The organism is Bacillus sp. FSL K6-0993 (assembly GCF_037977205.1).
Classification (GTDB): Bacteria; Bacillota; Bacilli; order Bacillales; family Bacillaceae; genus Bacillus; species Bacillus subtilis.
The window spans coordinates 627,501-685,171 of the sequence record NZ_CP150275.1; the positions used below are offsets into that span (position 1 = coordinate 627,501).

The following is a 57,671-nucleotide window of genomic DNA, read 5'->3' on the forward strand; positions in this document are numbered from 1 at the left end:
AGTTTTAAACGGGCAGCTTTAAATGATGTTAGTGACGGATTGGCTAGTGAACTGAACGAGATTGCAGAAGCCAGCTGTGTTTCAATTGAAATTGATGAAAGCATGCTTCCAATTCATTCTGATTTGCCTAAGCTTCATCCTAACTGGAAAGAATGGGCTTTGTTTGGCGGTGAGGATTTTGAGCTGACAGGGACGGTTTCAAATGAGGAGTGGGAAGTGTTGAAGCAGGAGTGCGCAGCACATCAACTTCCCATTACAAAGATTGGCCATGTCAGGGAAAAAACAAAATCTAAAGTGATCCTAAAAACAGATCAAACATCAATGATCTTAGAGAAAAAGGGATATAATCATTTTAAATAAGACGGGTGACTCGTGTGAAGCAATTAAAATGGAGAACTGTAAATCCAGAAGAAACAAAAGCAATTGCCAAGCTTGCGGCAGCGTTTGCTAAACCGGGAGACGTCCTGACATTAGAGGGCGATTTAGGTGCAGGAAAAACGACTTTTACGAAAGGTTTTGCAGAAGGGCTGGGAATTACACGTGTTGTAAACAGTCCGACTTTTACAATTATAAAAGAATATAACGATGGCGTACTTCCTCTTTATCATATGGATGTGTATAGAATGGAAGATGAAAGTGAAGATTTGGGACTTGATGAATATTTTCACGGACAAGGTGTCTGTCTCGTTGAATGGGCTCATTTAATTGAAGAACAGCTGCCGCAGGAGCGACTGCAAATTGTCATCAAAAGAGCTGGTGATGATGAGCGGGAAATTACCTTTACTGCTGTCGGGAATCGGTATGAAATGCTTTGTGAGGAGTTAAGTAGACATGACAATATTAGCAATTGATACATCAAATTATACATTGGGCATTGCGCTGCTTCGAAAAGACACTGTTATAGCAGAATACATTACATATTTGAAAAAGAACCACTCTGTAAGAGCGATGCCTGCTGTTCATTCATTGCTGAATGATTGTGATATGGCACCGCAGGACCTTTCTAAAATTGTCGTTGCAAAAGGCCCTGGTTCATACACAGGAGTAAGAATAGGTGTGACGTTGGCCAAAACACTTGCCTGGTCTTTAGACATTCCAATAAGTGCTGTATCAAGTCTTGAGACGCTTGCTGCAAATGGCCGGCATTTTGACGGTCTGATCAGCCCAATCTTTGATGCTAGACGGGGACAGGTGTACACAGGTCTGTATCAATATAAAAATGGGCTTTTAGAGCAAGTTGTTCCAGATCAAAATGTGATGCTGGCAGATTGGCTGGAGATGCTAAAAGAAAAGGACCGCCCTGTTTTGTTTTTAGGCCATGATACTTCTCTTCACAAGCAGATGATCGAGGATGTGCTTGGAACAAAAGGGTTCATTGGAACTGCCGCCCAGCATAACCCGCGTCCTTCAGAATTGGCTTTTCTCGGGAAGGAAAAGGAAGCAGCTGATGTTCATGGGCTTGTCCCGGATTACTTGCGGCTGGCAGAAGCTGAAGCGAAATGGATTGAAAGTCAAAAGTAGGGTGATAGGATGAAAACAAAAGCAGCGGTCAGAAATATGCGGCTTGAAGATATAGATCACGTATACGAAATCGAAGCATCCTCCTTTACGTCTCCTTGGACGAAGGATTCGTTTTATCATGAGCTGCTGGAAAATCCATATGCTCATTATCTCGTGATTGAAAAGGACGGCCATCTTGCTGGGTATTGCGGGATTTGGATTGTGATGGACGATGCCCAAATTACAAATATAGCGATAAAACCAGAGTATCGCGGCCAGTCTTTAGGAGAAACGCTTTTTCGCTCAGCTGTTGAACTGTGCAAAGAAAAAGACGCAAGGCGGCTTTCGCTTGAAGTGAGGGTTTCGAATCATCCTGCTCAAGGCTTATATAAGAAATTCGGGATGCAGCCCGGCGGAATAAGAAAGAACTATTATACTGATAACGGGGAAGATGCGTTAATTATGTGGGTGACGATAAATGAGTGAGCAAAAAGACATGTACGTATTAGGAATTGAAACAAGCTGTGATGAGACTGCTGCAGCTATTGTGAAAAACGGAAAAGAGATCATTTCAAACGTAGTAGCCTCTCAAATTGAAAGCCATAAGCGCTTCGGAGGCGTTGTTCCGGAAATTGCTTCAAGACATCATGTTGAACAAATCACTTTGGTTATAGAAGAGGCGTTTCGCAAAGCTGGCATGACGTATAGTGATATTGATGCGATTGCAGTAACAGAAGGTCCGGGACTGGTGGGAGCGCTTCTTATCGGCGTGAATGCCGCTAAAGCATTGAGCTTTGCACATAACATTCCGTTAGTAGGCGTTCATCATATAGCCGGTCATATATACGCGAACCGTCTTGTAGAAGACATCGTGTTCCCGGCACTGGCATTAGTCGTTTCAGGAGGCCATACAGAACTGGTTTATATGAAGGAACATGGATCATTTGAAGTCATTGGGGAAACCCTTGATGATGCGGCAGGAGAAGCTTACGACAAAGTGGCGCGGACGATGGGATTGCCATATCCGGGTGGACCGCAAATTGACAAGCTAGCTGAAAAAGGGAATGACAATATTCCGCTTCCTCGCGCATGGCTTGAAGAAGGCTCTTACAACTTCAGCTTTAGCGGATTGAAGTCTGCGGTGATCAATACGCTTCATAATGCATCCCAAAAAGGGCAAGAGATTGCTCCGGAAGATTTGTCTGCCAGTTTCCAAAATAGTGTGATCGATGTCTTGGTAACCAAAACGGCGCGCGCGGCAAAGGAATATGATGTCAAACAGGTCCTTTTAGCCGGAGGAGTAGCTGCAAACAGAGGCCTCAGAGCTGCATTAGAAAAGGAATTTGCCCAGCATGAAGGGATTACGCTTGTCATTCCTCCATTAGCTTTATGCACGGATAATGCTGCGATGATTGCTGCTGCTGGTACAATTGCTTTTGAAAAAGGAATTCGCGGTGCATATGATATGAATGGCCAGCCCGGCCTTGAATTGACTTCTTATCAAAGTCTCACGAGATAATAGCGTGAGACTTTTTATATGTTTGTTATTAACAGACAATTCACAATTTATCCACATATCTGTGAGTAATTATAGAGATATTGATGGATAAAGGGCTGAGGTCACTGTTAATAAAGTGGATAAATTCAGAATATTTTGTGGATAGTGTGTATAAAGCGCTTACTTTGTTTATGTATTAGGGGATGTTCTGTGGATAAAAAGCACCTCTAAAAAGAGGTGCTTGACTTTTTTAATCTTCTTCTGTGGATAGTTCTTCCCATTCGGACAAAAGAGATTCCAGCTCCTGATTGAGCTTCTCATTGTCTGCATGGATAGCTTGTACTTTTTCATGATCCTGATAGACTTCAGGGTCACATAACAATTCATCATTACGGCTAATGTTCTCTTCAATGGTTTGAACAGTGGTTTCAATTTCTTCAATCCGACGGAGTCGTTGGCGCTCTTTCTTTTTCCATTCTTTTTCTTCCTCGTAGGAACGTTTGGAGTCAGACTTCACTGTAGCTGGCGTTTTATCAGTTTCCTCTTGCTGATTCATTTTCTCCAATTCAAGCTGCTCTGTTTTTTTCTCTGTATAATAATCGTAATCTCCCAGATACTCCTCTATATGGCTTGAAGAAAGCTCCAATACTCTTGTGGCGATTCTGTTAATAAAATATCTGTCATGTGAGACAAATAACAGTGTGCCTGGATAATCAATCAGCGCGTTTTCGAGAACTTCTTTGCTGTCTAAATCCAGATGGTTCGTCGGTTCATCAAGGATGAGAAAGTTGGCTTTTTGAAGCATCAGCTTAGCTAGAGCCAATCTTGCTTTTTCGCCTCCGCTCAGTGAATGAACTGGTTTCAGCACATCATCTCCGGAGAATAAGAAATTTCCGAGACACGTTCTGATTTCTTTTTCTGGGAGCCCGGGGTACTCGTCCCACAGCTCATCAAGGACACGTTTAGAGGAAGTCAACTTAGCCTGTTCCTGATCATAATAGCCGACACTGACATTTGAGCCGTATGAGATCGTTCCTTGATCTGGTTTTAGGGTGTCTATCAATGTTTTCAGCAATGTCGATTTACCAATTCCGTTAGGGCCGACAAGCGCTGCGCTTTCTCCTCTTGTGAGCATGAATGACACTTCTGTTAAAAGCGGCGGCTGGTTTTCATAGCTGATTGTGAGATCCTGAACACGAAGGACTTCATTTCCGCTCTGTTTTGTAATATCAAAATGAAAGTTTGCGGATTTTTCATCGCCAAGCGGTTTTGACATGACTTCCATTCGCTCAAGCTGCTTTCTGCGGCTTTGCGCCCTTTTGGTGGTAGAGGCTCTCGCCAGATTTCGGTCTACGAAATCCTGCAGCTTTGCAATCTCGTCCTGCTGCTTTTCATACATTTTCAGATCTTTGTCATACTGCGCGGCTTTTTGGTCGAGATAAGCGCTGTAGTTGCCGTGATACTTTTTGCTTTCTGCTCTTGATACCTCGTATACCTGGTTTACTACTTTGTCCAAAAAGTAGCGGTCATGCGAAACGATGAGGATGGCGCCTGAATAGCCTTGCAAATAATGCTCAAGCCAGGTAAGCGTATCAATATCCAGATGGTTTGTCGGCTCATCGAGAATGAGCAAATCAGGCTGTGTTAACAGAAGCTTACCTAAAGCCAGTCTTGTTTTCTGGCCTCCGCTGAGGCTTTGAACCTGTGTAGAATCGTCAAAATGGCTGAAGCCGAGACCATGCAGCACAGATCTAACATCCGCTTCATATTGATAACCGCCCTTATCTTTGAATTCCTGCTGAAGACGGTCGTAGGTTTTCATGATGCTTTCTAATTCACCCGGGTCAGCTGCCGCCATTTTTTCTTCCATAGCCCGCATTTCCTTTTCCATTGCTTTTAAGTGGTCAAAAACAGTCAGCAGCTCTTCTTTTATGGTAAGCTTAGAATCCAAGCCAGTATGCTGGGCGAGATATCCCATTGTAATATCTTTTGGTTTAATAATTTCGCCCTTTTCATACGAAAGCTGGCCTGCGATAATTTTAAGGAGCGTGGATTTTCCGGCGCCATTTCTTCCAACAATGGCGATGCGATCACGATTTCTGACTTCCAGCTTTATATTGTTTAAAATAGTATCAGCACCAAACGATTTGGACAGCTGATTAACTTGTAAGATCATCATATTATTTCACCTCTGCTATAATAAGTTAAGTGTAGCTTATGAACCAGAAGTCAGCAAACAATACATTGGCCATATAAGACATAGAGAAGAAAATAGTGTATGATCTGTTTAAGGAGCGTTTTAATATGAATGGATTTTCTCATTTTAATGAACAGGGCAGAGCCCAGATGGTGGATATCAGCGAAAAATCTTCGACTGTCCGTACTGCGGCTGCTGTTTCAAGCGTACACATGAAGAATGAAGTGTACGAGAAAATACAAAGTCACGATATCGGCAAAGGAGATGTACTGGCTGTCGCGCAGGTGGCAGGCATTATGGCCGCAAAGCAAACGTCGAATATCATTCCGATGTGCCATCCGCTTTCATTGAGCGGGATAGATATATCGTTTGACTGGAAAATAAAAGAAGCAGAAGTTATACTTCATATAAAAGCACAGGTCAAAACGAAAGGGAGTACAGGTGTGGAAATGGAAGCGCTCACTTCTGCATCGGTGTGCGCTCTTACCGTTTACGATATGTGCAAGGCCCTTGATAAGGGGATGGTCATCGGCCCTACTTTCTTGCTGGAGAAGACAGGCGGGAAAAACGGTGACTTTAAAAGAGAACTATCCGAGTATAATTTGGAGGACCAAAAATGAATAAGGATCAATCAAAAATTCCGCAGGCGACGGCGAAACGGCTGCCGCTTTACTATCGCTTTTTAAAGAATCTGCATGCGTCAGGAAAACAGCGTGTATCATCCGCTGAACTCAGTGATGCCGTAAAGGTTGATTCTGCCACGATTCGGAGGGATTTTTCCTATTTTGGAGCTCTTGGCAAAAAAGGATACGGATATAATGTGGATTATTTGCTGTCTTTTTTCCGAAAAACGCTTGATCAGGATGAGATGACAGACGTCATCTTGATTGGTGTCGGGAACTTGGGAACGGCATTTCTTCACTATAATTTCACAAAAAATAATAACACAAAAATTTCTATGGCTTTTGATATAAATGAGAGTAAAATAGGAACTGAGGTAGGCGGTGTGCCCGTCTATAACCTTGATGACCTTGAACAACACGTAAAAGATGAATCAGTTGCCATTCTTACAGTGCCAGCAGTTGCCGCTCAATCCATTACAGACAGATTGGTCGCATTAGGAATCAAGGGAATCCTTAATTTTACGCCGGCCCGTTTGAATGTGCCGGAACACATTCGAATTCATCATATAGATTTAGCAGTTGAGCTTCAGTCACTTGTTTATTTTTTGAAGCATTATTCAGTTTTAGAGGAAATCGAATAGAGGGAAAGGAGGAGCCCAAATATGCCGATCGGTCCTGGAAGCCTTGCTGTTATCGCAATCGTTGCTCTGATTATCTTCGGTCCCAAAAAGCTGCCTGAATTGGGTAAAGCAGCGGGAGACACACTTCGTGAATTCAAAAACGCTACAAAAGGATTAACGAGTGATGAAGAGGAAAAAAAGAAAGAAGATCAGTAAGTTAGGATGACACGAATGAAAGTGAATCAAATGTCGCTGCTGGAGCATATTGCTGAGCTTCGAAAACGGTTGCTGATTGTAGCGCTGGCGTTTGTCGTTTTCTTTATTGCTGGATTTTTTTTAGCAAAGCCGATTATTGTGTATCTGCAAGAAACAGATGAAGCGAAGCAGCTTACGCTTAACGCGTTTAACCTGACAGACCCGCTTTATGTGTTTATGCAGTTTGCGTTTATCATCGGCATAGTCCTGACCTCGCCGGTTATTCTTTATCAGCTTTGGGCTTTTGTGAGCCCGGGTCTCTATGAGAAAGAGCGCAAAGTAACGCTCAGCTACATTCCGATCTCTATTTTGCTGTTTTTAGCGGGCTTATCTTTTTCATATTATATTTTATTTCCTTTTGTTGTTGATTTTATGAAGCGGATCTCTCAGGACTTGAATGTCAATCAGGTGATCGGAATTAATGAATATTTTCATTTTCTTCTGCAGCTGACGATTCCGTTTGGACTGCTGTTCCAAATGCCGGTCATCCTCATGTTTTTGACCAGGCTCGGAATTGTGACACCGATGTTCTTGGCGAAAATCAGAAAGTATGCGTATTTTACGCTGCTGGTGATCGCAGCCCTGATTACACCGCCTGAGCTTCTGTCCCATATGATGGTCACAGTCCCGCTTTTGATTTTATATGAAATCAGTATCCTTATATCGAAGGCCGCTTATCGGAAAGCGCAGAAAAGCAGTGCAGCCGATCAGGACGTGTCTTCTGGGCAATAATAAAAAATCCATTTCTCATGAGAGAAATGGATTCAGCGTGTTGACAAACCCCCGCATTCGTTGTCAAGCCTGTGCGTTGGTGCTCACGAATGAAAACATTCGCTCCGCTCCAATGCTCGCCTTTCCTAGACTTCAAGGGTTTTCAATCACGCTGAAAATGACAAAATCCTAAAACGAAAGCCGTTTTAGGATTTAATTTGAATCCATTTCTCATTCAGAAATGGATTTTCTTTATTTTTGGTTCTTTTTGATTTTAAATGAAAAGGCGAACATCTTAAAAGAAATGCTGATGTTGTAAGCGGCGAACACCATCAGCAGGATGGAGTAAAATGACCACATGCTGCCTGGCGAGCTTGCGGCAAGATAAGTAAAGATGCACCCTACGGCAAAGTAGATCATTCCCCAAACTACCGGGTTTCTCATAAACATAATCCTCCAATAATCAATTGCATTTGTGTGCTCTGCTGTTCAAGGTAATTCCGAACAGGCTCAAGCTGCATGATGACGACGAATGTATTCATCATTAAATGGGCGAAAATCGGCACCCATATCCGTTTTGTTCTCGCATATAAAAATGCAAAGGTAAAGCCCATTGCTGTATATAGAAGGAGATGCTTCAAATCAGCGTGAACAATACCGAAGATAACCGAGCTGATCAGTCCTGCAAAAAAGAAATTCGTTTTTTCGTACAGCGCGCCGAAAATGATTTTTCTGAAGATGATTTCTTCTAATATAGGCCCGACGATGGAAGAAACGATAATCATGAGCGGGACTGCCTGAATGACATCCAGAATCGCTTGTGTATTTTCTGATTCTCTTCCGATGCCAAAAACATAATATTCAATAGAGCCTGCTATTCCTTGAGAGAAAAGGGCAATGAAAAAACCGGCTATCGCCCAAAGGATAGAAAGTCCGATTGAGTCCTTCTGTCCGTTTCGCAGCGTTTCTTTCGGAACGGTTCTCAGAATGAGCAGAACAATAAGGAGACAGGCGATAAAGCTGATGACGGACCATAATCCTTGTGCATGCAGCATATTTTCATCTGTAGGCTGTCCTCCGGCATAACCGAATTTAAATAACAAGGGAATCGCGATTAATGCGGAAAACTGCATGATGATATATGTCAAAATAATAAACCAATACTGTTTTCTCAAATGGTATGTACTCCTTTGTTAAGTGGGTTTCGTTCATCTACAGCTATTGTAACATAATCGGTACGGGGGTGAAAAAGCTAACGGAAAAGGGAGCGGAAAAGAATGATGTAAGCGTGAAAAATTTTTTATCTTATCACTTGAAATTGGAAGGGAGATTCTTTATTATAAGAATTGTGTTAGCACTCTTTAGTGCTGAGTGCTAAAATTACATATTCATACTATTGAGGAGGTTATTACATTGTTAAAGCCATTAGGTGATCGCGTTGTCATTGAACTCGTAGAATCTGAAGAAAAAACTGCCAGCGGAATTGTGTTGCCGGATTCTGCAAAAGAAAAACCGCAAGAAGGCAAAATCGTGGCAGCTGGTTCAGGTCGCGTGTTAGAAAGCGGAGAGCGCGTTGCTTTAGAAGTAAAAGAGGGCGACCGCATTATCTTCTCAAAATACGCAGGTACTGAAGTGAAATACGAAGGTACTGAATACTTAATCTTACGTGAAAGCGACATTTTAGCTGTTATCGGCTAATTCTTAAATAAACAATATTTAAAACATTTGAGGAGGTCTTGTAAACATGGCAAAAGAAATTAAGTTTAGTGAAGAAGCTCGCCGCGCAATGCTTCGCGGTGTCGATGCACTTGCTGATGCTGTTAAAGTAACTTTAGGACCAAAAGGACGCAACGTGGTTCTAGAGAAAAAATTCGGTTCTCCGTTAATCACAAATGACGGTGTAACAATCGCTAAAGAAATCGAGCTAGAAGACGCGTTTGAAAACATGGGTGCTAAGCTTGTTGCTGAAGTAGCCAGCAAAACAAACGACGTTGCCGGTGACGGTACAACAACTGCAACAGTTCTTGCGCAAGCAATGATCCGTGAAGGCCTTAAAAACGTAACAGCAGGCGCTAACCCTGTAGGCGTGCGTAAAGGGATGGAACAAGCTGTATCGGTTGCGATCGAAAACTTAAAAGAAATTTCTAAGCCAATCGAAGGAAAAGAGTCTATCGCTCAGGTTGCTGCGATCTCTGCGGCTGATGAGGAAGTCGGAAGCCTTATCGCTGAAGCAATGGAGCGCGTAGGAAACGACGGCGTTATCACAATCGAAGAGTCTAAAGGCTTCACAACTGAGCTTGAAGTTGTTGAAGGTATGCAATTCGACCGCGGATATGCGTCTCCTTACATGGTAACTGACTCTGATAAGATGGAAGCGGTTCTTGACAATCCTTACATCTTAATCACAGACAAAAAAATCACAAACATTCAAGAAATCCTTCCTGTGCTTGAGCAGGTTGTTCAGCAAGGCAAACCATTGCTTCTGATCGCTGAGGATGTTGAAGGCGAAGCACTTGCAACACTTGTTGTGAACAAACTCCGCGGCACATTCAACGCAGTTGCTGTTAAAGCTCCTGGCTTCGGTGACCGCCGTAAAGCAATGCTTGAAGACATCGCTGTCCTTACTGGCGGAGAAGTAATCACAGAAGATCTTGGCCTTGACCTGAAATCTACTCAAATCGCTCAATTAGGACGCGCTTCTAAAGTTGTTGTTACTAAAGAAAACACAACAATCGTTGAAGGCGCTGGCGAAACAGACAAAATTTCTGCCCGCGTGACTCAAATCCGCGCTCAAGTGGAAGAAACAACTTCTGAGTTCGACAGAGAAAAATTACAAGAGCGTCTTGCGAAACTTGCTGGCGGCGTAGCTGTCATCAAAGTCGGCGCTGCGACTGAAACTGAGCTGAAAGAGCGTAAACTTCGCATCGAAGACGCCCTGAACTCAACTCGCGCAGCTGTTGAAGAAGGCATCGTATCCGGTGGTGGTACAGCGCTTGTAAACGTATATAACAAAGTCGCTGCAGTTGAAGCTGAAGGCGATGCTCAAACAGGTATCAACATCGTGCTTCGCGCGCTTGAAGAGCCAATCCGTCAAATCGCGCACAACGCTGGTCTTGAAGGATCTGTCATCGTTGAGCGCCTCAAAAACGAAGAAATCGGCGTAGGCTTCAACGCTGCAACTGGCGAATGGGTAAACATGATCGAAAAAGGTATCGTTGACCCAACGAAAGTTACACGCTCAGCTCTTCAAAACGCTGCGTCTGTAGCTGCAATGTTCTTAACAACTGAAGCCGTTGTCGCTGACAAGCCAGAAGAAAACGCTGGCGGCGGAATGCCTGACATGGGCGGCATGGGCGGTATGGGCGGCATGATGTAAAACCGACAAAAAAACCTTGATTTACAAAGGTTTATCGGCAACGGACGTCATTTTTGATGCCCTATTGATGCCATTTGTAAATTTCGAGGCTTCTCATGAGTTCATTGAACTTGTGAGAAGCTTCTTTTTTTTTGTCTTTCGTAGTTTGATTTTTTCAGCACTGTTCTATATCGATTTTCAATAGTTTTGATAATCCCGATATGAACTAATCAATTGACCAAAATAAATCTACCCGCTCAGATTCCTGTTTACGTCTTCTTTGACAAACGGCTTACTGTAACTTCAGTAAACTGCATTTCTGTTATGATTATAAAAAGGGTTTAAAAATTATTCGTGCAAATCCTCTGTTACTTCTCTCCCTATTGCAGACAGGAGATGGTATCCTCTCATAAGATAAAAAAGCCCCAGTTATCTAAATAAATAGTGTCACCAACACTCTTAGACGTTTCTAAAAGCAAAACACTGTCAAAGAGAAATCCTTTTAAATTTTCTATTTGTGCTGCTTTTTAGCTACTAAGACGATGTATGTTAAATATATAGAACGGCAGAATAATCTGATTCTCAAAAATTCACTGGCGATGTAGTTAGGTTCTTCCACCAACATCTTGATAATATTCATCCCTACTCTATGGAGACCGACATTCCAATTATTAAATCTAATATTAGTTTTTTATGATTACCAAGGAGGACTTAATAGTGCATTTTTCAGAAATGATAGATCGCTTGGCTTTATATGATTTACACAGAAAAAGAAGCAAAGATAAACATTTTTCTGCTGCTATTGCAGCCGATATCGATGATAGAGAGGAATTTTACAGTGCAAATATAGCTGATGTTTCAATTGACTTGAATGAATCTAAAAAAAATTATAGGGTTGGAACATTTCGTTATGAATCCTTAATTCAAACAGGGAATCCTGTTAATGATACTTTAAAAGGGGAGGTTTTTTTAAATAAAAATGATATAGATCAACCCAATGTCATCTTTGTACACGGCTGGCGCATGGATTCGTTCGATAGAATCAAAAAAATATTTCATAAACGTATAATGAACGATTTAGGCTGGAATATGTATTATTATTCTCTTCCATACCATTTTGAAAGAGAACCAGAAAATTCACTGTATAGTGGCGAGTTGATGATTAGTGCAAATATTGATCGTACAATTGAGTCGACAAGACAGGCCATTGTCGATTTACGGGCATTAATTCACTGGATAAAAGCAAATAAAAAAGGCCCTGTTATCATAGGGGGGGTAAGCTTAGGGGGATGGGTTACTAATCTAATTGCAACCCTAGAATCCCAAATTGATGTAGTGGTATCAATCTTTTATGCCAATCGCCTTTCTTATTCAATATGGAACACGATCCCAGGTAAATTCATAAGAGAAGAATTAGAACAAAATGGTGTGACCTATGAAGATTTAACAAAATATTGGAATATCACAGATCCTAGTCAAGCCTTGCCGAAAGTTAATAAAGATAACATTCTGCTGATTTCTGCTAAACATGATCAGTATATTGACTTAAAAGATGCAGATTATTTATGGGAAAGCTGGGGGAAACCCACAAGATATGTCTACAATTGTGGTCATTCCGGTATTGTTCTTTGTCGCAAAAAGCTGGCAAATGATACGCTTTCCTTTATAAGAGAAAGGATAAATACGAGAAAACCTGGTTCAGTACATTTGTAGACCTTAATAAGAAACGAAAGGCCAACTGCAACTTCAGTTGGCCTTTCCTATTTATTGAGTGAGATTGCTGACAGAACTACGTACTACTCGTTTTCTTTAGTCACCCTTGCCAAAAGTTCCACCTCATCCCGAATCCCAATCGCAGGCTCCCACGAATCAATCAAACGAATCGCTCTCTGATTAGCTTCCATCGCTTTCGTTTTCTCTCCTTTACGGTACAACAGCTGCGCCATCCCGTAAAAATAATAGATCAACTCAACCTGATTGGCGTTATGTTTGTCATAGAGCATTTGCTCAAAGGCTTCTTCCGCTTTCTCAAATTGACCACATTTCACGTAAGCGACACCCAGATTGAAATAGGCTTCTATCGTTTTTTCGCCGCCGTACGTGGAGCTTATCTCATTTGCCGCTTCGTATAATTGAATGGCTTCTACATGATAACCTCTCGCAAAGCTTAAGTCACCGCGGACCAATAGAACTCTGTGTTGAATGGTAGGGGAAATCGGTTGATTTTCGATTTCGTTTAAAATGGTCTCTGCTTTTTCCTGTTGCCCGGCTTTTAAAAACAGCCTTGCTTTGAGTGCGTGTCCCCAAACCTTTAGATCATAGGCATCGTGAGCGTCTGATTGTTCAAGAATCTTCAGCCCGGCTTCTATTTGCTGAAGTGCTCCGTCTAAATCATTGACTTCCATCAGGGCCCAGCCTGCTGTGTCGATTCGGAAGAACGCTTCTCGTGTGTGTTGGCCTAAGTGATGGGCGGCATCGGCGGCTTTGCGCCCGTATTCGATTCGCAAGGGCAGGTTGATTCTGCTTAGAAAATGGCTAATGCGGGTGATGAGTTCGATTAGGATTTCTTTTTGATCGGTTTCACTTGCCCATTGGATGACCTTTAAGATGTTTGGCCATTCTTGTTTCATTTGATCTAAATTCCGTCCCAACAGGTAGCTCCAATAGATAGAGTCGGGCTGTTCCCGCTTTAAATGGGTTTCGGCATAATCAACATAATAGTGCGCCCATCGATTGCGGGCTTCTTTTTCATATTCGTGCTGCTCGGACAAGTGCTGTTCTCCGTAAGCGACAACGGTTTGGTGCGCTAAGTATTGTGTCCTGCCTTGGCTTCGTTCCGGCTGAATCAGCGCATATGACCGCATTTGTTCCATAGCGTAATGAAAACGGCGGGCGTCTAATCCGGCTGCTGCCGCCAGGCTTTTTTCATCAGGCGACTTGCTGAAAAAGCAAAGCGTCTGCCATAGCTTTCGCGTATCTTCATTGCATCTGTCCCAGGTGCGGCCAAAGAGGAATTCAAACAATTCCAGCAGTGAGTAGCCTGCTTTTCCAAGCTCATGAATCAGCTGCTGAGCGGGGATGTCATCGTCTGACATATAGGCGATGCTGAGTGCCATGGCTTTCGGGTTTCCGGCAGTCGCTGAAATGAATTCGTTTTTCAGGTCAGATGATAGATGTAACAGCTGCTCCAGCTTTTCCCGTTTATTTTGAATGTTGCATGTTTGTAAGCAGCGGTGCACTTCTTGCTGAAAAAATTCAAGGGCATCTGTTTGGTCAAGACCGCTCAGCTGGATGGCCGCCATTTCTCCAAAGCTTTCCCGATAGGTTTGCTTTACGTTTTCCCGTGCAGTGAGGAGAACTTTTACGCCTTGCGGAAGGCTGGTGATAAATTCATGAATGTCACGTTCTGCAGTATCAATGCTGTCAACGATCAGCAGGATCGGTTTTTCTCTAGTGTAATTAGCTAACGCATTGCGGACGACGAATCGTTTTTCATTGATTGATTTATCGATTTGTTCTGTGCGTCCGAGCTGATAGGCGATCGTATTTAAAAAATCGCTAAAGCTCAATCCTTTCCAATCAGCGCTGACCCAAATGATACTGTTGAACGCCGGCCAATCTGAAGTATCGTCGACACAGGAATAGGCTGCTTCAAGAGCGATTGTGGTTTTACCCATACCAGCCCAGCCGGTGATTAAACAGACTGGTGACGGAGAAAGCATCCATTGCCGTATCGCTTCCATATCAAAGCTGCGTCCGATAAAGCATCCGGACCAGCGTGAGGGTAAATTATGAGTGATAGGCTGTTCTGTAAGCGCATTCGTTTCATGGCCGGGTCTGTCATGAAACAGCCGTTTTACTACATTTTCAATTTCGTCTTCACTCGGAGCCCCGAATGACCCGTCTTTTCGCAGTATTTTCGCTTTTTTCAAACAGGATGCTGCCCATACAGGCAATGCGGGTTTGATGACTGGGATAGTGGTGGCTTCCAGCAGGTCTGTCAACCACTCGATATCCAAGTCGGTCTTTTCGAGAATGATCCAGATCATTCCGAACAGTTTTCCGTCGTCGATTCTCCCGGGAATATAGTTTGCCCCCATCTGTCCGATCCAGCTTTTGATCGTGTTAGAGGAGACTCCCAGCTGGAGTGCGATTTTATCTATGTAAGACTGTCCTGTTTTTTCGTTCTTTTTCCTTCTGACTTTATAATCAGGATGAAGTTTTAGCGTTTTGACGCCAGGTGCCAGCAGTTGTGCAAATTGTTTTCGGTTTTCAAGTTCAGCCATAAGCCTGCACCTCCTATTAGTACTATTTTATCAATCCAGCGTTTTTTGTATATGAAAAAATAAAAGTACAGTGCCGCTGTCCTTTTATACAGCAGGAAAGGCTGTTGAACGTATTGAAAAGCAGATAAAATGGGGGCAGTAACAGAGAAAACAAAAATGTATGCACTTACATTTTATTTTCTAAAGAAAGGAATTTGCCAAATGACTCACACAGTACCTCAGAACATGAAAGCGGCTGTTATGCACAACACAAGAGAGATCAAAATTGAAACATTGCCTGTGCCTGACATCAATCATGATGAAGTGTTGATTAAGGTGATGGCTGTCGGGATTTGCGGATCGGATCTGCATTACTATACAAACGGCAGAATAGGCAACTATGTAGTGGAGAAGCCATTTATCCTCGGACATGAGTGCGCGGGAGAAATCGCAGCTGTCGGCTCGTCTGTTCATCAATTCAAAGTCGGTGACCGCGTCGCGGTTGAACCTGGTGTTACGTGCGGACGCTGTGAAGAGTGCAAAGAAGGGCGCTATAATCTTTGCCCGGATGTACAGTTTTTGGCTACACCGCCGGTAGACGGCGCGTTTGTCCAATATATTAAAATGCGTCAGGACTTTGTTTTTTTAATCCCAGACTCACTTTCTTATGAAGATGCTGCTTTGATCGAGCCGTTTTCTGTCGGCATCCATGCGGCGGCCAGAACGAAGCTTCAGCCCGGATCAACGATTGCGATTATGGGGATGGGCCCTGTTGGGTTAATGGCTGTTGCCGCAGCTAAAGCATTTGGGGCAGGCACAATTATCGTGACCGACTTAGAGCCGCTGCGGTTAGAGGCTGCGAAAAAAATGGGAGCGACTCATATTATTAATATACGTGAACAGGACGCACTTGAAGAGATTAAAACGATCACAAATGATAGAGGCGTTGATGTTGCTTGGGAAACAGCAGGGAATCCAGCGGCATTGCAATCCGCACTGGCTTCTGTGCGCCGGGGCGGAAAATTGGCGATTATCGGTTTGCCTTCACAGAACGAGATTCCGCTCAATGTGCCGTTTATTGCGGATAACGAGATTGATATTTACGGGATCTTCCGTTATGCCAATACGTATCCGAAGGGAATCGAATTTCTCGCTTCCGGCGTTGTGGACACGAAGCATCTAGTAACGGACCAATATTCGCTGGAGCAGACACAAGAGGCGATGGAGCGGGCGCTTCAATTTAAGAATGAATGTTTAAAAGTGATGGTGTATCCAAATCGCTGAGTGAACAGGGAGGATCTTCGTATTCTCCCTCTTGTTTACTGGAAATGAAAACGGATTCTTGGGGTGGGAAATATGATTGAAACAGAAAAAGTAACGGCAATGAAAGTGAAGCGTCAGTCAAAATCCAGCACCGGACTTTCCTGGTTTGAACGAATCGGCTATGGATTCGGCGATATGTCGTATAATATTATCTTTCAGTTTGTAAACGCATACTTATTATTCTATTATACAGACGTCGGCGGCATTCAGCCTGCGGTGATCGCAACTTTGTTTCTTGTTGTGCGTGTGCTGGATGCTATTTTTGACCCGATAATGGGACTGATTTTAGATAAAACAAATACAAGGTGGGGAAAAGCAAGGCCATATTTGCTGTGGGTGGCATTTCCTTTTGCGCTATTCACATTCTTATGTTTCACGACGCCTCATTTCGGTGAGACCGGAAATATGGTATATGCGTATATCACCTATATTCTGCTTGGGATGTCCTTTAGTATGCAAACGATTCCGGTGAACAGCTTAACGGGGCGGATGACGAATTCTGTGGAGGAACGGACGGTTCTGACCACAACCCGGATGATTTTGGTGTATATCGGCATTCTTTTATCCATTTCCTGTGCGACACCGCTTGCAACTGCTATCGGAGGAGAGGATCAGGCGTTTGGATTTCAAATGACGGCGCTCATCTACGCAGCGGTCAGCATTGTTTTGAATCTATTCAGTTTCTTTACTGTCCGGGAGCGGATTCAGCCTAAAAAGAGAAACAAACAAGGGATCAAAAAGACGTTATCCGTTTTATTCCAAAATAAACCCTTGCTTATGTTAATTTCATCATTTTTGGCTTTTGCGATCGGGTTTAATATTAAGCTCAGCACGATGGTGTATTATTTTACGTATAACGTAAACCATAAAGAGTTCGTGTTTATGGGCACCGTTTTATTTTTCGGAGCAGCGCTGATCAGCAATTTGTTTATTCCTTTCTTTTCTGAGAAGTGGGGCAGAAAACAAGTCATGATCATCACGGCAGCTCTATCGCTTATTTCTTATGCCGGCCTGCATTTTACGCCATATTCTTCAATTCCACTCATTTTCATTTGGCTTTTCGCTTCAGGATTTTTCACAACGCCTTTAAATACGCTTGCTTGGGGAATGGTTGCGGATTGTGTTGATTATGCGGAATGGAAAACCGGAATTCGCGCGGATGGTGTGGTGATTTCGAGCATGAGCTTTATTAATAAGCTGGGTGTTGCATTAGCCGGGTCATTTTCGGCCATTTATTTAGGGATCGCCGGGTATGTGGCGAATATAGACCAGACAGTTGCGTCATTGAATGCCATTAAAAATATGAATGCTTTGATTCCGGGATTTTTCATTTTGCTTTCTATTATTCTTATCGCCTTCTATCCTTTAACGGAAAAAAGATATAAACACATCATCTCTGAGCTGGAGCAAAGGTCTGCGAGATAAATATATGTAAAATTTTTAATATTCAATGTTGTATTTATGGCAGAAAGTAATATACTGAGACTGTAATCTAGACTTTATAAATGAGTGTGATAATATGCGTAGTCATTCTGTAGTTTGTATTGGGGAATTGTTGATTGATTTCTTTTGTACCGATGTTGACGTTGATTTAATGGAAGGGCGCCATTTCCTGAAAAGTGCCGGCGGGGCACCGGCGAATGTGTCAGCAGCGATTGCCAAGCTGGGAGGAGACGCCGCTTTCAGCGGAAAAGTAGGAAAGGATCCGTTTGGGTATTTTCTGAAGCAAACATTGGACGCTGTACATGTCGATACCTCTATGCTGGTGATGGATAAGAAAGCGCCTACAACGCTTGCTTTTGTTTCATTAAAACAAAATGGAGAGCGTGACTTTGTTTTTAATAGAGGCGCGGACGCTTTGTTTACGCTGGAGGATATTGACCAGGAAAAACTAAACGAAGCGAAAATCCTTCATTTCGGTTCTGCGACGGCACTGTTATCGGATCCGTTTTGCTCAGCCTATTTACGGCTGATGTCGATTGCGAAAGACAATGGACAGTTTATTTCGTTTGACCCTAACTACCGTGAAGATTTATGGAGGGGAAGAGTCTCAGAGTTTGTAAGTGTTGCGAAAAAAGCGATCGCTGTAAGTGATTTTGTGAAAGTCAGTGACGAGGAGCTTGAGATTATAAGTGGTGTGAAGGATCATGAAAAGGGTGTTGCGATCCTTCATGAGATCGGAGCCAACATTGTCGCTGTGACACTTGGGAAAAGCGGAACGCTTCTTTCCAATGGAAAAGATCATGAAATCATTCCAAGCATTCCGGTGACATCAATCGACTCAACAGGAGCCGGAGATGCTTTTGTCGGTGCGGCTTTATATCAATTGGCAAACACGGACCATATTCAATCTGTAGAAGCAGATTTTGTGAAACTGCGTGAGATTGTGGCGTTTGCCAATAAGGTCGGAGCTCTTGTGTGCACTAAAATTGGAGCGATTGATGCACTGCCGAGCTTGGATGAGATTGAAGTTTCTTTGTAAATCATTGAAGATGTTCCTTGAAAGTCTTTGGACTTTTGGGGGCATCTTTTTTTATTGCTTACATTTTTGTTCAGGTAAAAAGTTGTATATTTTTTGTTTGAAATGTCATTTTTTATTAAAAAAGTGAAACTTTTAACGATAATAAATAGTATATGTAACAAGGTTAACGAATTAGCTTTAGGAGGAACGATATAATGAGTATCATTGGAAGATTTAAAGATATTATGTCTGCGAATATCAATGCTTTATTGGACAAGGCTGAAAATCCGGAGAAAATGGTAGATCAATATTTAAGAAATATGAATAGCGATTTGGCTAAGGTTAAGGCAGAAACAGCAGCTGTTATGGCTGAGGAGCAGAGAGCAAAAAGAGAATATCACGAGTGCCAGGCGGATATGGAAAAGATGGAAAGCTATGCAATGAAGGCGCTGCAAGCCGGGAGTGAGAGCGATGCGAGAAAATTTCTTGAAAGAAAAACATCTTTGGAGTCAAAGCTTTCTGAGCTGCAGGCGGCCAATCAAATTGCTGCAACCAATGCCGCACAGATGAGAAAGATGCATGACAAATTGGTATCTGACATTGGAGAGCTGGAAGCACGTAAAAATATGATCAAGGCGAAGTGGGCAGTAGCGAAAACGCAAGAAAGAATGAACAAACTGGGCGCTTCTGTTTCAAGTACAAGCCAATCAATGTCTGCATTCGGCCGAATGGAGGACAAAGTAAATAAGGCACTTGATCAGGCCAATGCAATGGCTGAACTGAACAGCGCTCCGCAGGATGATATGGCTGATCTGACTGCAAAGTATGACACTGGCGGTTCAAGCCAGGTTGATGATGAACTTGCGGCGTTAAAAGCGAAAATGATGCTCGATAAGTAATACATAGGAGGCCGCAGCTTTCGGCTGCGGCGTCATTTTATCATAAGATGTGAGAGGGAACGGTAATGATAATATCTTATAAGTGTCCGAACTGCGGCAGTGATATGGCATTTGACAGTGAAACCGGCTCGTTATCCTGCGGCAGCTGCGGAAGACAGGACAATATTGAAAGCCTTCCGAAAGAAAACATTGCGGCACGGTTTTCTGATGATGAAGCAAAAGAATATCAATGTGAAAATTGCGGCGCCGTTTTGATCACGGAAGCTGAAACGACAGCAACGACGTGCAGCTTCTGCGGGGGTGCTGCAATACTTGCCGATCGATTATCAGGTCATTTGGCACCGGCGAAGGTCATCCCATTTACAATCAGTAAACAAGAAGCGGAGCAGGCATTTCGAAAGTGGTGCAAAAAAGGCCTTCTGACACCAAGAGGTTTCATGTCTGCCGATCGCATTAAAAGCATCACCGGCATGTATATTCCGTTTTGGATGTTTGATTTAAATAGTGAAGTACAGGTGAGAGCAAACTGTACCAGAGTCCATCAATATGAAGAAGGGGATTATATTTGCACGGAAACAGAGCACTTTGAAGCGTTTCGTGATATCAATCTCGATTATTTGAAAATCCCTGTCGATGCCTCTGAAAAAATGAAAGACGAATTAATGGACAAATTGGAGCCTTATTCATACGAAGAGCTGAAGGACTTTCAAACGGCATATTTGGCCGGTTATATTGCGGAAAAGTACAATTATACCGATGAGGAGCTTTTTCCGAGGGCAAAAGAGAAAATCAGCAGTTATATAGATTCATACATCCATTCTACTTTTTCCGGATATACGTCAGTCAATGTGAGGGACAAACAGATTCACACGAAAAACGTGAACAGCTTTTACGTTTTGCTTCCCGTTTGGATGGTCAGTTACGATTATGAAAGAGCGGAGCATATCTTTGCGATGAACGGGCAAACAGGAAAGGTTGTTGGAAAGCCGCCGATCAGTCGAGGAAAAGTAGCGGCATGGTTTAGCGGAATAGCAGGCGGGACATTTCTTGCGTTGAAGCTCGTCTCATTGATGATGGGAGGCGGATTTTGATGCGTGGATTTTTTGGGAAAGCGATCTTTGTTGTGCTGGCTGTCTTTATCATGATGCCTTTACTGGGTATCGAAGCGGCAAGAGCCTCTGAATCGCAGCAGCATGTGTACGATCGCGCTCATCTATTGTCAAAAGCGGAGATCGGAAAACTTGAATCTCTCTCGGCAGAGCTGGGTGCAAAGAGGGACACTGATTTCATTATTATTACGACTAAAAGCACAAATGGTGAAGATATTGTCGATTATGCCGGCGATTTTTATGATCGTTACGGAAAAGGCAGTACAGCTATTTTAACGATTGATATGGCGGATAGAGAAGTATTCATCTCGGGCTACGAAAAAGCTGAAAAGTATTTGGACAACAGCAGGCTCAATAGCATCAGAAATACGATTTCATCTGATTTATCCAATGAAAATTATTTTGAAGCTTTTGAGACATATATTCAGCTTTCCTATAAAGATATGGGCATAAAACCGGGAGTAAACCCCGACAACATATTCTTTACATGGTGGTTTCAGCTGATTGCTGCCATCGCAGTCGGGGGAATCGCGGTTTCAATCATGCTTTATCATGCAGGCGGCAAAGTAACGGTTAATGGAAATACATATATGGATCAGCGTACGTCTGATGTGATTGATCAATACGACACTTATATTAGAACGACTGTAACAAGAGAAAGAAAACCATCAGATAAAGACAGCGGCAGCGATGGCGGTGTTACGAAAGGCGGCACGTCATACAGTGGGAGCCGGGGCAGTTTTTAAATGTAAGAAATAGAGAAAGGGAGAGGCGTAATGTCGTTTTTTAGAAATCAATTAGCGAATGTAGTAGAGTGGGAAGAATTTAGAGATGATATGATTTTTTATAAATGGAACAATCGTGAAATCAAAAAAGGGAGCCGTTTAATCATTCGTCCCGGACAGGATGCTGTCTTTTTGAACAATGGGCGGGTTGAAGGAGTCTTTCAAGATGATGGCGATTATGATATTGAATCAGAAATTATTCCATTCCTCTCAACGTTAAAGGGCTTTAAGTTTGGCTTTAACAGCGGCATGCGAGCTGAGGTGCTGTTTGTCAATACGAAGGAATTTACCGTAAGATGGGGAACAAAACAGGCGATAAATATTCCGGCAGCGGGAATGCCAGGCGGGATGCCCATTCGCGCAAACGGCACATTTAATTTCAAGGTGCAGGACTATATCAGCCTGATTGATAAAATCGCTGGCGTGAAAGATCAATATTTTGTAGAGGATATTAAAACCCGTATCATTTCTATTCTGGATCAGCTTCTCATGAAGTGGATCACAAGAGAAGGGAAAGATATGTTTAATCTTCAAGCAAACGCTTTTGATATTGCCAAGGGAATTCAAGAGGACTTAGATATGCAATTAATAAGCGACGGGATGACGGTCACTGGTTTTCAAATCATGAGCTTTAATTACCCTCAAGAGGTTCAAGATATGATTACAAAGAACGCTTCCTACGGTATGGTTGGGGATGTGAACAGATACCAGCAACTATCAATGACGGATGGAATGGCATCCGGAAAGATGAGCGGAGGCGGAGCGGCTTCGGATATGGCTGGAATGATGATGGGAATGAATATGGCCAATCAGATGATGAACCAAATGAATCAGAATCAGCAGGCACAGTCATCAGGCCCACAGTCAACTGGCAGCGGAAGCAAACCGAATTTCTGTCCAAACTGCGGAACAAAAACGGGCGAAGCCAATTTTTGTCCGAATTGCGGACAGAAGCTTGTGTAAGACTCATACAGTGAAAAGTCCGGAGTGATCAGCACTCGGGACTTTTTTATTTAGGAGAATAAGCGTTACCTATTGCTTGCTCCTGAACAGGCCATTTTCGAGCCCCCGCTTGGATAATTCCCAGCAGCAATTGACGACGTTCCTTTATTGAATTGACGGCAATTTGAAATGTTTGCTTTGATAAAGCCGGTATGCCTGATTGTTGAAGCTTTGAGATGTCTGGTTCCGGCGGCGCTTGTTCTGCAGGATGGATATAGGCAGTATGAACGGTATCCAGGTAGTTTTTGATACTTGAGCGCGCTTCTTTGATATGAAGCTGATTCGGCTGATATTGTTCAGGAATTCCGTATTTGAAAATGGTTAGAGCCTCATCCAATACAGCAACAGCTATAATGGATGATTCCTGATGCTGCGTGCTGTGGTAAAAATGAAGGATGGGGAAGGCGTTATGCTGAGCGGTCAGCTTTCCCAGTTCTGATGAAGCAGCGACAAGAAGAAAATCAATGTCGTGAAAATCTTTGCCATTCCATGCATTATGGACGATTTCTGTTCCGTCATGCCCTAGACTTAATACACTTTGGGCAAAGGAGCGTTTTTGATTAACCGCACTCAAGACGGAAATCAAATACGTGACAGAAAACGTGATGGTAAGCAGTCCTTGAGCTGTTTCAATAATCGTGACAAGCTTCCATAGGCCTCCGTTCGGAGCGAGGTCGCCATTTCCTAATGTAAACATGACATAGCCGGAAAAATAAATTCGGTCTGACCAGGAAGCCGGTTCTTTTGATTGAGTTTCCATAAGTGAGTGAGGGTCACTCGAGTAAATCAAAACCCACCCGCCCCAAAATAGACTGATCCATATCACTAACGTCAGGCATAACAGCAGAGGACCAGCCATACTTAGAACCTTTGCGTGGTCACCGCTGATTTTGCGGCAGCCCTTCCACAGCCAGGCAGACAGGCATCTTGTGATCGGGCCGGCACCGCTCTCTAACCATAACGTGGTCCATAAAAAATCAATCATCCCCGCTGTCAATAATAAAAGGCCTGCAATGATATAACCCTCATTCATTTTGGTTGCCTCCCTTAAGTCAGCCTTCTTTTATTTTCTTCTCTATTTCCTTTTATCCTGAGTCTGAAACAATTGAACGAATGTTTGATTTTACAGAGAAAAATAGGTGGGAGTTACCCAACACTTACTCATTTTTCGATATGAACAGAAAATCACAGGATTTTTGACTTGATTCACACATTTTCATGAAGAAAAACGTTCATTTTCCCCTTGAATTGGTGATTTTCCTTTTATAGAGTAAAAAATTTTCAGAAATTTATATTGACTGAAAGCGTTTTTATAATTATGATAATATCAGATATAACAAAAATGTCACTATAACATCACTACAATTGAACTATTAAGTTACTAATAAATACCAAATGAACGAGGTTATGCACAAAGAAATGACCATTGTTCTTTTAGTGAGAAATAAAATCGCTTCCATTGAGACTGACATGCTAAGAAGAAGGGAAGGTTATGAGGTTATTGGATAAAAACATGAACAACTATTTTCTGAAGCCTGCTTACGAAATGTGGGGAAGGCATCAGCCCTGGAATAAGTTTTTGACATACGCATTATGAAAAAGACTGGGGGAAACAGTATGAATAAACAAGGCAATCAAATGTCATTTTTACGTACAATTATTTTAGTCTCGACTTTCGGCGGGCTTCTTTTTGGCTATGATACCGGTGTGCTCAATGGAGCTTTGCCGTATATGGGAGAGCCGGATCAGCTTAATCTCAATGCCTTCACAGAGGGCCTTGTCACCAGTTCACTTCTTTTTGGAGCCGCGCTAGGTGCTGTGTTTGGCGGCAGGATGTCTGATTTTAACGGCCGCCGCAAAAATATTTTGTTCCTCGCTGTTATATTTTTTATTTCAACGATCGGGTGTACGTTTGCACCAAATGTTACGGTCATGATTATTTCTCGTTTTGTGCTTGGTATTGCGGTAGGGGGTGCATCCGTAACGGTGCCTGCCTATTTAGCAGAGATGTCTCCTGTGGAAAGCAGGGGACGGATGGTGACGCAGAACGAATTGATGATTGTATCAGGACAGCTTTTGGCCTTTGTTTTTAATGCGATCCTTGGAACAACAATGGGAGACAACTCCCATGTGTGGAGATTTATGCTGGTCATTGCGTCACTTCCAGCCTTGTTCCTGTTTTTCGGCATGATCAGAATGCCCGAGAGTCCCCGCTGGCTTGTTTCTAAAGGAAGAAAAGAAGATGCTTTACGTGTATTGAAAAAAATCAGGGATGAAAAACGGGCAGCAGCTGAGCTGCAAGAAATTGAATTCGCTTTCAAAAAAGAAGATCAGCTTGAAAAAGCGACGTTTAAAGATCTTTCGGTCCCATGGGTGCGCCGTATTGTGTTTATTGGATTAGGGATTGCGATTGTACAGCAAATTACAGGTGTGAATTCGATTATGTATTATGGGACTGAAATTCTAAGAAATTCCGGTTTCCAAACGGAAGCCGCTTTAATCGGAAATATTGCGAATGGCGTGATTTCGGTATTGGCAACATTCGTCGGAATCTGGCTGCTGGGAAGAGTGGGGCGCCGGCCGATGCTGATGACAGGCTTGATCGGTACGACAACAGCGTTATTGCTAATCGGGATATTCTCACTTGTACTTGAAGGATCACCGGCACTTCCATATGTAGTCCTGTCATTAACGGTCACGTTTCTTGCTTTTCAGCAGGGCGCCATTTCACCAGTGACTTGGCTGATGCTTTCTGAAATTTTCCCGCTTCGCCTTCGCGGACTGGGAATGGGTGTTACGGTATTCTGTCTGTGGATGGTGAATTTTGCAGTCAGTTTCACGTTTCCGATATTGCTGGCAGCCATTGGGCTGTCCACAACGTTCTTTATCTTCGTTGGATTAGGAATTTGCTCTGTCCTGTTTGTGAAGAGGTTTTTGCCGGAAACGAAAGGACTTTCGCTTGAGCAGCTGGAGGAAAACTTCCGCGCTTATGATCACGGCGGGGCGAAGAAGGATTCTGGGGCTGAAGTGATTGGATAATTAAAAAAAGAATCCGCACCCGAGTGCGGATTCTTTTTGGTTTCAAATTAGTTAGGTCTGACAAGGATTTTGACTTGGTTTTTCTCTTTAATAAGAGCCCCGAAGCCTTCCTCGATCAAATCATCTAGCACGATTTTTTTCGTTACGAGTTTGTCGGCTGAGAAATAGCCTTCTTTCATTAATGACAGTACAGCCGGGAAGATGTCGCGGTATCCGATAATCCCTTTTACTGAACGTTCTTTGATCACGATATCGTTCGGATGGATTTCAGCACCTTTTTCCCAAATGCTGACAATGACGGTTTCACCGGCAATTGTAGTGGACTGGATGGCTTGTCGTAACACCACTGGGACACCAGTGACTTCGAATGCTACGTCAACACCGCCTCCTGTACGTTCTGCAATCTCAGCGACTACATCGTCTGTTTTAGACGGATCAACGATGATCGCGCCAAGCTCCTCAGCTTTTTGCTGGCGTTCAGGAGAAAGCTCAACAGCGTAAATATCGGTTGCACCGGCAGCCTTCAGCGCTTCAATGACAAGAAGTCCGATCGGGCCGCAGCCGAATACAGCCGCTTTGTCGCCTGCTTTGAGTTTGCTTGAGCGGACAGCGTATAGAGCAACTGCAGAAGGTTCAACGAGCGCGCCTTGTTCATATGATAATTCATCAGGAAGTTTGAACAAAAGCTCTTCATCTACAGAGACGTATTCAGAGAAACCGCCGCCTCCGCCGGCTAAGCCGAGGAATCCCATTTGTTCATCAAGGTTGTAGGCGCCTTGGTGGCCGTGTGTAGCAAAAATCGGCTCGACTACGACGCGGTCTCCAACTTTATAATTTTCAACGCCTTCTCCGACTTCGACAACTTCACCGGAGAATTCATGCCCCATTGTGACAGGTGCCGTTTCATTTGTTAATGGGTGCGGTTTGTCAACCGGAATAAAGATCGGGCCGCCTAGATATTCGTGTAAATCACTTCCGCAGATGCCGCACCATTTGACTTTGATCTTTACTTTTCCCGGCTCCGTTTTTGGCTCTTCGATATGTTCAATACGGATATCCTTTTGGTTATGCCATCTTGCTGCCTTCATGGATTACCACTCCTATAACTTTTGATGTGAGTAATTCCGCACCGGTCAATATGAACTGTTCACAAAATCGCCATTTTTAAAACCAAAAAAGAAATGAAATTTTTATATAATATAATCTACGTTTTTTTGAAAAAAGAAACTTTGAAGAAAAAAGGGTCTCGCACACTCTTTTTTCTTTATATGAGAGTATCAATCGTTTACATAGCTATGAATTTGGTTTGAACAATACGGTAATGGTTCGTTCATATTGAATGCGACAACTACTCTATCAATAATTATAACGCTAATACCGCTATTATAATAGGATAATCTTCCATGGTTTAATTTAGCAGAGGTAACTTTTTTGACTTTGTAACATTACTGTAAGGATATTGAAATAAAAAATAGCTGGTTGATCGTGTATAATCTTCCTAGATGTTAACAAACAGGGGGACGAAATGTTGAAGAAAGTCATTTTAGCCGCTTTTATCTTAGTAGGAAGTACTTTGGGAGCTTTTAGTTTTTCATCAGATGCCAGTGCGAAACATGTGAACGGAAATATTACTTGGTATAATGGAGTCGGGAAAAAAGGCTCTTCAGGTAAGAAACTTGGACATTGGGATTGTGCGACCAAAATCGGATTTGATGTTCCTAGAAACGGGACAAAAATCAGAGCTTATGCAAAAGCGAAGCCTAAAAAGGTGATTACGGTTTATAAAAATGATGTTGGCAGAATGCCTAATGCAGTGCTGGATGTTAGCCCTAAAGCGTTTAAAGCGCTTGGATATCCATTAAGCAAAGGTAAAGTAGCGGGGCATTACAGCTATTAATGTACATATATAATCTGGAAAGCAAGAAGTCACATTCTTGCTTTTTCTATTGGTGGAGATAAAAGATGAAAAAAAGAATCATATTATTGTTAGCAGTGATAATAGCGGCAGCTGCCGCGGGGGTTGCGTTTTATGTTACAAAGGATAAAGGCCATGAAAAGGCTGCTGATGTTTCAGTCAATACCGAAAGCGGTGATGAGCTGCTGGTTTCAATTACAGATACGAAACTGCTGACAAAGTATTATGAAAATGACAAGGTGATCCATGAGGAGAAGCTGACCAGCTATCCGGCATTTGCCTTGGATCAAAAACAGCAGGTGCTCTATTATACGGGCAATAATGAACAGAATGAAATGAGGCTTTTTAAACTGGATCTAAAGTCTAATAAAAAGACGATGCTTTATAAAGGCGCGGAGAGTGCGGACAGTTTGTTTTTATCAAAGGACCGTTCAACCATCTATTTCCGCTTAGGAAAAGCGGACGAAAGCAATTTTCGGATCGCCGCTTTTGATCTAAAAACGAAAAAGTACAAAAATCTTTATCCTGCCGCTAATGATCAAGATGACACCGTCAGCAGCTTCTTTTATAACCAAAAAAACGATTCATTTGCATTGCTTCATTATTCTGTAGAAGAAGACTACAAGAAAACAGATGAAGCAAACGAAAAGGGCATCGACCCTGAACCGACAACGATTCATTTTGCGGAAGGCCGCCAAAATAAATTTAATGAGCTGAAAAGCCTGAACCAATTTATCAGCGATATTGCTGTTTCTGATGATGATAAACGTATTTTATTCACATCATATACGCAGAAAGGAACGGAGCAAACCGCTTCTATTCAAATGCTCAATGCGGATACGAAAAAATATGAAAGTATCATCTCAAATCAAAAATCATTTAAGCTGTTAATTGACGCACAGCCTCAGTTCTCTAAGGATGGGAAGAACATTTATTTTCTTGCCGAAGCCAAGGGGGCTAAAAAGCTGAAGGACGAAACAGGTCGTGAAGCTAAGGTGCGGACGATTTATTCCTATAGCCTTGAAAATAAGACCTTCAAAAAAGTATGGGAAAATCCGAACGGCATCATCAACAGCTTTTCGGTGATTAACTAATAAAAACCACTCGGCTTGAGCTGAGTGGCTTTTTTAATGGATGAGGTGCAGGGCTAATGATCCGAGCCATTTAAAGATATGAATCAGAGGTACCGACAAAAACAGAAGTTCAACATACGAGTTCATTGCAACATTCAGCTTTTTGAACGCAGCTCTTTTTTTCAAGTCTTTTTGCTGCTGGTTTGAGATCACGTTATCACTCCTCTTTTATCCATATTATACCATTAAACAGACAAAAAGCCCTAAACGTTTACAGTTTTGGGCTTCTTTCTTCGTATTTGGCCTCTTGCAATGAGAGGCTTTTATTCTGAAATATAGAATTTTGTCTCCGTTCGGGGTTTGTTTGCTTGAAGGAGACTGCATTTGTTATAGGGAAGAACTAGCTTGTTTTCGTTTGGCTGTTGTTTTGGAGATTCACTAATGAACGGATGCCGTCGACCATTTTACTTCCGCACAAAGGGCACAATGGCGTATCACTGCTGGCGAAGTTTTTTCGGGTCCAGCCATTACAGTCTTCTTTTGTGCATTCCCAAGTACTCACATCTTCTTTTGGCAGCGGTTCTTGATTTCGTTTGTTATAGTAAGACATAAAGTCACTTCTTCCCTCATGTATTTTACTGCACATTTCTTATTGTCTCATACTTTTCCCTAATCTCCTAATTCCTTTTTCTTTATGACTTTCCAATAACCCCATCTAAAAAGGAGAGGAGTGTGCTGTTAAAAGCATCTGGCTCTTCTAAAAACGGGCAATGGCTGCTTTTAGAAAAGGTAACGAGTGTCGCGTTTGGAATATTGCTGCGCAAGTGTTCTCCAGCTGCTGTAGAGAAAAATTTCTTGTCTTCCCCGAAGCACAACAATGTCGGCACATTGATGTTTTGGAGGGTGCCCCGGTAATCAGCGGCCGTTTGGTTAAATAAAATCGTGCTAGAAATGGCAGCCGGCTGTTTGAGGATTTCTGCCAGCATCCATTCTGTTTCGGTCTCGGCAGGCGGTTCTGCGAACATATTCTGGATGAAGCTTCCGTAGAAAGGCAGCGGGTCAGTTTGAATGGCGTGCATCGCTGTTTTTAAGCCGTCAAAATCAAATGGACCGTGTTCCCAGCCCTCCCATTGATAGTCGGAAGCGGATTGATCGATGATCACAGCGGCTTGAATGTTATTATCATTCCCAAACTGATTGAGATAATCCCATACGACAAAAGCGCCCATTGACCAGCCGGCAAGAACGACATGGTCAAGCTCCATTGCATTTAGAAATTCCCTTATGTCACGGGCATATTGGGAAATGGTGTGCCCATGAAGCACTTTGTCAGATTCGCCGTGTCCTCTAAGATCAAGACGAATACATTGATAATTGGCAGAAAGCGCCGAAAATTGTTTGTGGAAAAATTGTCCGCTCATCAGCACCCCATGTATAAACAGGATCGGCGTCCCGTTCCCGTGTGTTTCATAGTAAAGGCGTGTCTGATCTTCTAATGTGATGTATGGCATGTTTCTCCTCCTTTAGTTTCCATCATGAGTATGGCTGGCTGCTGTTGAGCTGATGATGGCAGCTGTCGCGGCTGCCTGCTGCGCTTGAATGGCTGTTTCGATAGCGGTGTATAGTCCTGATTCCATCAGCAGATTTTTCTCCATATGCTCACTGAGATAGAGGCTGACAGCAATTTTAAAATTCATTTCCTTTTGCCATTTAAAAGCTTTTTCCTGGTTTAATTCGTCAGTGATGCACAAAACGGTTTTGATATCTGGCTCCTCCAGAAAGGTGAGGAGAGCAAGGTCTGGATAATGATAATCCTTTGGTTTTTTGACAGATTCAGTGATCGATTGATATATCTGTTTGCAAGCGGAAACAAGCATTTCGGGCTCTTTTTCACTTTGCAAGGCCAGAATATGACTGACCTGATGTAAGTACTGTCCTTTTTTAAAGCCGTTGGCTGCCAGCAGCTGATAGCATGTTTCCGCCTTCTGTAGCGCCTGCAAACCTTCTCCGTTTTCTCCAAGCAATACGGCAAGCGGAACATTCTGAGTTGAAGTGAGGAAATAATGATTTTTTTTCATCTGCTGATAAACAGCTAGCCCCATGTTCATCTGTTCTTTTTGGTTTGTCGTTTCAGATTTTCCGGTGAGCAAGATCAGAGCGGAAAGGTATGTGAACATATCCCGCTTATATCCTAGCTTCACCATTTCATTGTATACATCGATAAAAGTATGAAATGTTTGTTTTGCCTCATGCTGAAAATGAATGTCCAGAATAGATGCAACAGTAAAGCGGTGGTGTGAATTGAGTGTTGAGAAGCTGCCGATGTTTGATTTGATATAGCTGCTCAAATCATAAAAGCGCTGAAAATCAAACTCTCTTTTATTCACAATATATGCAGAAGAAATGAGCATTAATATCTGGTCTTGTGAAACTTTCCATTTTAATTTTGATTTTAATTCAGCATAAATGGAAATGTATTGCTTTATTTTTTCATGTAGGTCGTGTGTCAGCATAAAAAGCAGCTCCTTTTTGCTGTTTTTACGTAATACGATAAATAGGGCCGAAGGTTTCATAAAGAAAAAACTTGCCTGCTAGAGGCAAGTTTGTCGGGTTATTTATAGGGATCTGTTATATCCATCGGTCTCATCATGTCATAGTCTTCATGCTCTAGAATATGGCAATGCCATACGTATCGTCCGCTGTATGGACCGAATGTCGCCGCGATTCTCAGGACTTCACCTGCATGCGCTTGAATGGTGTCTTTCCAGCCCTTTTCACTTGGCGGCGGCGGGACAGCCGGACCGGTATAGGACAATTCCCCGCTTTCTTGATAACGGGCGATATCAAACGGCCGCCGGTCTAATACACGGAAGGAGACGAGATGCAGGTGAATCGGATGTGTTCCGCGTGTCGGGTTGATAATGGACCATATTTCAGTTGTGCCGACTTTTGGTGCTTCTGTGACGGGATCGTGCCAGCGTTTGTTATTAAGCAGAAGGACGGGTCTGCCATATTCGTCCTGGGTGCCTGCCAGTTTTAACGTTCTGATGTTTTGTATTCTTTCATGCTGTACCGAAGGGTATGAGGCGAGGTACTTCGGCTTTCTGCTTTCGTCTTTTTGTGCCAATGGTTTTGTGACTCTGAATTGCATGATATTCGCATCTGTTTCAGGATTGACGTCACCGCCGCAGCCCGCGCTGTTTGCCAAAATGATCGATTCTCCTTCATATGCTGTGAAGTCAATGATGATATCATAACGTTCAGCAGGCGCAAGGCTGAAAGAATTCAGTTTAACAGATCGCGGCAGGAGCCCTCCATCTGAACCAATCTGAATAAACTCTCCGCCATTATCGAGTGACAGGTTATAGGTTCTTGTATTGGAGGCGTTGATGACACGGAATCGGTATTTCCTTGGCTCGACTTCCAAGTATGGCCATACCTTCCCGTTGACGAGTATGGTTTCTCCGCAAAAAGCCGGAACGATTGAAGGATTAGGCAGTGACGGAGAAGGGTTTTCCGGTGCGCTCGGATAAAACAAAGAACCATCCTCATTGATCGTGCGGTCTGTGATAAGAAGCGGCACATCGTATTCGTCTGAAGGCAGTTTTAAGCGTTTTTCCTTTGGATCATGAATGATATAAGCACCGACAAGTCCGGCATAGACATTTAGCCTGGTGAGCGCCATGGCGTGATCGTGATACCACAATATAGCCCCGCGCTGCTGGTTTGGATAATGATAAACCTCTCTTTTGAAATAAGGTCCTGTTTGTTCAAAGTCTTTGGAAAACCAAGCCTCCGGATACCCGTCACTATCATCTGGCGTGACGCCGCCGTGTAAATGAACAACAGTCTTTACCTCGGGCTCTTCATGCTGGCTGTCACTGTGATGAATGGTGTGATCAATCGGAAGGAAATGCGTGGAAGGAAGATTGTTCATCCATTTTACATATACGTCTTCATTTCTTTTAACCTCAATGGTCGGCCCCGGAAATAAGCCGTTGTAGCCCCACAGGCGGGTTGGAGGGAGATCGCGATGGAGCTGATGAGTGCATTCCTCCATGGTGACTTCGTAGTATGTTTTTTCTTTTGATTGCTGTACTGGCTTTAGTGTATCTGGGATTGGGAGAGCATCCACAAATTTTTCAAGTGTCATTTTCATCTGTCCTTATCTAAATTTTCCAAATTGGTACTATAGTTAATGACAATAAGGACGTGATGGTTACAAAAAATCTTCGTGCTGCAGCCCGCCCGAAGAAGAAAATAACTAAATCCTAAACGGCAGGCCGTTTAGGATTTGATCAGCATTAAGGCAGGATATCGGGCTGCTGCTGTGTAACTGGGTTGGCAGCCGCTTTCTCGCTCACCTTGCGTTTTCTGAACACAAGGTAAGAAATCAGAACGATTCCCGTGATGACGCCTGTCAGCAGCAGCTCGTCTCTCATGGAATCAATAAACGCCATGGATACTAAAATTCCGCAAATGGCGATGATGGTCAAGTAGGTTAGGAAAGGGAAGAGCCACATTTTGATCTTCAATGCTTCTGGGTTTGTTTTTTCGAGTTTTTTCCGCATTTTCAGCTGGGAAACAGCGATGACAAGATAGACGAGTAAAGCGATTGCGCCTGATGAGTTGACTAAGAATAAAAAGACGGTATCCGGTGAAAAATAGTTCATTACGACCGCGATATAAGAGAAAAATGTCCCGGCCACAATGGCTTGTACGGGAACGCCTTTTTTGCTCAATTTCATAAAACGGCGCGGCGCTTCGTTTCTTTCTGCAAGAGAATACAGCATTCTGGATGTGGTATACAAACCTGAATTCAGGCAAGAGAGTACGGCTGTGAGGACGATAAAGTTCATAATCTGTGCGGCTGCGGGCACTCCTATATGCTCAAGTACAGCGACGAAAGGGCTTTCTAAAATATTTGCTGAATTCCATGGCAACAGCGCCACGACAATGGCGATTGAGCCCACGTAAAAGACGATGATGCGCCATACAACGGATCTGGTGGCTTTTGTCACAGATTCGATCGGGTTGGATGTTTCCCCTGCTGCAATGGCAACGATTTCAGTTCCCATAAAAGAGAAGATGACAACGACAATGCCGAGCAATACGGAGCTGATGCCTTCCGGGAAAAATCCGCCTTTGCCTGTAAGATTCGATAAACCGACTGGCTCACTGCCCGGTGCAAAGCCAAAAATAAAGGCAAAACCAACGATTAGAAAAGCAATGATAGTCACAACTTTAATGAGGGAGAACCAATATTCAAACTCACCGAAAGACTTAACGGAGTAGACGTTTGTCAGGGTGAGCACAATGGTCAAGATCAAACTTGTCAGCCACAGCGGAATATCATGGAACCAGTATTGAATAATGCCAGCACCGGCAATGGCTTCGATCGCGATGACGATCACCCAGAAAAACCAGTACAGCCAGCCGATTGTAAATCCTGCCCACGGTCCGATGGCGTCGTGAGCGTATTGAGAAAACGATCCGCTCGTCGGGTTTACGGCAGACATCTCACCGAGCATTCTCATAATAAAAATCACCAATATTCCGGCTAATGCGTAAGAAACAACGGCACCCGGACCGGTCGAGTGAATCACTGAACCGCTGCCTACAAATAGGCCGGCTCCGATTACACCGGCAATCGAAATCATTGTCATATGGCGGGTCTTTAATTCCTTTTTTAATCCTGATTGAGACTGGTTCATAAGTTACCTCCTTTTAAAATGCAATCATTACTGAATATTATGATAATTGAAACTCTATCATAAATATACAGTTTGTCGAAAATTCGTGTAAGAAAATATACCAGCTTATTTCAAATTTGTAGTGTTTTGTTTACGCTTTCAGCGAATGTGTGGAAAAAGTGTTTCGTTTTTTATTCGCTGTATGATTTTGTGTACTATTTACAATTCCATAGAATGCGAGAAGCGCTGGTGTCATTGGATCTGATGGGCTTTTTGGCGGAGCAAATAAATTGGATGAGTGAAAAAGAGTTCCATCGTCACTATTTTTCTGTGGCGGGTGAATCATGTTTCTGTAGACCCACTGCGGTTCAGCTTTGTAAGATAATAATAGCCAAATGTGAGCGGGGAGGAGGTTTTGTATGGAGAGATATGATGAACTGAAAAAGGGAGAATCCGGAGCGCTGGTCAGCATTGCCGCGTATCTTGTTCTTTCCGCAATTAAACTGATCATCGGTTATCTTTTTCACTCGGAAGCACTTACGGCAGACGGGTTAAATAACACAACTGACATTATTGCTTCTGTTGCTGTGCTGATTGGCCTGCGCATCTCTCAAAAGCCTCCTGACGAAGATCATCCATACGGCCACTTTCGAGCGGAAACGATTGCATCGCTTATCGCATCGTTTATTATGATGGTTGTCGGACTGCAAGTGCTGTTCAGCGCCGGAGAATCTATTTTTTCTGCTAAACAAGAGACGCCGGATATGATTGCGGCTTGGACGGCAGCGGGCGGGGCAGTCCTGATGCTGATTGTTTATCGGTACAATAAAAGGCTGGCCAAAAAGGTGAAGAGCCAGGCGCTCCTTGCTGCGGCTGCTGATAATAAATCAGACGCATTCGTCAGTATCGGCACATTTATCGGCATTGTGGCTGCTCAATTCCATCTTGCTTGGATTGATACGGTCACTGCGTTTGTGATCGGTCTGCTTATTTGCAAGACCGCATGGGATATTTTTAAAGAGTCATCTCACTCTTTGACAGATGGATTCGACATAAAGGACATTTCTGCTTATAAACAGACAATCGAAAAAATCTCCGGTGTGAGCCGTTTAAAAGACATAAAAGCAAGATACTTGGGCAGTACGGTTCATGTTGATGTGGTGGTTGAGGTATCGGCAGATTTAAATATTACGGAAAGCCACGATATAGCCAATGAAATCGAGCGGAGAATGAAGGAGGAGCATGCGATTGATTATTCGCATGTTCATATGGAGCCTTTAGAACACAAATAATTGAGCTTCCTGCCACAGGAAGCTTTTTTGTGTGTTTTGGCCAGCTTTATTGGAAACAATTTGCTAGAATCGTTTTTTTATACAGATTGCTTTTTGTGGTAAAGTTAGGTTACATTATGATGAATTTTGTAGATGACTAGGAGGAAAAGAATGGCATATCAAGAAGACCTGCATCCTTTGCTGGGGAAAGCAGTTGAACATATTAATAGAGTAATGGTTGGAAAACGAGACATCGCCATACTCAGCTTAGCAGCCCTTCTTGCCAAAGGGCATGTACTGCTTGAGGATGTACCCGGAGTCGGAAAAACGATGATGGTCCGTGCGCTGGCAAAGTCAATCGGCGCTGATTTCAAAAGAATCCAATTCACTCCGGATTTGCTGCCATCTGATGTAACAGGGGTATCTATCTATAATGCGAAAACGATGGAATTTGAATATCGTCCCGGCCCGATTATGGGAAATATCGTGCTGGCCGATGAAATCAACCGTACCTCTCCGAAGACACAGTCGGCTTTGCTCGAAGCGATGGAAGAGGGAAGCGTCACGGTAGATGGCCATACGATGCAGCTTGCCGCTCCGTTTTTTGTGATGGCAACGCAAAACCCGGTCGAATATGAAGGAACCTATCCTTTGCCTGAAGCTCAGCTTGACCGTTTTTTATTCAAACTTCGGATGGGTTATCCGTCCTTTAATGAAGAGCTTGACGTCTTATCTCTTCAGGAAAAAAGCCATCCGATTGAGACGCTTGAGCCGGTTATTGCAAAAGAAGACTTCATCCGTTTACAGCGGGAAGTGCAAAATGTCCGTGCTGATGACAGCATTAAGGAATATATCGTTGAAATCGTGCAGAAAACGAGACAGCATCCTTCTGTTCAATTAGGCGTCAGTCCGCGCGGCTCAATCGCCCTCATGAAAGCGGCACAGGCATACGCGCTGCTGCATCATCGCGACTATGTCATCCCGGATGATATTCAATATTTAGCTCCTTTCACGCTGCCGCACCGGATGATGCTTCATCCTGAGGCAAAATTTGAAGGGATTCAGGCAGAAGCGATCGTAAGGGAGATCATGTCAGCTGTGAAGGTGCCGATTCAAAGGTCGTCGGTCCGCTGATGAATAAGAAATGGCAATGGCTCGTTTATGGTTGGAAGCTGATTATATTAACTTTATTGACGGCTGCTGTTTTTTCTTATGCGATGTTTCAGGGCGGCTTTGTCAGCTGGTTTTTGTTTTACGCGTTTCTCCCTTTTGTCTTGTATGCCGGGCTGTTGGCCTTGTATCCGCTCCGTTCTTTTCAGGCTTCAAGGCAAATGGATAAAACACAATTGCATGCGGGGGACAGGCTGGGCGTAACGGTTACGCTGAGAAGAAAGCTGCCGTTTCCGCTGATGTATATGGTAATTGAAGATTGCCTGCCAGAAGGAATTGAGTCCTTCAACCGAGACGGAGCCGCGGCCAAACGGCTCGTTTTTCCTTGGTTTAAACGGAGCATGACGATGTCGTATGAATTAGCTCGGGTACCGCGCGGAGAGCATCACTTTCATTCTGTCAGGGTGCGAATCGGGGATGTTCTTGGCTTGATTGAAAAAACAGCATTTTTTGAGCTGGATGATACCCTGTTTGTTTATCCATTCTTTCAGCGTTTTTCCTATCAGGTGAATGAGAGGCATCAGGAAGAGGGTGTAAGCGGTTCTTCTCCTATTCATCAGCACCATTCCTCAGTCGCAGCAAGTGTGCGGAATTATCAGCCGGGAGACCGGTTTGCTGCGTTAGATTGGAAGACTTCTGCACGGCGGAGCCAGCTGATGACGAAGGAATTTGAGCCTTCTCGCAGCAAAAATCTATTTCTGCTGATGGACCGTTTTTCCTCAGAAGCATTCGAAGAGGTCGTTTCAGTGACAGCTTCGATTCTTCATTCTGTTTTAAAAAACGGCGCGGGCGCTGGCTTGGCTTCCATCGGGAAGGAAAAAAACATTTTCCCTATTCAGGAAGGGGATCAGCATTTTAAGTATATGCTTCGGCATTTAGCCATCGCTCATTGTGATGCGGCAGACCCGATAAGCCGACATGCACGGGAAGAGCTGGGAAAGCCATCTGTTCGCCAAGCTGATCAAGTTGTTGTCACGGGACAGTTAACGGAAGATATGCTGCACCTCGCAGAAATAGGAGGCGGCCGGGTTACGGTGATACTGGCAAAAGAGAAAGATGCTGAGCTCTCTCAAGCTGAAAATGTCATGATTGAACGCATGATGAAACGCCAAATCAGAGTTCGGGTCATGAGGGGCGGGCGAGTTTCGCGTGTTGTTTAGAAAGAGAGGTGACTGGTTCACATGCCGCACGATGATCAGAAGGGAAGCCGTTTGAGCTTGCTGTTATTTTATTTTCTGGCTTTTTTATTGCTGTGGGAGTGGCTCAGGCCGCTTGACAGTTTTACTGAAACGAAACATACAGGCTTTTTTAGTGTCTTTATCGGCTTGACGTTTCTGCTGACTTTTTTCAGGATGAGGTGGTTTGTCACCGTTCCTTTTTGTGTCATATTTACATTGATCTCGATACATATCCTGTTTTATCAAGGATCTATATTCGACTTGAGCTGGGTCAGCTCTTTTTTGCAGGATGTCTATCTGAATATCACGCTGATTCAATCTGGGCAATGGAATGACATGATTCCTTCATTTCGGACCCTGCTGTTTTTTGTGCTGCTGTGGCTGCTGGTCTATCTCCTGCATTATTGGGTGATTTACCAGAGAAGAATTTTGTTTTTCTTTTTGATGACAGTAGCGTATATTACGATTCTTGATACCTTTACGCCATATGATGCCACTTTTGCCGTCATCCGTATCGTGCTGATCGGCTTCTTTATGCTGGGCCTTTTATACTTGGAACGCATTAAGCTGATGGAAAGAATCACACTGCCAAAAACATCTGTCCTGAAATGGTTTCTTCCTTTATCTGTATTGGTTTTGGCTGCAACGGTATTCGGACTCGCCGCTCCAAAATCAGAGCCGGCCTGGCCTGATCCGGTGCCTTTTCTTAAAAAAATCACTCATCAAGACCGCGTGTCTGCAGGGGAAAGCAAAATCGGATACGGGAATCATGATGAATCACTCGGCGGCCCGTTCCAGCAGGATGCTACACCTGTTTTTACATGGCAGGGAAAAGAGCGTACGTATTTCCGTGTGGAAACGAAGGACACGTATACCGGAAAAGGCTGGATTGAAACAGACACAGGCATGTCGTATCAGCTTAGCAATGGAAAAGTTGAAAATCTGTGGTTTGACCATAAGGTTGCGACAGAGCGCCGCACCGTCCGTGTAAAAGTCGATAAGCACTACGGGTATAACCATCTGATGTATCCGATTGGTGCGGAAACCATTCAGCCAAAGCAGGCTGTCTCACTTGAAATGAACGGCAACACGGAGCAAATTTCTCCGATCAGTGAACAAGCCGGTGAAATCAGAAATATGGGAAATTATACTGTAACGTACAATTCCCCGGTCTATAAGCTTGATGAACTGAGAAAGGTAAAAGTGAGAAAAAACAGTGAGGAGTACACATTCAGCGATCGCTACATGCAGCTTCCAGATTCACTGCCAGAGCGGGTGAGAACCCTTGCGATCAAACTGACTCAGGATCACGACAATATGTTTGATAAGGTGAAAGCGGTTGAGGACTATTTAGGGTCAAATGCGTTCACATATGAAACAGAAAACGTGACCATTCCGAAGAATGATGAGGATTATGTCGATCAATTTCTCTTTGAAACGAAAATGGGTTATTGTGATAACTTTTCTTCCGCCATGGTGGTGCTCTTGCGCTCGGCCGGCATTCCGGCCCGCTGGGTAAAGGGTTATACGTCCGGCGAATACAAAGAAGCAGGAAACAAAAATGGCAGCATCTACGAAGTGACAAATAACAATGCCCATTCCTGGGTAGAGGTGTATTTTCCGGAACAGGGCTGGGTTACATTTGAGCCGACTAAAGGGTTTACAAATCCGGCTGAATTTACTTCTTCTGACACAAAGGACTCCGGCAGCGATAACAGCAGCTCGCCGAAGAAAGCAAAAGAGAAACAGAAAGAAGAGAAAAAACAGCCGCAAAAAGAGGAAAAACAAAAGGAAAAGCGGGAGCCAGCTGTTTCTAAAAAGCCGTCCGCTTCACATACCAATGCCGGTGCGGGCTTGTATGCAGCGCTTGCGGTTCTTGCAGTCCTCCTGGTGGCAGCTGTATGGCTGTATGTTTTCCGCTCGTTATGGATTCCTGTTTTCGCCGTGAGGAAATTGAAGCGGCGCAGCGATCAGCACGCGTTTTTTGAGGCATATGACGCGCTGCTGAAACAACTGAAGAGAAAAGGGCTGCCGAAACGAGGCAGTGAAACGCTGCGTGATTATGCAAAACGAATCGATGAAAAATACGACATAGAAGACATGTCAAAGCTGACATTAAGCTATGAAAGGGCGCTTTACAGAAATGAAGATTCTTCAGCGCTTTGGAATGATTCCAGAGAGTTATGGGAAAATTTAATTAAAAGAAGATGGTCTTGACCGCTTATCAACGTGTTGTTAGAATTAGTGAATATTATCGGAGTCTGGGAGCGAGTTGGCCTGACTCCGGCAAACGGCCTTGCCAAAGAGGGCGGAGCGAGCTTCATATCTGTCCTCGTTTTTTTCTGTGTCAAAAAACTTAGAGGAGATTAGGTGACAACCATGACAAAGTTAGTGAATGAAATGATTCTTGTCCTTGATTTCGGCAGTCAGTATAACCAGCTGATTACACGCCGTATCCGTGAATTCGGTGTTTACAGCGAGCTGCATCCACATACATTGACGGCTGAAGAAATTAAAAAAATGAATCCAAAAGGAATTATTTTATCCGGCGGTCCAAACAGTGTGTATGATGAAAACTCTTTCCGCTGTGACGAGAAAATCTTCGAGCTTGATATTCCTGTTTTGGGAATTTGCTACGGCATGCAGCTGATGACTCATTACCTTGGCGGTAAAGTTGAAGCGGCAAGCCAGCGTGAATACGGAAAAGCAAACATCCGCATCGAAGGCACACCTGATTTGTTCAAAGATCTTCCAAACGAACAAGTGGTTTGGATGAGCCACGGCGATTTGGTTGTAGAAGTTCCTGAAGGCTTCACTGTTGACGCGACAAGCCATCACTGCCCGAACTCAGCAATGAGCAAAGCGGACAAAAAATGGTATGGCGTTCAGTTCCACCCGGAAGTGCGCCACTCTGAATACGGCAATGATCTTCTGAAAAACTTTGTATTCGGTGTTTGCGAATGCGAAGGCGAATGGTCAATGGAGAACTTTATCGAAATCGAAATGCAAAAAATCCGTGAAACGGTCGGAGACAAACAGGTTCTTTGCGCGCTAAGCGGCGGCGTTGATTCCTCTGTTGTTGCTGTTTTGATTCATAAAGCGATCGGCGACCAGCTGACTTGTATCTTTGTAGACCATGGTCTTCTCCGTAAAGGTGAAGCTGAGGGTGTTATGAAAACATTCAGCGAAGGCTTTAACATGAATGTGATTAAAGTAGACGCAAAAGATCGATTCTTAAACAAACTAAAAGGCGTTTCTGATCCTGAACAAAAACGCAAAATCATCGGTAATGAATTCATTTACGTGTTTGATGATGAAGCGGACAAGCTCAAAGGCATCGACTACCTTGCACAAGGTACGCTTTACACAGATATCATCGAGAGCGGTACAGCAACGGCGCAAACGATCAAATCTCACCACAATGTCGGCGGACTTCCTGAAGACATGCAGTTTGAGCTGATCGAGCCGTTAAACACGCTCTTCAAAGACGAAGTGCGCGCGCTTGGCACAGAGCTCGGCATTCCGGATGAAATCGTATGGCGTCAGCCGTTCCCAGGACCGGGCCTCGGAATCCGTGTTCTTGGCGAAGTAACAGAAGAAAAACTTGAAATCGTTCGTGAATCAGATGCAATTTTGCGTGAAGAAATTGCAAATCACGGCTTAGAGCGTGATATCTGGCAATACTTCACTGTTCTTCCTGACATCCGCAGCGTTGGTGTTATGGGTGACGCAAGAACATATGATTACACAATCGGAATCCGTGCCGTTACATCAATCGACGGCATGACATCTGACTGGGCGCGTATCCCGTGGGATGTGCTTGAAGTCATTTCGACACGTATCGTAAACGAAGTGAAGCACATTAACCGCGTGGTGTACGATATTACAAGTAAGCCGCCTGCGACGATTGAGTGGGAGTAAGAATCAATTAATGGAAACCATCTTTTTGGCAATTTTGCCGGGAAGATGGTTTTATTTGTTTATTACGAACAAAATTCGATTTTGCGTGACTATTGTTCGCTTTTTGTATTGTTTTTTCAAAATGAAGTTGGTACAATAGACACAGAAATCAAATAAGATGAATTCGTATAATCGCGGGAATATGGCTCGCAAGTCTCTACCAAGCTACCGTAAATGGCTTGACTACGTAAACATTTCTTTCGTTTGATATAAATAAAACACGTTTATTTATTCGAACTGAAATCCGACTGTAGTCAAGCGTCCCAAAATGTATTGGGGCGCTTTTTATTTGGCGTTTTCAGGACAGAATAAATAGCAAAGAGTGAAGGGAGTCAAATAGCTTGAAAACGTTTTTTCAGTTTGATGAGCTGGGCACCAGCTATCGCAATGAAATCATTGGCGGATTAACGACTTTTTTATCTATGGCATATATTCTGTTCGTCAATCCGATTACGCTTGCTTTGGAGAGCGTGAAAGATTTTCCGGAGGCGCTGAGAATTGACCAGGGTGCGGTCTTTACGGCGACAGCGCTGGCGTCTGCAGCAGGCTGTATCTTAATGGGAGTAATAGCGAGATATCCGATTGCCATCGCGCCGGGTATGGGGCTGAACGCGTTTTTTGCGTTTTCTGTTGTCCTTGGTATGGGCATTTCATGGCAGGCAGCTTTGTCTGGTGTCTTTATTTCAGGTCTTATTTTCGTTGCTCTTTCTTTAACAGGTTTTCGTGAAAAAATCATCAACGCCATTCCGCCTGAGCTGAAATTGGCAGTCGGTGCGGGGATCGGCCTGTTTATTACATTCGTTGGTTTGCAAGGCTCAGGAATCATTACTGCAAATCCTTCTACGCTCGTCACGATCGGAAACATTCACAGCGGTCCTGTGCTGTTAACGATTTTCGGTGTGATTGTCACGGTTATTTTAATGGTGCTTCGCGTGAACGCAGGCGTGTTTATCGGGATGCTGTTAACAGCGGTTGCCGGCATGATTTTCGGTTTGGTTCCGGTTCCGACTCAAATTGTCGGCAGTGTGCCGAGCCTTGCGCCGACTTTCGGACAAGCGTGGATTCACCTCCCGGATATTTTCTCCGTACAAATGCTGATCGTTATTTTAACATTCTTGTTTGTCGGATTTTTTGATACAGCTGGTACACTTGTTGCTGTGGCGACACAAGCTGGTTTAATGAAGGAAAATAAATTGCCGCGTGCGGGCCGTGCGCTTTTAGCTGATTCATCTTCTATTGTGATCGGTGCCGTGCTTGGTACGTCTACAACAACTTCTTATGTGGAATCAAGCTCAGGTGTCGCTGCTGGTGCCCGTTCAGGGTTTGCCGCAATTGTAACAGGGATTCTCTTTTTACTGGCTACGTTTTTCTCGCCGCTCCTATCAGTCGTTACATCAAATGTAACAGCTCCGGCGCTTATTATTGTTGGTGCATTGATGGTGGCGCCGCTTGGCAAAATCGCTTGGGATAAGTTCGAAGTGGCCGTTCCTGCTTTCCTTACCATGATCATGATGCCGTTAACGTACAGCATCGCGACTGGTATTGCCATCGGATTTATTTTCTATCCGATTACAATGGTGTGCAAAGGAAAAGCAAAAGAGGTTCATCCAATCATGTACGGGCTGTTTGTCGTATTTATCCTGTACTTTATCTTCTTAAAATAAGAATTGAAAAACCAGCTGCACCGGCAGCTGGTTTTTTTGTTGCAAAAGATAAAACCATTTCATACGATATACCGTCATGTAGATGTGCCGCCATGCTTTACTTAAATGGAAATGACTTGACTGTTCAGGAAGGCTTCGGTACCTTATATAAGTGTTTTATTTTCTTGCTGAATGGTATTCCGCCGTATTTTTTTGATAGGAGTTGCTGACATGACGGAAGAAAGAAAAGAAACGTTTGAAGAAGAAATTAACCAGAGTGAAAGAATAGATGCAGATGAAGAACCGCTATCGAGAATGTCCAGAAAGGCGAGCCGGCAAAGCAAGCAGAAGCAAAAACAAAAGCAGAAACCGCGCCAGGAACGCGGTGAATCAGCTGTTAAAGACAAGCTTGCGTCTGTTTGGGCAGCCATCAACAGATATTGCGGTTTTGCGTTCTCGATTTTAAAATCACCGGCGAAAACTGTCGTAACGGATGGTTTTTCTCATTATAAGTACGGTCTGATTTCAATGCTTATATTCAGTATCATTTTTTCAATTGGGAATTGGTTTCAGTTAAAGGCAAGCTGGAATCGGCCGCTCGGTTTCGGAGAACGCCATCATGCTTTCTATGACGGGTTTTTAGTTGTTCTTGTGTATTTGCTGATCTTTTTCGCGGTAATGGTCTTTGCTATATGGGCTGTCTCCCGCTATATGATGAAGCAGAAGGTGACGTTCAGAGAAGCGGCTGCCGTATTGGGTTCATTGCTTGTACCGGTAATTGCTGTTTCAATCCTTTGGCTGATCTTTGCGATCGTGAATATCCCAATGCTGACAGTACTGTTTACGGTGCTGATCTTGTTTTCCATCTTTTTTATCATCGCGCTGTATGTACAGCGTGTGTACCAGGCGGCACAAGATGCACCAATTGATTATATCTATTGTGTATTTGCAGTGGTTGCGATAGCGCTGCTGTTTACGGCGGTGACTTGGCCGTTTATTTCTGAATATTTTACGGCGTCGCTGATTCCGCTTTAATGAAAAAACCGGCTAATCCTAGCCGGTTTTTTTATGTCACACTTTTTACAAATATATCTAAAAAACATAGTTGATTTGTAGGATTAACCCGTGTATGATGGGGAAAATGCTGAAAACGTCCAGCGCAAAAACCTTTATGTTTAAGGAGGATGATGGACATGGCTGATGTGCTTCGCCGAGCAATTAACCAAAAGAAGCAATTTTTAAAAACCAAATTACTGCTCTCGGAATTTTATCAAGGAAGAGGGGAACAGCTTGCTGACTACACGCTGAGTGAGCTTGAGAAAGAATACAAGTCCCTTCAGAAAATGAAAAAAGAGATCTGACAATAGATATAAAGAGGTGAGTCTGCTGAAAAGCGGGCTTTTTTGTTTTGATTTTGAAAAGGCGAGAAAGAGGGTAAACTACTACTGTTCAACGCATAAAAGTATGTCGAAATATTTTGCTTAAGCTTACGGGCGAAGCTGATTGTAAACGGCTCATTTCTCTAGTAGAATATGAATGCTTTGTGCAAGCTGAAGAGTAGGGGGATGAATAAAATGATGCAAACCATCTTATCAAATGGGATAGCCATGGTTCTCATAATTCTCATTATTAATATTGTCTATGTGTCATTTTTTACGATAAGAATGATTTTAACGCTGAAAGGACAGCGTTATTTAGCGGCCGGCATCAGTACGATTGAAATACTGGTTTATGTGACAGGGCTGAGTCTGGTGCTCGATAACTTAGACCAGATTCAAAATGTGATCGCGTACGCGCTCGGTTACGGTCTTGGCGTAATTGTCGGCATGAAAATAGAAGAAAAATTGGCGCTTGGCTATATTATGGTCAATGTGATTACGAAGGAGCTCGATCTTGATCTTCCGAAGCAGCTCCGTGAAAAAGGTTACGGCGTGACAAATTGGGTGGCAGGCGGGCTTGAAGGCGACCGCACAGCCCTTCAGATCCTGACGCCGAGAAAATATGAACTCCAGCTATATGATACGATTAAAACACTTGATTCAAAAGCCTTTATTATTGCGTACGAACCAAAAACAATCCACGGCGGCTTCTGGGTCAAAGCGGTGAAGAAGAGGAGAATTAAAGAATAATGGCAAAGCCGAAGAAGAAAAAGTTTGAAGTGACAGAGCAGCAAACGATTGATGCGGTGCTTCAGCAAATGAAAGAAGAAGGATATCTGCCTGTAAGGCGAATGGAAGAGCCTATTTTTATGGAAAAAAAGGAAAATGGGTCAATTCAGATCGTTCCGTGCGGGAAAAAAATCGTATTTGAAGGGAAATTGATCTAAAACACGAACATTAGTAGAATGAATTTTTGTATCGTTCGATAATATCGTTGACATTATCCATGTCCGTTGTTAAGATAAACATGAAATCAAAACACGACCTCATATAATCTTGGGAATATGGCCCATAAGTTTCTACCCGGCAACCGTAAATTGCCGGACTATGCAGGAAAGTGATCGATAAAACTGACATGGATATATCGCAGAAGCGAACGACTGACGATACATGTACCATGCCCGGTTTGTATTGCTTCCTCATAAGTGCAATGCAGAGCGGGTATTTTTTATTTTCTGAAAACTAAAGCATTAGAAGGTGGGGAACAGAATGCAGCCGCTAGTAGGAATCATCATGGGAAGCACTTCCGATTGGGAGACAATGAAACACGCATGCGACATACTTGACGAACTCAATGTTCCGTACGAAAAAAAGGTCGTTTCCGCTCACCGGACGCCTGATTTCATGTTTGAATATGCTGAAACTGCTAGAGAAAGAGGCATCAAGGTGATCATTGCCGGTGCCGGAGGAGCGGCGCATCTGCCAGGGATGACGGCTGCGAAAACAACACTGCCAGTCATTGGAGTTCCGGTTCAGTCCAAGGCGCTGAACGGAATGGATTCGCTTCTTTCCATCGTCCAAATGCCTGGAGGCGTGCCTGTTGCGACAACATCCATCGGCAAAGCGGGTGCTGTGAACGCAGGCCTGTTAGCGGCGCAAATTTTGTCAGCTTTTGACGAAGACCTTGCCCGTAAGCTGGATGAGAGAAGAGAAAATACAAAACAGACAGTGTTAGAAAGCAGTGATCAGCTTGTCTAAACAAATCATCTATCCGGGAGCTGTAATCGGCATTATCGGCGGCGGCCAGCTTGGGAAAATGATGGCTGTGTCCGCCAAACAAATGGGGTATAAAGTCGCGGTCGTTGATCCGGTGAAAGATTCGCCGTGCGGGCAGGTTGCGGATGTCGAAATTACCGCTCATTATAATGACCGTGAAGCGATTCGAAAATTGGCTGAAATCAGCGATATCATCACATATGAGTTTGAAAACATCGACTATGATGCGCTGCATTGGCTAAAAGATCATGCGTATCTCCCGCAAGGAAGTGAGCTGCTGCTCATTACCCAAAACCGTGAAACAGAGAAAAAAGCAATTCAAGCCGCGGGCTGTGAAGTCGCACCGTACAGCATCGTCAAAACAAAGGATGAACTGAAACAGGCGGTACAGGAGCTTGGGCTTCCGGCAGTGCTGAAAACATGCCGCGGCGGGTACGACGGCAAAGGCCAATTTGTGATAAAAGAAGAGGCGCAAATGGAGCAGGCAGCCGGTCTGTTAGAACACGGAACTTGCATTCTTGAAAGCTGGGTTTCTTTTGAAATGGAACTGTCGGTGATCGTCGTCAGATCGGTAAACGGTGAAATTTCAACATTTCCGACAGCTGAAAACATTCACCACAACAATATTCTTTTCCAAAGCATCGTGCCCGCACGGGTAGAGAAAGGGATTCAGCAGAAGGCTGCTGATCTCGCAGGTAAGCTTGCAGATGAGCTTAACCTTATCGGACCGCTTGCTGTTGAGATGTTCCTGACAGAGGACGGAGAGCTTTTGGTCAATGAACTCGCGCCAAGACCGCACAATTCTGGGCATTATACGCTGGACCTTTGCGAGACGAGCCAGTTTGAGCAGCATATCAGAGCGGTATGCGGGCTTCCGCTTGGGAAGACAGATTTGCTGAAGCCGGGCATGATGGTGAACCTTCTCGGCGATGAAGTGAAGCTTGTTGAGGAAGACCCGGAGCTTTTAAAAGAGGCAAAGCTATATATATACGGAAAACATGAAATCAAAAAAGGCCGCAAAATGGGGCATATTACATTTATGAAGCAGCCTGAAGACGAATGGATTCAGGGGATCACAAATAAATGGATGAATAGAGACGGAGGACAAGCAGAATGATCGAACGTTATTCAAGACCTGAAATGTCCGCGATTTGGACGGATGAAAACAGATTTCAAGCATGGCTGGAGGTAGAGATTCTTGCCTGTGAAGCGTGGGCGGAGCTTGGCGTCATTCCAAAAGAAGACGTAAAGCTGATGCGCGAGAACGCGTCATTTGACATCAACCGCATTTTAGAAATCGAACAGGACACGCGTCATGACGTTGTCGCTTTTACACGCGCCGTTTCCGAATCACTGGGCGAAGAAAGAAAATGGGTGCACTACGGATTAACGTCAACTGACGTTGTTGATACGGCCCTTTCCTACTTATTAAAACAGGCAAACGATATTCTGCTCAAGGATCTTGAGAGATTTGTTGACATTATAAAAGAAAAAGCGAAAGAACATAAATACACAGTCATGATGGGGCGCACGCACGGCGTACACGCTGAGCCTACAACTTTCGGCTTAAAACTTGCGCTTTGGCATGAAGAAATGAAACGTAATCTTGAGCGCTTCAAACAAGCGAAAGCAGGCATTGAGGTTGGAAAGATTTCCGGCGCTGTCGGCACATATGCGAACATTGATCCATTTGTTGAGCAATATGTCTGTGAGAAGCTCGGATTGAAAGCTGCACCGATTTCCACTCAAACCCTTCAGCGTGACCGCCATGCTGACTATATGGCAACACTTGCTTTGATCGCGACAAGCATCGAGAAATTTGCTGTGGAAATCCGCGGACTGCAAAAGAGTGAAACACGTGAAGTTGAGGAATTTTTCGCGAAAGGGCAAAAGGGTTCATCTGCAATGCCGCATAAACGAAATCCGATTGGCTCTGAAAACATGACAGGCATGGCGCGCGTGATCCGCGGCTACATGATGACAGCTTACGAAAATGTTCCATTATGGCATGAGCGCGATATTTCTCATTCTTCAGCAGAACGGATTATTCTTCCGGATGCGACAATTGCGCTGAACTACATGCTGAACCGCTTCTCCAACATCGTGAAGAACTTAACGGTCTTCCCGGAAAACATGAAGCGCAACATGGACCGCACTCTCGGCCTTATCTATTCTCAGCGTGTGCTGCTTGCTTTGATTGACACAGGCCTTACACGTGAAGAAGCCTATGATACAGTTCAGCCGAAGGCAATGGAAGCGTGGGAAAAACAAGTGCCGTTCCGCGAGCTTGTGGAAGCGGAAGAGAAAATCACGTCACGTCTTTCTCCGGAAAAAATTGCTGACTGCTTTGATTACAATTACCATCTGAAAAATGTTGATCTGATCTTTGAACGTTTAGGTTTAGCATAGAAGAAGCTTTTAGCGGCTTCTTCTAAGCCGCCGCAGTTTGAAAATTCCCAACATTCGGGTTAGGAGGCCTTCCGTGAATATTGTGAAGAATGAACTTTTATACGAAGGAAAAGCAAAAAAGATCTACAAAACCGATGACGATAACACGCTGTATGTCGTGTATAAAGACTCCGCTACTGCCTTTAACGGCGAGAAAAAAGCAGAAATCAGCGGAAAAGGGCGCTTAAATAACGAGATTTCAAGCTTGATTTTCAAACATCTTCATGCAAAGGGCATTAACAATCATTTTATCGAGCGCATTTCTGACACAGAACAGCTCATTAAAAAGGTAACGATCGTGCCGCTTGAAGTCGTCGTCAGAAATGTTGTGGCAGGAAGCATGTCCAAACGTCTCGGCATTCCAGAAGGCACGGAACTTGAACAGCCGATTATCGAGTTTTACTACAAAGATGACGCGCTGGGTGATCCGCTCATCACAGAAGATCATATTTGGCTTTTGAAGGCGGCGACTCCTGAGCAGGTAGAAACTATTAAGTCCATTACAAAAACAGTAAATGAAGAGCTTCAAAGCATCTTCGACGATTGTCATGTCAGATTAATAGATTTCAAGCTTGAATTCGGTTTAGATGCAGAAGGGCAAGTGCTTTTGGCGGATGAAATTTCTCCTGACACATGCCGCTTGTGGGATAAAGATACGAACGAAAAGCTGGATAAAGATTTATTCAGACGCAATCTGGGAAGCTTAACCGATGCATACGAAGAGATTTTCAAAAGACTGGGAGGCATTCATCATGTATAAAGTAAAAGTTTATGTCAGCTTAAAAGAAAGTGTACTAGATCCACAAGGGAGCGCTGTCCAGCATGCCTTGCACAGTATGACTTATAACGAAGTTCAAGATGTGCGCATCGGGAAATACATGGAGCTTACCATTGAAAAATCTGACCGTGATCTTGACGTGCTAGTGAAAGAAATGTGCGAAAAACTTCTTGCGAACACAGTGATTGAAGATTACAGATACGAGGTTGAGGAGGTAGTCGCACAGTGAAATTTGCGGTGATTGTGTTACCCGGCTCCAACTGTGATATCGATATGTATCATGCTGTAAAGGATGAGCTCGGCCATGAAGTGGAATACGTCTGGCATGAGGAAACAAGCCTTGACGGCTTCGACGGCGTGTTAATTCCGGGAGGATTTTCTTACGGCGACTACTTAAGATGCGGCGCTATCGCCCGATTTTCGAATATTATGCCAGCTGTCAAACAAGCAGCGGCTGAAGGAAAACCTGTTCTTGGCGTCTGCAACGGATTCCAGATTTTACAGGAGCTTGGCCTTTTGCCAGGCGCAATGAGACGCAACAAAGATTTGAAGTTCATTTGCCGTCCGGTTGAATTAATTGTTCAGAACGACGAAACATTATTCACAGCTTCCTACGAAAAGGGACAATCGATTACAATCCCGGTTGCCCACGGTGAAGGGAATTTCTACTGTGATGACGAGACGCTTGCTTCATTAAAGGAAAACAATCAAATTGCTTTCACATACTGCTCTAATATTAATGGAAGTGTCAGCGACATTGCCGGTGTCGTGAATGAGAAAGGCAATGTATTAGGCATGATGCCTCACCCTGAGCGCGCGGTCGATGAACTGCTTGGAAGCGCCGACGGTCTTAAATTGTTCCAGTCTATCGTGAAAAATTGGAGGGAAACTCATGTCACTACTGCTTGAACCAAGTAAAGAACAAATAAAAGAAGAGAAACTGTATCAGCAAATGGGTGTCAGTGATGATGAGTTTGCATTGATAGAATCCATTCTTGGAAGATTGCCGAACTACACAGAAATCGGAATTTTTTCTGTCATGTGGTCTGAGCATTGCAGCTACAAAAACTCAAAGCCGATTCTGCGTAAATTCCCGACAAGCGGCGAGCGTGTGCTGCAGGGGCCGGGAGAAGGCGCTGGAATCGTTGATATCGGTGATAACCAAGCGGTTGTGTTCAAAATTGAATCACATAACCACCCATCAGCTATCGAGCCTTACCAAGGCGCTGCGACTGGCGTAGGCGGAATTATCCGTGATGTATTCTCAATGGGTGCACGTCCAATCGCTGTATTGAACTCTCTTCGATTTGGTGAACTGACTTCACCCCGCGTGAAGTACTTGTTTGAAGAAGTAGTAGCGGGTATCGCCGGATACGGCAACTGTATCGGCATTCCTACAGTCGGCGGAGAAGTGCAGTTTGACAGCAGCTATGAAGGAAATCCGCTCGTCAACGCAATGTGCGTCGGTTTAATCAACCATGAAGACATCAAAAAAGGCCAGGCAAAGGGTGTCGGCAACACAGTAATGTACGTAGGAGCGAAAACAGGGCGTGACGGCATCCACGGCGCTACGTTTGCTTCTGAAGAAATGTCAGACTCGTCTGAAGAAAAGCGTTCTGCTGTCCAAGTCGGCGATCCGTTTATGGAGAAGCTTTTGCTTGAAGCATGTCTGGAAGTCATCCAATGCGACGCCTTAGTCGGCATTCAGGATATGGGAGCTGCCGGTTTAACAAGCTCAAGTGCAGAAATGGCAAGTAAAGCCGGTTCTGGCATTGAAATGAACCTTGACCTGATTCCTCAGCGCGAAACAGGCATGACCGCGTATGAAATGATGCTTTCTGAATCACAAGAACGGATGCTTTTGGTTATTGAGCGCGGACGTGAGCAGGAAATCATCGATATTTTTGACAAGTACGATCTTGAAGCGGTTTCTGTCGGACATGTGACAGATGATAAAATGCTTCGCCTGACACACAAAGGAGAGGTTGTGTGCGAGCTGCCTGTTGATGCCTTGGCAGAAGAAGCACCGGTTTACCATAAGCCTTCTCAAGAGCCTGCTTACTATCGCGAGTTTTTGGAAACGGACGTTCCGGCTCCGCAAATTGAAGATGCGAATGAAACGCTGAAGGCCCTTCTTCAGCAGCCGACGATTGCGAGCAAAGAGTGGGTTTACGACCAGTATGACTACATGGTGCGCACGAATACAGTTGTCGCTCCTGGGTCTGATGCTGGTGTTCTCAGAATCCGCGGAACGAAAAAGGCGCTGGCGATGACGACAGACTGTAACGCGCGTTATCTCTATCTTGATCCTGAAGTCGGCGGGAAAATTGCTGTCGCTGAAGCAGCGCGCAACATCATTTGCTCAGGCGCAGAACCGCTTGCGGTCACAGATAACCTTAACTTCGGAAACCCTGAGAAGCCGGAAATCTTCTGGCAGATTGAAAAAGCGGCAGACGGCATAAGCGAAGCGTGCAATGTTCTCAGCACACCGGTTATCGGCGGTAACGTATCGCTTTATAACGAATCAAACGGCACGGCGATCTATCCGACACCTGTTATCGGCATGGTCGGCTTAATTGAAGATACAGCACACATTACAACACAGCATTTCAAACAAGCGGGAGATCTCGTATATGTGATCGGCGAAACAAAACCAGAGTTTGCCGGAAGCGAGCTGCAAAAAATGACAGAAGGCCGTATTTACGGCAAAGCGCCGCAAATCGATCTTGATGTAGAGCTGTCTCGTCAAAAAGCACTGCTTGACGCGATTAAAAAAGGCTTCGTTCAATCTGCGCATGATGTGTCTGAAGGCGGCTTAGGCGTAGCGATTGCGGAAAGTGTCATGACGACGGAAAACCTTGGCGCTATTGTGACTGTAGAAGGGGAAGCGGCATTATTATTCTCTGAATCTCAATCCCGCTTCGTCGTTTCAGTGAAAAAAGAACATCAAGCAGCGTTTGAAGCAGCTGTGAAAGATGCGGTTCATATTGGTGAGGTAACGGCTGACGGAATTCTGGCGATTCAAAACCAAGACGGACAACAAATGATTCATGCGCAAACGAAAGAGCTTGAACGCGTATGGAAAGGAGCTATCCCATGCTTGCTGAAATCAAAGGCTTAAATGAAGAATGCGGCGTTTTTGGGATTTGGGGACATGAAGAAGCCCCGCAGATCACGTATTACGGTCTCCACAGCCTTCAGCACCGAGGACAGGAGGGGGCGGGCATCGTAGCGACTGACGGTGAAAAGCTGACGGCTCACAAAGGCCAAGGGCTGATCACTGAAGTATTTCAAAATGGCGAACTCAGCAAAGTAAAGGGAAAAGGCGCTATCGGGCACGTTCGGTACGCAACGGCTGGAGGCGGCGGATACGAAAATGTTCAGCCGCTCCTCTTCCGTTCCCAAAACAACGGCAGCCTGGCGCTTGCTCATAACGGAAATCTTGTCAACGCCACTCAGCTGAAGCAGCAGCTCGAAAATCAAGGGAGCATCTTTCAAACCTCTTCGGATACAGAGGTTTTGGCTCACCTGATCAAAAGAAGCGGACACTTCACGCTGAAGGATCAAATTAAAAACTCGCTTTCTATGCTGAAAGGGGCCTACGCGTTCCTGATCATGACCGAAACAGAAATGATTGTCGCGCTTGATCCGAACGGGCTGAGACCGCTATCCATCGGCATGATGGGCGACGCTTATGTGGTCGCATCAGAAACATGCGCATTTGACGTCGTCGGCGCAACGTACCTTCGCGAGGTAGAGCCGGGGGAAATGCTGATCATTAATGATGAAGGCATGAAATCAGAGCGTTTTTCCATGAATATCAACCGTTCCATTTGCAGCATGGAGTACATTTATTTCTCCAGACCAGACAGTAATATTGACGGTATTAATGTGCACAGTGCCCGTAAAAACCTTGGAAAAATGCTGGCTCAGGAATCCGCAGTTGAAGCTGACGTCGTAACCGGGGTTCCGGATTCCAGTATTTCTGCGGCGATCGGCTATGCAGAGGCAACAGGCATTCCGTATGAGCTTGGCTTAATCAAAAACCGCTATGTCGGCAGAACATTTATTCAGCCGTCCCAAGCTCTGCGTGAGCAAGGCGTCAGAATGAAGCTGTCTGCGGTGCGCGGGGTTGTAGAAGGCAAACGCGTCGTGATGGTGGATGACTCTATCGTACGCGGAACAACTAGCCGCCGGATTGTGACGATGCTTAGAGAAGCAGGTGCGACAGAGGTGCATGTGAAAATCAGTTCACCGCCGATCGCTCATCCGTGCTTTTACGGCATTGATACTTCCACACATGAAGAATTAATCGCGTCTTCGCATTCTGTTGAAGAAATCCGTCAGGAAATCGGAGCCGATACCCTCTCATTTTTGAGTGTGGAAGGGCTGCTGAAAGGCATCGGCAGAAAATACGATGACTCGAATTGCGGACAGTGTCTCGCTTGCTTTACAGGAAAATATCCGACTGAAATTTACCAGGATACAGTGCTTCCTCACGTAAAAGAAGCAGTATTAACCAAATAAAACTTGAAAAATGACATAAAGGCAGCGCAGTTCGGCTGCCTTTCTCTTTCTGCCCTCGTTCGGGGAGATATTTTGAAAAGCGCCTTAAAGGAGTGAATAGGATGTCTGAAGCATATAAAAACGCAGGAGTTGACATCGAAGCCGGATATGAAGCTGTAAAACGAATGAAAAAACACGTGGAGCGCACGAAACGGCTTGGCGTTATGGGCAGCCTTGGCGGTTTTGGCGGCATGTTTGACCTGTCTGAGCTTTCTTATCAAAAACCAGTTCTCATTTCGGGAACGGACGGTGTCGGCACAAAATTAAAGCTCGCTTTTTCCATGGATAAACATGACACGATTGGCGTGGATGCTGTTGCAATGTGTGTCAATGACGTGCTGGCACAAGGTGCAGAGCCGCTGTTTTTCCTCGATTATTTAGCGGTCGGCAAAGCGGACCCAGTGAAAATTGAACAGATTGTACAAGGTGTTGCGGAAGGCTGTGAGCAATCAGGTTCAGCCTTAGTCGGCGGTGAAACGGCTGAAATGCCGGGACTCTATACAGCTGATGAATACGATATTGCCGGTTTCTCAGTCGGAGTGGCAGAAAAGGACGAAATCGTGACTGGAGAAAATATCGAAGAGGGCCATCTGTTGATCGGCCTCAGCTCCAGCGGCCTTCACAGCAACGGCTTTTCCCTTGTCAGAAAAGTGCTTCTGGATGATGCGGAGCTGGACCTCGATACAACATATGAGCCGTTTGAACGCCCGCTTGGCGAGGAATTGCTTGAACCGACGAGGATTTACGTGAAGCCTGTGCTTGCCGCGGTCAAAAGCGGAAAAATCGACGGCATGGCGCACGTGACAGGCGGAGGATTTATTGAAAATATTCCGCGTATGCTTCCGGAAGGCTTAAGTGCGGAAATTGATCATGGCTCATGGCCGATCCCGCCGATTTTCTCTTTCTTGCAAGAGTACGGCCAGCTAAAGGAAGAAGACATGTTCAACGTCTTTAATATGGGTATCGGTTTTGTTTTGGCTGTCAAAGAAGAGCATCTGACAGATGTGATCGGAACGCTTGAAAGCCATGGCGAAAAAGCCTATTTAATCGGGCGCGTGAAAAAAGGTGAAGGCGTCACATTCGGCGGTGCGGCACTTTCATGAAAAAGTTTGCGGTATTTGCATCAGGAAACGGTTCAAACTTCGAAGCCATCGTTACGCGTTTGAAGGAGGAGAACTGGGATGCGTCAGCAGCGCTACTCGTTTGCGACAAACCGCAGGCGAAAGTCATCGAACGGGCGGAAGCATTCCATATTCCTTCCTTTGCATTTGAGCCGAAGTCTTATGAAAACAAGGCTGCATTTGAACAAGCCGTCATTGAACAGCTTCGTCTTCACGAGGTTGAATTGATTGTTCTTGCGGGCTATATGAGGCTGATCGGTGATACGCTCCTTCAAGCATATGGAGGAAAAATCATTAACATTCACCCGTCGCTACTTCCGGCGTTTCCTGGAATCGACGCAGTCGGACAGGCATACCGGGCGGGTGTGAAGGTGGCCGGAATCACCGTGCATTATGTCGATGAAGGAATGGATACAGGTCCGATCATCGCTCAAAAGGCAATCGAAATTGATGAACATGATACATTGGAAACAATCGAACAGCGGATTCACAAGCTTGAGCATAAATGGTATCCGAGTGTGATTAAACAGCTATTAGGATTAAATAACAGAGGTGAAAAGGCATGACAATTAAACGTGCGTTAATCAGTGTTTCAGATAAAACAAATCTCGTTCCTTTCGTAAAAGAATTGACAGAGCTTGGCGTTGAAGTCATCTCCACAGGCGGAACGAAAAAGCTTCTTCAAGAAAATGGTGTGGATGTGATCGGAATTTCTGAAGTGACAGGCTTTCCTGAAATTATGGACGGCCGGTTAAAAACACTTCACCCGAATATTCACGGCGGCCTTCTGGCGGTTCGCGGCAATGAAGAGCATATGGCGCAGATCAATGAACACGGGATTCAGCCGATTGACCTCGTTGTCGTCAACCTCTATCCATTTAAAGAAACGATTTCTAAAGAAGACGTCACGTATGAAGAAGCGATCGAAAATATCGACATCGGCGGACCAGGCATGCTGCGTGCGGCATCAAAGAACCATCAGGATGTCACGGTTATTGTCGATCCGGCCGATTACAGCCCAGTGCTGAATCAAATCAAAGAAGAAGGCAGCGTATCTCTTCAGAAAAAACGCGAACTCGCGGCAAAAGTATTCCGTCATACGGCGGCATATGATGCACTGATCGCTGACTATCTGACAAATGTTGTCGGTGAAAAAGAACCAGAGCAATTCACTGTGACATTTGAGAAAAAACAATCGCTTCGCTATGGAGAAAACCCGCATCAGGAAGCAACTTTCTATCAAACAGCTCTTCCTGTCAAAGGCTCCATTGCGCAAGCAGAACAGCTTCACGGAAAAGAGCTTTCTTACAACAACATTAAAGACGCGGATGCGGCAGTTCAAATCGTTCGTGAATTCACTGAACCGGCTGCTGTTGCTGTAAAGCATATGAATCCGTGCGGCGTAGGAACAGGAAAAACGATCGCAGAAGCGTTTGACAGAGCGTTTGAAGCGGATAAAACATCTATCTTCGGCGGCATTATCGCGCTGAACCGTGAAGTGGACAAGGCAACTGCCGAAGCGCTTCATAACATTTTCTTAGAAATCATCATTGCGCCTTCATTCAGCCAAGAAGCGCTCGACGTCCTGACTGCGAAGAAAAATCTCCGTCTGCTGACGCTTGACGTATCCGTCGCTGTTCAAAAGGAAAAACAGCTGACATCTGTTCAAGGCGGGCTGCTGATTCAAGATTTAGATATGCACGGCTTCGATGATGCTGAGATTAGCATTCCGACAAAAAGAGAGCCGAACGAGCAAGAGTGGGAAGACTTGAAGCTTGCTTGGAAAGTCGTGAAGCATGTGAAATCAAATGCGATTGTTCTCGCGAAGGACAACATGACAGTCGGCGTGGGAGCAGGCCAAATGAACCGCGTCGGATCGGCAAAAATCGCCATCGAGCAAGCAGGGGAAAAAGCGAAGGGCAGCGCGCTCGGTTCGGATGCATATTTCCCAATGCCAGATACTGTCGAAGAAGCGGCAAAAGCGGGCGTTACAGCCATCATTCAGCCAGGCGGATCGATCCGTGATGAGGATTCCATCAAAAAAGCGGATGAATACGG

General features: G+C 44.2%; 55 protein-coding genes, 1 pseudogene and 2 riboswitches (2 of these 58 cut by a window edge). Of the genes and pseudogenes, 43 read left to right on the forward strand and 13 right to left on the reverse strand.

Going from position 1 to position 57,671, the window contains the following annotated elements; all coding sequences use genetic code 11:
- The 5 genes in view from thiL to tsaD are tightly spaced (at most 14 nt apart) and all read left to right on the forward strand, a layout consistent with a single transcriptional unit that may run on beyond the window.
- A protein-coding gene (thiL, locus tag MHH79_RS03310; RefSeq protein WP_251218254.1) for a thiamine-phosphate kinase crosses the window boundary here: on the forward strand, positions 1 to 360 show its final stretch. 618 nt of this gene lie to the left of the window's left edge; only the last 360 of its 978 coding nucleotides appear in the window; its start codon lies off the left edge, out of view; the stop codon is at positions 358 to 360.
- Positions 361 to 374: 14 nt separating this feature from the next.
- Positions 375 to 851 carry a tRNA (adenosine(37)-N6)-threonylcarbamoyltransferase complex ATPase subunit type 1 TsaE gene (gene tsaE / locus MHH79_RS03315; protein WP_015382920.1) on the forward strand — a complete coding sequence of 159 codons (477 nt, stop codon included), beginning with the start codon at positions 375 to 377 and terminating at the stop codon, positions 849 to 851.
- Positions 832 to 1,521 (forward strand): tRNA (adenosine(37)-N6)-threonylcarbamoyltransferase complex dimerization subunit type 1 TsaB, encoded by a 690-nt coding sequence (gene tsaB / locus MHH79_RS03320; protein ID WP_100506718.1) that lies wholly within the window; start codon positions 832 to 834, stop codon positions 1,519 to 1,521. The genes tsaE and tsaB overlap by 20 nt, the downstream gene beginning before the upstream one ends.
- 9 nt (positions 1,522 to 1,530) lie before the next feature.
- The gene (rimI, locus tag MHH79_RS03325; protein ID WP_003243019.1) at positions 1,531 to 1,986 is read left to right on the forward strand and encodes a ribosomal protein S18-alanine N-acetyltransferase; all 456 of its coding nucleotides are present in this window, start codon (positions 1,531 to 1,533) and stop codon (positions 1,984 to 1,986) included.
- Entirely contained in the window at positions 1,979 to 3,019 is a 1,041-nt protein-coding gene (gene tsaD, locus MHH79_RS03330) for a tRNA (adenosine(37)-N6)-threonylcarbamoyltransferase complex transferase subunit TsaD (protein WP_003234076.1), read from the forward strand. Before rimI ends, tsaD begins: the two co-directional genes overlap by 8 nt.
- A 229-nt stretch (positions 3,020 to 3,248) precedes the next feature.
- Here the strand turns inward: tsaD and abc-f are convergent, their stop codons facing one another.
- On the reverse strand, positions 3,249 to 5,177 hold the full coding sequence (abc-f, locus tag MHH79_RS03335) for an ABC-F type ribosomal protection protein (RefSeq protein ID WP_340034986.1): 1,929 nt from the start codon (positions 5,175 to 5,177) through the stop codon (positions 3,249 to 3,251).
- Positions 5,178 to 5,302: 125 nt separating this feature from the next.
- Here abc-f and moaC point away from each other — a divergent pair, with 125 nt between their 5' ends.
- The 4 genes from moaC to tatC are packed head-to-tail and all read left to right on the forward strand — an operon-like array spanning position 5,303 to position 7,425.
- Positions 5,303 to 5,815 (forward strand): cyclic pyranopterin monophosphate synthase MoaC, encoded by a 513-nt coding sequence (gene moaC, locus MHH79_RS03340; RefSeq protein ID WP_047182181.1) that lies wholly within the window; start codon positions 5,303 to 5,305, stop codon positions 5,813 to 5,815.
- Positions 5,812 to 6,459: a redox-sensing transcriptional repressor Rex gene (locus tag MHH79_RS03345; protein WP_003234073.1), complete on the forward strand. Its 648-nt coding sequence runs from the start codon at positions 5,812 to 5,814 to the stop codon at positions 6,457 to 6,459. The genes moaC and MHH79_RS03345 overlap by 4 nt, the downstream gene beginning before the upstream one ends.
- Before the next feature lie 21 nt (positions 6,460 to 6,480).
- Positions 6,481 to 6,654 carry a sec-independent protein translocase protein TatAY gene (gene tatAY / locus MHH79_RS03350; protein WP_003234072.1) on the forward strand — a complete coding sequence of 58 codons (174 nt, stop codon included), beginning with the start codon at positions 6,481 to 6,483 and terminating at the stop codon, positions 6,652 to 6,654.
- A gap of 6 nt (positions 6,655 to 6,660) precedes the next feature.
- Entirely contained in the window at positions 6,661 to 7,425 is a 765-nt protein-coding gene (tatC, locus tag MHH79_RS03355; RefSeq protein WP_015252680.1) for a twin-arginine translocase subunit TatC, read from the forward strand.
- 231 nt (positions 7,426 to 7,656) lie between these two features.
- Here tatC and MHH79_RS03360 read toward each other — a convergent pair whose 3' ends face one another.
- Positions 7,657 to 7,848, reverse strand: a complete 192-nt coding sequence (locus tag MHH79_RS03360) for a YdiK family protein (RefSeq protein WP_003225680.1) — start codon at positions 7,846 to 7,848, stop codon at positions 7,657 to 7,659.
- The gene (locus tag MHH79_RS03365) at positions 7,845 to 8,579 is read right to left on the reverse strand and encodes a type II CAAX endopeptidase family protein (protein WP_309529824.1); all 735 of its coding nucleotides are present in this window, start codon (positions 8,577 to 8,579) and stop codon (positions 7,845 to 7,847) included. Before MHH79_RS03365 ends, MHH79_RS03360 begins: the two co-directional genes overlap by 4 nt.
- A gap of 238 nt (positions 8,580 to 8,817) precedes the next feature.
- Here MHH79_RS03365 and groES point away from each other — a divergent pair, with 238 nt between their 5' ends.
- The 3 genes from groES to MHH79_RS03380 all read left to right on the forward strand — a co-directional run bounded on the left by groES (position 8,818) and on the right by MHH79_RS03380 (position 12,472).
- Positions 8,818 to 9,102 (forward strand): co-chaperone GroES, encoded by a 285-nt coding sequence (gene groES / locus MHH79_RS03370; protein WP_003155970.1) that lies wholly within the window; start codon positions 8,818 to 8,820, stop codon positions 9,100 to 9,102.
- A gap of 46 nt (positions 9,103 to 9,148) precedes the next feature.
- Complete coding sequence (gene groL, locus MHH79_RS03375) at positions 9,149 to 10,780, forward strand: chaperonin GroEL (RefSeq protein WP_021481338.1); 1,632 nt, start codon at positions 9,149 to 9,151, stop codon at positions 10,778 to 10,780.
- 696 nt (positions 10,781 to 11,476) lie between these two features.
- A complete protein-coding gene (locus MHH79_RS03380; RefSeq protein ID WP_309529823.1) occupies positions 11,477 to 12,472 on the forward strand; it encodes an alpha/beta hydrolase family protein in 996 nt (331 codons plus the stop codon).
- 83 nt (positions 12,473 to 12,555) lie between these two features.
- Here MHH79_RS03380 and gutR read toward each other — a convergent pair whose 3' ends face one another.
- Complete coding sequence (gutR, locus tag MHH79_RS03385) at positions 12,556 to 15,045, reverse strand: glucitol operon transcriptional regulator GutR (RefSeq protein ID WP_340034987.1); 2,490 nt, start codon at positions 15,043 to 15,045, stop codon at positions 12,556 to 12,558.
- Positions 15,046 to 15,246: 201 nt separating this feature from the next.
- On the opposite strand from gutR, the gene gutB reads away from it, so the two are divergent.
- From gutB to MHH79_RS03420, 7 genes are all read left to right on the forward strand, one after another.
- On the forward strand, positions 15,247 to 16,308 hold the full coding sequence (gutB, locus tag MHH79_RS03390) for a sorbitol dehydrogenase (RefSeq protein WP_340034988.1): 1,062 nt from the start codon (positions 15,247 to 15,249) through the stop codon (positions 16,306 to 16,308).
- Positions 16,309 to 16,380: 72 nt separating this feature from the next.
- Positions 16,381 to 17,772, forward strand: a complete 1,392-nt coding sequence (locus MHH79_RS03395; protein ID WP_100506724.1) for an MFS transporter — start codon at positions 16,381 to 16,383, stop codon at positions 17,770 to 17,772.
- 94 nt (positions 17,773 to 17,866) lie between these two features.
- Entirely contained in the window at positions 17,867 to 18,829 is a 963-nt protein-coding gene (locus MHH79_RS03400) for a carbohydrate kinase (RefSeq protein ID WP_063335600.1), read from the forward strand.
- A gap of 194 nt (positions 18,830 to 19,023) precedes the next feature.
- Positions 19,024 to 19,707 (forward strand): PspA/IM30 family protein, encoded by a 684-nt coding sequence (locus MHH79_RS03405; RefSeq protein WP_047182188.1) that lies wholly within the window; start codon positions 19,024 to 19,026, stop codon positions 19,705 to 19,707.
- A 65-nt stretch (positions 19,708 to 19,772) separates the two neighbouring features.
- Positions 19,773 to 20,798, forward strand: coding sequence for a TFIIB-type zinc ribbon-containing protein (locus MHH79_RS03410; protein ID WP_100506725.1), 1,026 nt, complete (start codon positions 19,773 to 19,775; stop codon positions 20,796 to 20,798).
- Positions 20,798 to 21,562, forward strand: coding sequence for a YgcG family protein (locus MHH79_RS03415; protein ID WP_063335602.1), 765 nt, complete (start codon positions 20,798 to 20,800; stop codon positions 21,560 to 21,562). Before MHH79_RS03410 ends, MHH79_RS03415 begins: the two co-directional genes overlap by 1 nt.
- Positions 21,563 to 21,592: 30 nt before the next feature.
- Positions 21,593 to 22,564 (forward strand): SPFH domain-containing protein, encoded by a 972-nt coding sequence (locus tag MHH79_RS03420; RefSeq protein WP_063335603.1) that lies wholly within the window; start codon positions 21,593 to 21,595, stop codon positions 22,562 to 22,564.
- A 46-nt stretch (positions 22,565 to 22,610) separates the two neighbouring features.
- Here MHH79_RS03420 and MHH79_RS03425 read toward each other — a convergent pair whose 3' ends face one another.
- Positions 22,611 to 23,636 carry a potassium channel family protein gene (locus MHH79_RS03425; RefSeq protein WP_019712786.1) on the reverse strand — a complete coding sequence of 342 codons (1,026 nt, stop codon included), beginning with the start codon at positions 23,634 to 23,636 and terminating at the stop codon, positions 22,611 to 22,613.
- Positions 23,637 to 24,220: 584 nt separating this feature from the next.
- Between MHH79_RS03425 and iolT the strand changes: the two genes are divergently transcribed.
- Positions 24,221 to 25,642, forward strand: a complete 1,422-nt coding sequence (gene iolT / locus MHH79_RS03430; RefSeq protein ID WP_021481323.1) for a myo-inositol transporter IolT — start codon at positions 24,221 to 24,223, stop codon at positions 25,640 to 25,642.
- Between the two features lie 47 nt (positions 25,643 to 25,689).
- Here the strand turns inward: iolT and bdhA are convergent, their stop codons facing one another.
- Positions 25,690 to 26,730 (reverse strand): (R,R)-butanediol dehydrogenase, encoded by a 1,041-nt coding sequence (bdhA, locus tag MHH79_RS03435; RefSeq protein WP_029946299.1) that lies wholly within the window; start codon positions 26,728 to 26,730, stop codon positions 25,690 to 25,692.
- Positions 26,731 to 27,167: 437 nt separating this feature from the next.
- On the opposite strand from bdhA, the gene walM reads away from it, so the two are divergent.
- Together walM and MHH79_RS03445 are read left to right on the forward strand one after the other, a co-directional pair.
- Entirely contained in the window at positions 27,168 to 27,539 is a 372-nt protein-coding gene (gene walM, locus MHH79_RS03440) for a cell wall metabolism protein WalM (protein WP_003234013.1), read from the forward strand.
- A gap of 65 nt (positions 27,540 to 27,604) precedes the next feature.
- Positions 27,605 to 28,651: a PD40 domain-containing protein gene (locus MHH79_RS03445; RefSeq protein WP_063335604.1), complete on the forward strand. Its 1,047-nt coding sequence runs from the start codon at positions 27,605 to 27,607 to the stop codon at positions 28,649 to 28,651.
- Positions 28,652 to 28,684: 33 nt separating this feature from the next.
- Here MHH79_RS03445 and MHH79_RS03450 read toward each other — a convergent pair whose 3' ends face one another.
- From MHH79_RS03450 to MHH79_RS03480, 7 genes and pseudogenes are all read right to left on the reverse strand, one after another.
- Complete coding sequence (locus MHH79_RS03450; protein ID WP_003243985.1) at positions 28,685 to 28,843, reverse strand: hypothetical protein; 159 nt, start codon at positions 28,841 to 28,843, stop codon at positions 28,685 to 28,687.
- Positions 28,844 to 29,030: 187 nt separating this feature from the next.
- Entirely contained in the window at positions 29,031 to 29,240 is a 210-nt protein-coding gene (locus tag MHH79_RS03455; RefSeq protein WP_003234008.1) for a cold-shock protein, read from the reverse strand.
- An 82-nt stretch (positions 29,241 to 29,322) separates the two neighbouring features.
- Positions 29,323 to 30,141 (reverse strand): alpha/beta hydrolase, encoded by an 819-nt coding sequence (locus tag MHH79_RS03460; protein WP_047182193.1) that lies wholly within the window; start codon positions 30,139 to 30,141, stop codon positions 29,323 to 29,325.
- Positions 30,142 to 30,153: 12 nt separating this feature from the next.
- Positions 30,154 to 31,143, reverse strand: coding sequence for a DUF4003 domain-containing protein (locus MHH79_RS03465; protein ID WP_041518202.1), 990 nt, complete (start codon positions 31,141 to 31,143; stop codon positions 30,154 to 30,156).
- A gap of 98 nt (positions 31,144 to 31,241) precedes the next feature.
- Entirely contained in the window at positions 31,242 to 32,783 is a 1,542-nt protein-coding gene (gene cotA, locus MHH79_RS03470) for an outer spore coat copper-dependent laccase CotA (protein WP_100506729.1), read from the reverse strand.
- Between the two features lie 151 nt (positions 32,784 to 32,934).
- Positions 32,935 to 34,344, reverse strand: coding sequence for a GABA permease (gabP, locus tag MHH79_RS03475; protein WP_251218263.1), 1,410 nt, complete (start codon positions 34,342 to 34,344; stop codon positions 32,935 to 32,937).
- A 37-nt stretch (positions 34,345 to 34,381) separates the two neighbouring features.
- Positions 34,382 to 34,669 (reverse strand): annotated as a pseudogene (locus MHH79_RS03480) (hypothetical protein).
- 73 nt (positions 34,670 to 34,742) lie between these two features.
- Between MHH79_RS03480 and mneS the strand changes: the two are divergent.
- The 21 genes from mneS to purH form a co-directional block, all read left to right on the forward strand.
- Entirely contained in the window at positions 34,743 to 35,615 is an 873-nt protein-coding gene (gene mneS, locus MHH79_RS03485; protein ID WP_015382984.1) for a manganese transporter MneS, read from the forward strand.
- 150 nt (positions 35,616 to 35,765) lie between these two features.
- Entirely contained in the window at positions 35,766 to 36,728 is a 963-nt protein-coding gene (locus MHH79_RS03490) for a MoxR family ATPase (RefSeq protein ID WP_251218264.1), read from the forward strand.
- Entirely contained in the window at positions 36,728 to 37,924 is a 1,197-nt protein-coding gene (locus MHH79_RS03495; protein WP_251247840.1) for a DUF58 domain-containing protein, read from the forward strand. The genes MHH79_RS03490 and MHH79_RS03495 overlap by 1 nt, the downstream gene beginning before the upstream one ends.
- A 21-nt stretch (positions 37,925 to 37,945) precedes the next feature.
- Entirely contained in the window at positions 37,946 to 40,159 is a 2,214-nt protein-coding gene (locus tag MHH79_RS03500; protein ID WP_340034989.1) for a transglutaminaseTgpA domain-containing protein, read from the forward strand.
- Positions 40,160 to 40,321: 162 nt separating this feature from the next.
- Entirely contained in the window at positions 40,322 to 41,863 is a 1,542-nt protein-coding gene (gene guaA / locus MHH79_RS03505) for a glutamine-hydrolyzing GMP synthase (RefSeq protein WP_003233970.1), read from the forward strand.
- Between the two features lie 143 nt (positions 41,864 to 42,006).
- Positions 42,007 to 42,108, forward strand: a riboswitch (purine riboswitch).
- 135 nt (positions 42,109 to 42,243) lie between these two features.
- Positions 42,244 to 43,566 (forward strand): hypoxanthine/guanine permease PbuG, encoded by a 1,323-nt coding sequence (gene pbuG / locus MHH79_RS03510; RefSeq protein ID WP_063335611.1) that lies wholly within the window; start codon positions 42,244 to 42,246, stop codon positions 43,564 to 43,566.
- A 210-nt stretch (positions 43,567 to 43,776) separates the two neighbouring features.
- Complete coding sequence (locus tag MHH79_RS03515) at positions 43,777 to 44,580, forward strand: hypothetical protein (protein ID WP_063335612.1); 804 nt, start codon at positions 43,777 to 43,779, stop codon at positions 44,578 to 44,580.
- Positions 44,581 to 44,738: 158 nt separating this feature from the next.
- Positions 44,739 to 44,906, forward strand: a complete 168-nt coding sequence (locus MHH79_RS03520) for a Fur-regulated basic protein FbpA (protein ID WP_003244066.1) — start codon at positions 44,739 to 44,741, stop codon at positions 44,904 to 44,906.
- A 213-nt stretch (positions 44,907 to 45,119) separates the two neighbouring features.
- On the forward strand, positions 45,120 to 45,674 hold the full coding sequence (locus tag MHH79_RS03525) for a DUF5698 domain-containing protein (RefSeq protein ID WP_015482896.1): 555 nt from the start codon (positions 45,120 to 45,122) through the stop codon (positions 45,672 to 45,674).
- A complete protein-coding gene (locus MHH79_RS03530; RefSeq protein ID WP_003219403.1) occupies positions 45,674 to 45,871 on the forward strand; it encodes an NETI motif-containing protein in 198 nt (65 codons plus the stop codon). The genes MHH79_RS03525 and MHH79_RS03530 overlap by 1 nt, the downstream gene beginning before the upstream one ends.
- 79 nt (positions 45,872 to 45,950) lie before the next feature.
- Positions 45,951 to 46,052, forward strand: a riboswitch (purine riboswitch).
- Between the two features lie 141 nt (positions 46,053 to 46,193).
- Entirely contained in the window at positions 46,194 to 46,682 is a 489-nt protein-coding gene (gene purE / locus MHH79_RS03535) for a 5-(carboxyamino)imidazole ribonucleotide mutase (RefSeq protein ID WP_003244134.1), read from the forward strand.
- Positions 46,675 to 47,817, forward strand: a complete 1,143-nt coding sequence (gene purK, locus MHH79_RS03540; protein WP_251218269.1) for a 5-(carboxyamino)imidazole ribonucleotide synthase — start codon at positions 46,675 to 46,677, stop codon at positions 47,815 to 47,817. The genes purE and purK overlap by 8 nt, the downstream gene beginning before the upstream one ends.
- A complete protein-coding gene (purB, locus tag MHH79_RS03545) occupies positions 47,814 to 49,109 on the forward strand; it encodes an adenylosuccinate lyase (protein WP_029726598.1) in 1,296 nt (431 codons plus the stop codon). The genes purK and purB overlap by 4 nt, the downstream gene beginning before the upstream one ends.
- Positions 49,110 to 49,182: 73 nt before the next feature.
- A complete protein-coding gene (gene purC, locus MHH79_RS03550; RefSeq protein WP_015382996.1) occupies positions 49,183 to 49,908 on the forward strand; it encodes a phosphoribosylaminoimidazolesuccinocarboxamide synthase in 726 nt (241 codons plus the stop codon).
- On the forward strand, positions 49,901 to 50,155 hold the full coding sequence (purS, locus tag MHH79_RS03555) for a phosphoribosylformylglycinamidine synthase subunit PurS (RefSeq protein ID WP_003219409.1): 255 nt from the start codon (positions 49,901 to 49,903) through the stop codon (positions 50,153 to 50,155). Before purC ends, purS begins: the two co-directional genes overlap by 8 nt.
- Complete coding sequence (gene purQ, locus MHH79_RS03560) at positions 50,152 to 50,835, forward strand: phosphoribosylformylglycinamidine synthase subunit PurQ (protein WP_063335614.1); 684 nt, start codon at positions 50,152 to 50,154, stop codon at positions 50,833 to 50,835. Before purS ends, purQ begins: the two co-directional genes overlap by 4 nt.
- Positions 50,819 to 53,047, forward strand: a complete 2,229-nt coding sequence (gene purL / locus MHH79_RS03565; protein WP_047182208.1) for a phosphoribosylformylglycinamidine synthase subunit PurL — start codon at positions 50,819 to 50,821, stop codon at positions 53,045 to 53,047. The genes purQ and purL overlap by 17 nt, the downstream gene beginning before the upstream one ends.
- Complete coding sequence (purF, locus tag MHH79_RS03570) at positions 53,023 to 54,453, forward strand: amidophosphoribosyltransferase (RefSeq protein WP_003233947.1); 1,431 nt, start codon at positions 53,023 to 53,025, stop codon at positions 54,451 to 54,453. Before purL ends, purF begins: the two co-directional genes overlap by 25 nt.
- A gap of 101 nt (positions 54,454 to 54,554) precedes the next feature.
- Entirely contained in the window at positions 54,555 to 55,595 is a 1,041-nt protein-coding gene (gene purM / locus MHH79_RS03575) for a phosphoribosylformylglycinamidine cyclo-ligase (RefSeq protein ID WP_021481302.1), read from the forward strand.
- A complete protein-coding gene (purN, locus tag MHH79_RS03580; RefSeq protein ID WP_063335616.1) occupies positions 55,592 to 56,179 on the forward strand; it encodes a phosphoribosylglycinamide formyltransferase in 588 nt (195 codons plus the stop codon). The genes purM and purN overlap by 4 nt, the downstream gene beginning before the upstream one ends.
- A protein-coding gene (gene purH, locus MHH79_RS03585) for a bifunctional phosphoribosylaminoimidazolecarboxamide formyltransferase/IMP cyclohydrolase (RefSeq protein WP_063335617.1) crosses the window boundary here: on the forward strand, positions 56,176 to 57,671 show its 5' portion. It continues 43 nt past the right edge of the window; the window shows 1,496 of its 1,539 coding nt (coding positions 1–1,496); it begins with the start codon at positions 56,176 to 56,178; its stop codon lies off the right edge, out of view. The genes purN and purH overlap by 4 nt, the downstream gene beginning before the upstream one ends.

What these genes read in the sequence shown, in the direction of transcription:
- tsaB (WP_100506718.1), top strand. Translation starts at nt 832, where the DNA reads ATGACAATATTAGCAATTGATACATCAAATTATACATTGGGCATTGCG.
- rimI (WP_003243019.1), top strand. Translation starts at nt 1,531, where the DNA reads ATGAAAACAAAAGCAGCGGTCAGAAATATGCGGCTTGAAGATATAGAT.
- tsaD (WP_003234076.1), top strand. Translation starts at nt 1,979, where the DNA reads ATGAGTGAGCAAAAAGACATGTACGTATTAGGAATTGAAACAAGCTGT.
- abc-f (WP_340034986.1), bottom strand. Translation starts at nt 5,177, where the DNA reads ATGATGATCTTACAAGTTAATCAGCTGTCCAAATCGTTTGGTGCTGAT.
- moaC (WP_047182181.1), top strand. Translation starts at nt 5,303, where the DNA reads ATGAATGGATTTTCTCATTTTAATGAACAGGGCAGAGCCCAGATGGTG.
- MHH79_RS03345 (WP_003234073.1), top strand. Translation starts at nt 5,812, where the DNA reads ATGAATAAGGATCAATCAAAAATTCCGCAGGCGACGGCGAAACGGCTG.
- tatAY (WP_003234072.1), top strand. Translation starts at nt 6,481, where the DNA reads ATGCCGATCGGTCCTGGAAGCCTTGCTGTTATCGCAATCGTTGCTCTG.
- tatC (WP_015252680.1), top strand. Translation starts at nt 6,661, where the DNA reads ATGACACGAATGAAAGTGAATCAAATGTCGCTGCTGGAGCATATTGCT.
- MHH79_RS03360 (WP_003225680.1), bottom strand. Translation starts at nt 7,848, where the DNA reads ATGAGAAACCCGGTAGTTTGGGGAATGATCTACTTTGCCGTAGGGTGC.
- groL (WP_021481338.1), top strand. Translation starts at nt 9,149, where the DNA reads ATGGCAAAAGAAATTAAGTTTAGTGAAGAAGCTCGCCGCGCAATGCTT.
- gutR (WP_340034987.1), bottom strand. Translation starts at nt 15,045, where the DNA reads ATGGCTGAACTTGAAAACCGAAAACAATTTGCACAACTGCTGGCACCT.
- gutB (WP_340034988.1), top strand. Translation starts at nt 15,247, where the DNA reads ATGACTCACACAGTACCTCAGAACATGAAAGCGGCTGTTATGCACAAC.
- MHH79_RS03395 (WP_100506724.1), top strand. Translation starts at nt 16,381, where the DNA reads ATGATTGAAACAGAAAAAGTAACGGCAATGAAAGTGAAGCGTCAGTCA.
- MHH79_RS03400 (WP_063335600.1), top strand. Translation starts at nt 17,867, where the DNA reads ATGCGTAGTCATTCTGTAGTTTGTATTGGGGAATTGTTGATTGATTTC.
- MHH79_RS03405 (WP_047182188.1), top strand. Translation starts at nt 19,024, where the DNA reads ATGAGTATCATTGGAAGATTTAAAGATATTATGTCTGCGAATATCAAT.
- MHH79_RS03410 (WP_100506725.1), top strand. Translation starts at nt 19,773, where the DNA reads ATGATAATATCTTATAAGTGTCCGAACTGCGGCAGTGATATGGCATTT.
- MHH79_RS03415 (WP_063335602.1), top strand. Translation starts at nt 20,798, where the DNA reads ATGCGTGGATTTTTTGGGAAAGCGATCTTTGTTGTGCTGGCTGTCTTT.
- MHH79_RS03420 (WP_063335603.1), top strand. Translation starts at nt 21,593, where the DNA reads ATGTCGTTTTTTAGAAATCAATTAGCGAATGTAGTAGAGTGGGAAGAA.
- MHH79_RS03425 (WP_019712786.1), bottom strand. Translation starts at nt 23,636, where the DNA reads ATGAATGAGGGTTATATCATTGCAGGCCTTTTATTATTGACAGCGGGG.
- iolT (WP_021481323.1), top strand. Translation starts at nt 24,221, where the DNA reads ATGAATAAACAAGGCAATCAAATGTCATTTTTACGTACAATTATTTTA.
- bdhA (WP_029946299.1), bottom strand. Translation starts at nt 26,730, where the DNA reads ATGAAGGCAGCAAGATGGCATAACCAAAAGGATATCCGTATTGAACAT.
- walM (WP_003234013.1), top strand. Translation starts at nt 27,168, where the DNA reads ATGTTGAAGAAAGTCATTTTAGCCGCTTTTATCTTAGTAGGAAGTACT.
- MHH79_RS03445 (WP_063335604.1), top strand. Translation starts at nt 27,605, where the DNA reads ATGAAAAAAAGAATCATATTATTGTTAGCAGTGATAATAGCGGCAGCT.
- MHH79_RS03455 (WP_003234008.1), bottom strand. Translation starts at nt 29,240, where the DNA reads ATGTCTTACTATAACAAACGAAATCAAGAACCGCTGCCAAAAGAAGAT.
- MHH79_RS03460 (WP_047182193.1), bottom strand. Translation starts at nt 30,141, where the DNA reads ATGCCATACATCACATTAGAAGATCAGACACGCCTTTACTATGAAACA.
- MHH79_RS03465 (WP_041518202.1), bottom strand. Translation starts at nt 31,143, where the DNA reads ATGCTGACACACGACCTACATGAAAAAATAAAGCAATACATTTCCATT.
- cotA (WP_100506729.1), bottom strand. Translation starts at nt 32,783, where the DNA reads ATGACACTTGAAAAATTTGTGGATGCTCTCCCAATCCCAGATACACTA.
- gabP (WP_251218263.1), bottom strand. Translation starts at nt 34,344, where the DNA reads ATGAACCAGTCTCAATCAGGATTAAAAAAGGAATTAAAGACCCGCCAT.
- mneS (WP_015382984.1), top strand. Translation starts at nt 34,743, where the DNA reads ATGGAGAGATATGATGAACTGAAAAAGGGAGAATCCGGAGCGCTGGTC.
- MHH79_RS03490 (WP_251218264.1), top strand. Translation starts at nt 35,766, where the DNA reads ATGGCATATCAAGAAGACCTGCATCCTTTGCTGGGGAAAGCAGTTGAA.
- MHH79_RS03495 (WP_251247840.1), top strand. Translation starts at nt 36,728, where the DNA reads ATGAATAAGAAATGGCAATGGCTCGTTTATGGTTGGAAGCTGATTATA.
- MHH79_RS03500 (WP_340034989.1), top strand. Translation starts at nt 37,946, where the DNA reads ATGCCGCACGATGATCAGAAGGGAAGCCGTTTGAGCTTGCTGTTATTT.
- guaA (WP_003233970.1), top strand. Translation starts at nt 40,322, where the DNA reads ATGACAAAGTTAGTGAATGAAATGATTCTTGTCCTTGATTTCGGCAGT.
- MHH79_RS03515 (WP_063335612.1), top strand. Translation starts at nt 43,777, where the DNA reads ATGACGGAAGAAAGAAAAGAAACGTTTGAAGAAGAAATTAACCAGAGT.
- MHH79_RS03520 (WP_003244066.1), top strand. Translation starts at nt 44,739, where the DNA reads ATGGCTGATGTGCTTCGCCGAGCAATTAACCAAAAGAAGCAATTTTTA.
- MHH79_RS03525 (WP_015482896.1), top strand. Translation starts at nt 45,120, where the DNA reads ATGATGCAAACCATCTTATCAAATGGGATAGCCATGGTTCTCATAATT.
- MHH79_RS03530 (WP_003219403.1), top strand. Translation starts at nt 45,674, where the DNA reads ATGGCAAAGCCGAAGAAGAAAAAGTTTGAAGTGACAGAGCAGCAAACG.
- purE (WP_003244134.1), top strand. Translation starts at nt 46,194, where the DNA reads ATGCAGCCGCTAGTAGGAATCATCATGGGAAGCACTTCCGATTGGGAG.
- purB (WP_029726598.1), top strand. Translation starts at nt 47,814, where the DNA reads ATGATCGAACGTTATTCAAGACCTGAAATGTCCGCGATTTGGACGGAT.
- purS (WP_003219409.1), top strand. Translation starts at nt 49,901, where the DNA reads ATGTATAAAGTAAAAGTTTATGTCAGCTTAAAAGAAAGTGTACTAGAT.
- purL (WP_047182208.1), top strand. Translation starts at nt 50,819, where the DNA reads ATGTCACTACTGCTTGAACCAAGTAAAGAACAAATAAAAGAAGAGAAA.
- purF (WP_003233947.1), top strand. Translation starts at nt 53,023, where the DNA reads ATGCTTGCTGAAATCAAAGGCTTAAATGAAGAATGCGGCGTTTTTGGG.
- purM (WP_021481302.1), top strand. Translation starts at nt 54,555, where the DNA reads ATGTCTGAAGCATATAAAAACGCAGGAGTTGACATCGAAGCCGGATAT.
- purN (WP_063335616.1), top strand. Translation starts at nt 55,592, where the DNA reads ATGAAAAAGTTTGCGGTATTTGCATCAGGAAACGGTTCAAACTTCGAA.